The organism is Sanguibacter suaedae, from assembly GCF_016342785.1.
Lineage (GTDB): Bacteria > Actinomycetota > Actinomycetes > Actinomycetales > Cellulomonadaceae > Sanguibacter > Sanguibacter suaedae.
The window spans coordinates 1-45,455 of record NZ_JAEINH010000014.1; the positions used below are offsets into that span (position 1 = coordinate 1).

Annotated in this window: 40 protein-coding genes; 22 read left to right on the forward strand and 18 right to left on the reverse strand. The window is 72.4% G+C overall.

All coding sequences use genetic code 11. The features are described 5' to 3' along the window. Positions 1-11: 11 nt before the first annotated feature. Complete coding sequence (locus JAV76_RS13480) at positions 12-683, reverse strand: DUF4129 domain-containing protein (protein WP_198734595.1); 672 nt, start codon at positions 681-683, stop codon at positions 12-14. After that, on the reverse strand, positions 683-1,948 hold the full coding sequence (locus JAV76_RS13485) for a DUF7847 domain-containing protein (protein ID WP_198734596.1): 1,266 nt from the start codon (positions 1,946-1,948) through the stop codon (positions 683-685). Before JAV76_RS13485 ends, JAV76_RS13480 begins: the two co-directional genes overlap by 1 nt. Positions 1,949-2,067: 119 nt before the next feature. Between JAV76_RS13485 and mtrA the strand changes: the two genes are divergently transcribed. The 7 genes from mtrA to secA all read left to right on the forward strand — a co-directional run bounded on the left by mtrA (position 2,068) and on the right by secA (position 12,286). Further along, positions 2,068-2,751 carry an MtrAB system response regulator MtrA gene (gene mtrA / locus JAV76_RS13490; RefSeq protein WP_198734597.1) on the forward strand — a complete coding sequence of 228 codons (684 nt, stop codon included), beginning with the start codon at positions 2,068-2,070 and terminating at the stop codon, positions 2,749-2,751. Continuing rightward, positions 2,748-4,472, forward strand: coding sequence for an MtrAB system histidine kinase MtrB (gene mtrB, locus JAV76_RS13495; RefSeq protein WP_230402316.1), 1,725 nt, complete (start codon positions 2,748-2,750; stop codon positions 4,470-4,472). The genes mtrA and mtrB overlap by 4 nt, the downstream gene beginning before the upstream one ends. Further along, positions 4,469-6,229 (forward strand): LpqB family beta-propeller domain-containing protein, encoded by a 1,761-nt coding sequence (locus JAV76_RS13500; RefSeq protein ID WP_198734598.1) that lies wholly within the window; start codon positions 4,469-4,471, stop codon positions 6,227-6,229. Before mtrB ends, JAV76_RS13500 begins: the two co-directional genes overlap by 4 nt. Positions 6,230-6,322: 93 nt before the next feature. Then, a complete protein-coding gene (locus tag JAV76_RS13505) occupies positions 6,323-7,111 on the forward strand; it encodes a ComF family protein (RefSeq protein ID WP_307844240.1) in 789 nt (262 codons plus the stop codon). A 122-nt stretch (positions 7,112-7,233) separates the two neighbouring features. Continuing rightward, complete coding sequence (hpf, locus tag JAV76_RS13510; RefSeq protein ID WP_198734599.1) at positions 7,234-7,878, forward strand: ribosome hibernation-promoting factor, HPF/YfiA family; 645 nt, start codon at positions 7,234-7,236, stop codon at positions 7,876-7,878. 131 nt (positions 7,879-8,009) lie between these two features. Continuing rightward, complete coding sequence (locus JAV76_RS13515; RefSeq protein WP_198734600.1) at positions 8,010-9,299, forward strand: winged helix-turn-helix domain-containing protein; 1,290 nt, start codon at positions 8,010-8,012, stop codon at positions 9,297-9,299. 167 nt (positions 9,300-9,466) lie between these two features. Further along, complete coding sequence (gene secA, locus JAV76_RS13520; protein ID WP_198734601.1) at positions 9,467-12,286, forward strand: preprotein translocase subunit SecA; 2,820 nt, start codon at positions 9,467-9,469, stop codon at positions 12,284-12,286. 27 nt (positions 12,287-12,313) lie between these two features. Here the strand turns inward: secA and JAV76_RS13525 are convergent, their stop codons facing one another. Then, entirely contained in the window at positions 12,314-12,820 is a 507-nt protein-coding gene (locus tag JAV76_RS13525; protein WP_198734602.1) for an Rv3235 family protein, read from the reverse strand. 50 nt (positions 12,821-12,870) lie between these two features. Next, on the reverse strand, positions 12,871-13,725 hold the full coding sequence (locus JAV76_RS13530) for a LysM peptidoglycan-binding domain-containing protein (RefSeq protein ID WP_198734603.1): 855 nt from the start codon (positions 13,723-13,725) through the stop codon (positions 12,871-12,873). 144 nt (positions 13,726-13,869) lie between these two features. Here JAV76_RS13530 and JAV76_RS13535 point away from each other — a divergent pair, with 144 nt between their 5' ends. Further along, positions 13,870-14,430 carry a hypothetical protein gene (locus JAV76_RS13535; RefSeq protein WP_198734604.1) on the forward strand — a complete coding sequence of 187 codons (561 nt, stop codon included), beginning with the start codon at positions 13,870-13,872 and terminating at the stop codon, positions 14,428-14,430. A gap of 33 nt (positions 14,431-14,463) precedes the next feature. Here JAV76_RS13535 and JAV76_RS13540 read toward each other — a convergent pair whose 3' ends face one another. Next, the gene (locus JAV76_RS13540) at positions 14,464-14,679 is read right to left on the reverse strand and encodes a helix-turn-helix domain-containing protein (RefSeq protein ID WP_198734605.1); all 216 of its coding nucleotides are present in this window, start codon (positions 14,677-14,679) and stop codon (positions 14,464-14,466) included. A 157-nt stretch (positions 14,680-14,836) separates the two neighbouring features. On the opposite strand from JAV76_RS13540, the gene JAV76_RS13545 reads away from it, so the two are divergent. The 3 genes from JAV76_RS13545 to JAV76_RS13555 are packed head-to-tail and all read left to right on the forward strand — an operon-like array spanning position 14,837 to position 17,491. Further along, on the forward strand, positions 14,837-15,526 hold the full coding sequence (locus tag JAV76_RS13545) for a CpaB family protein (protein ID WP_198734606.1): 690 nt from the start codon (positions 14,837-14,839) through the stop codon (positions 15,524-15,526). Beyond that, complete coding sequence (locus tag JAV76_RS13550) at positions 15,523-17,001, forward strand: CpaE/TadZ family protein (protein ID WP_198734607.1); 1,479 nt, start codon at positions 15,523-15,525, stop codon at positions 16,999-17,001. Before JAV76_RS13545 ends, JAV76_RS13550 begins: the two co-directional genes overlap by 4 nt. A gap of 4 nt (positions 17,002-17,005) precedes the next feature. Continuing rightward, positions 17,006-17,491 carry a DUF6912 family protein gene (locus tag JAV76_RS13555; protein WP_198734608.1) on the forward strand — a complete coding sequence of 162 codons (486 nt, stop codon included), beginning with the start codon at positions 17,006-17,008 and terminating at the stop codon, positions 17,489-17,491. A gap of 24 nt (positions 17,492-17,515) precedes the next feature. Here JAV76_RS13555 and hisN read toward each other — a convergent pair whose 3' ends face one another. The 5 genes from hisN to JAV76_RS13580 all read right to left on the reverse strand — a co-directional run bounded on the left by hisN (position 17,516) and on the right by JAV76_RS13580 (position 21,830). Next, positions 17,516-18,307, reverse strand: a complete 792-nt coding sequence (gene hisN, locus JAV76_RS13560) for a histidinol-phosphatase (protein ID WP_198734609.1) — start codon at positions 18,305-18,307, stop codon at positions 17,516-17,518. 49 nt (positions 18,308-18,356) lie between these two features. Next, complete coding sequence (gene rsgA, locus JAV76_RS13565) at positions 18,357-19,391, reverse strand: ribosome small subunit-dependent GTPase A (protein ID WP_198734610.1); 1,035 nt, start codon at positions 19,389-19,391, stop codon at positions 18,357-18,359. Further along, entirely contained in the window at positions 19,391-20,710 is a 1,320-nt protein-coding gene (gene aroA, locus JAV76_RS13570) for a 3-phosphoshikimate 1-carboxyvinyltransferase (RefSeq protein ID WP_198734611.1), read from the reverse strand. The genes rsgA and aroA overlap by 1 nt, the downstream gene beginning before the upstream one ends. Positions 20,711-20,752: 42 nt before the next feature. Next, the gene (locus tag JAV76_RS13575) at positions 20,753-21,220 is read right to left on the reverse strand and encodes a DoxX family membrane protein (RefSeq protein ID WP_198734612.1); all 468 of its coding nucleotides are present in this window, start codon (positions 21,218-21,220) and stop codon (positions 20,753-20,755) included. 64 nt (positions 21,221-21,284) lie between these two features. Beyond that, positions 21,285-21,830: a ferritin gene (locus JAV76_RS13580; RefSeq protein WP_198734613.1), complete on the reverse strand. Its 546-nt coding sequence runs from the start codon at positions 21,828-21,830 to the stop codon at positions 21,285-21,287. A gap of 123 nt (positions 21,831-21,953) precedes the next feature. Here JAV76_RS13580 and JAV76_RS13585 point away from each other — a divergent pair, with 123 nt between their 5' ends. Continuing rightward, a complete protein-coding gene (locus JAV76_RS13585; RefSeq protein WP_307844242.1) occupies positions 21,954-22,709 on the forward strand; it encodes a sigma-70 family RNA polymerase sigma factor in 756 nt (251 codons plus the stop codon). Further along, complete coding sequence (gene rsrA, locus JAV76_RS13590; RefSeq protein ID WP_198734615.1) at positions 22,706-22,978, forward strand: mycothiol system anti-sigma-R factor; 273 nt, start codon at positions 22,706-22,708, stop codon at positions 22,976-22,978. The genes JAV76_RS13585 and rsrA overlap by 4 nt, the downstream gene beginning before the upstream one ends. A 75-nt stretch (positions 22,979-23,053) precedes the next feature. On the opposite strand, the gene JAV76_RS15360 is transcribed toward rsrA, so the two are convergent. Continuing rightward, on the reverse strand, positions 23,054-23,128 hold the full coding sequence (locus tag JAV76_RS15360) for a 50S ribosomal protein bL37 (RefSeq protein ID WP_156968370.1): 75 nt from the start codon (positions 23,126-23,128) through the stop codon (positions 23,054-23,056). A gap of 157 nt (positions 23,129-23,285) precedes the next feature. Here JAV76_RS15360 and JAV76_RS13595 point away from each other — a divergent pair, with 157 nt between their 5' ends. Together JAV76_RS13595 and JAV76_RS13600 are read left to right on the forward strand one after the other, a co-directional pair. Continuing rightward, positions 23,286-24,374, forward strand: coding sequence for a type IV pilus twitching motility protein PilT (locus tag JAV76_RS13595; RefSeq protein ID WP_198734616.1), 1,089 nt, complete (start codon positions 23,286-23,288; stop codon positions 24,372-24,374). A 98-nt stretch (positions 24,375-24,472) separates the two neighbouring features. Beyond that, positions 24,473-25,324 carry a DUF4097 family beta strand repeat-containing protein gene (locus JAV76_RS13600; protein ID WP_198734617.1) on the forward strand — a complete coding sequence of 284 codons (852 nt, stop codon included), beginning with the start codon at positions 24,473-24,475 and terminating at the stop codon, positions 25,322-25,324. Between the two features lie 21 nt (positions 25,325-25,345). Here JAV76_RS13600 and JAV76_RS13605 read toward each other — a convergent pair whose 3' ends face one another. The 6 genes from JAV76_RS13605 to JAV76_RS13630 form a co-directional block, all read right to left on the reverse strand. Beyond that, entirely contained in the window at positions 25,346-25,960 is a 615-nt protein-coding gene (locus JAV76_RS13605; RefSeq protein WP_198734618.1) for a GDSL-type esterase/lipase family protein, read from the reverse strand. Between the two features lie 129 nt (positions 25,961-26,089). Next, positions 26,090-29,932, reverse strand: a complete 3,843-nt coding sequence (locus JAV76_RS13610; protein ID WP_198734619.1) for a multifunctional oxoglutarate decarboxylase/oxoglutarate dehydrogenase thiamine pyrophosphate-binding subunit/dihydrolipoyllysine-residue succinyltransferase subunit — start codon at positions 29,930-29,932, stop codon at positions 26,090-26,092. Between the two features lie 296 nt (positions 29,933-30,228). Beyond that, entirely contained in the window at positions 30,229-31,029 is an 801-nt protein-coding gene (locus JAV76_RS13615; protein WP_198734620.1) for an ABC transporter permease, read from the reverse strand. Next, on the reverse strand, positions 31,026-32,000 hold the full coding sequence (locus JAV76_RS13620) for an ABC transporter ATP-binding protein (RefSeq protein WP_198734621.1): 975 nt from the start codon (positions 31,998-32,000) through the stop codon (positions 31,026-31,028). Before JAV76_RS13620 ends, JAV76_RS13615 begins: the two co-directional genes overlap by 4 nt. 42 nt (positions 32,001-32,042) lie before the next feature. Next, positions 32,043-33,143, reverse strand: a complete 1,101-nt coding sequence (locus JAV76_RS13625; RefSeq protein WP_198734622.1) for a HAMP domain-containing sensor histidine kinase — start codon at positions 33,141-33,143, stop codon at positions 32,043-32,045. Between the two features lie 11 nt (positions 33,144-33,154). Beyond that, positions 33,155-33,889, reverse strand: coding sequence for a response regulator transcription factor (locus JAV76_RS13630; RefSeq protein WP_198734623.1), 735 nt, complete (start codon positions 33,887-33,889; stop codon positions 33,155-33,157). A gap of 166 nt (positions 33,890-34,055) precedes the next feature. Between JAV76_RS13630 and JAV76_RS13635 the strand changes: the two genes are divergently transcribed. The 3 genes from JAV76_RS13635 to JAV76_RS15295 all read left to right on the forward strand — a co-directional run bounded on the left by JAV76_RS13635 (position 34,056) and on the right by JAV76_RS15295 (position 38,009). Further along, complete coding sequence (locus JAV76_RS13635; protein WP_198734624.1) at positions 34,056-35,420, forward strand: hemolysin family protein; 1,365 nt, start codon at positions 34,056-34,058, stop codon at positions 35,418-35,420. Then, the gene (locus tag JAV76_RS13640; RefSeq protein WP_198734625.1) at positions 35,417-36,457 is read left to right on the forward strand and encodes a hemolysin family protein; all 1,041 of its coding nucleotides are present in this window, start codon (positions 35,417-35,419) and stop codon (positions 36,455-36,457) included. The genes JAV76_RS13635 and JAV76_RS13640 overlap by 4 nt, the downstream gene beginning before the upstream one ends. Positions 36,458-36,845: 388 nt before the next feature. Then, positions 36,846-38,009 carry a M15 family metallopeptidase gene (locus JAV76_RS15295; RefSeq protein ID WP_198734626.1) on the forward strand — a complete coding sequence of 388 codons (1,164 nt, stop codon included), beginning with the start codon at positions 36,846-36,848 and terminating at the stop codon, positions 38,007-38,009. Between the two features lie 79 nt (positions 38,010-38,088). On the opposite strand, the gene adhE is transcribed toward JAV76_RS15295, so the two are convergent. Beyond that, the gene (gene adhE, locus JAV76_RS13650; protein ID WP_198734627.1) at positions 38,089-40,845 is read right to left on the reverse strand and encodes a bifunctional acetaldehyde-CoA/alcohol dehydrogenase; all 2,757 of its coding nucleotides are present in this window, start codon (positions 40,843-40,845) and stop codon (positions 38,089-38,091) included. 245 nt (positions 40,846-41,090) lie between these two features. Here adhE and JAV76_RS13655 point away from each other — a divergent pair, with 245 nt between their 5' ends. The 4 genes from JAV76_RS13655 (at position 41,091) to JAV76_RS15005 (ending at position 45,404) form a co-directional block, all read left to right on the forward strand. Next, positions 41,091-41,585: a methylated-DNA--[protein]-cysteine S-methyltransferase gene (locus JAV76_RS13655; protein ID WP_198734628.1), complete on the forward strand. Its 495-nt coding sequence runs from the start codon at positions 41,091-41,093 to the stop codon at positions 41,583-41,585. Next, positions 41,585-42,118 carry an RNA polymerase sigma factor gene (locus JAV76_RS13660; protein ID WP_198734629.1) on the forward strand — a complete coding sequence of 178 codons (534 nt, stop codon included), beginning with the start codon at positions 41,585-41,587 and terminating at the stop codon, positions 42,116-42,118. The genes JAV76_RS13655 and JAV76_RS13660 overlap by 1 nt, the downstream gene beginning before the upstream one ends. Then, positions 42,105-42,731 carry a methylated-DNA--[protein]-cysteine S-methyltransferase gene (locus JAV76_RS13665; RefSeq protein WP_198734630.1) on the forward strand — a complete coding sequence of 209 codons (627 nt, stop codon included), beginning with the start codon at positions 42,105-42,107 and terminating at the stop codon, positions 42,729-42,731. The genes JAV76_RS13660 and JAV76_RS13665 overlap by 14 nt, the downstream gene beginning before the upstream one ends. A gap of 159 nt (positions 42,732-42,890) precedes the next feature. Continuing rightward, positions 42,891-45,404, forward strand: coding sequence for a fibronectin type III domain-containing protein (locus JAV76_RS15005; RefSeq protein ID WP_307844243.1), 2,514 nt, complete (start codon positions 42,891-42,893; stop codon positions 45,402-45,404). Positions 45,405-45,455: the final 51 nt, after the last annotated feature.

The window sequence follows — 45,455 nt, forward strand, 5'->3', positions numbered from 1 at the left end:
CGTCGCAGCCGTCACGGTGCCCCCACCGAGAGGGGTGTGCCCTGCCGGGCGGGGAGGGTGGGCGTCGTCGCGGCCGCGGCGTCGTCGAGCTCGCACGTCCGGACGTACAGGGCATGGTCGGCGGTGGACGACCGGCCGTAGAGCAGGGCGTCGAACTCCTGGGCGCCGCGGGCCAGGGCGGGGGCGACCGTGGGGAGCCGCGAGGCGAGCTCCGTCGCAGCCTCGTGGGCGGTCCGCCCGGGGCGCGGGTCGAGCAGGACGCGTTCCTCGCTGCGGCGCACCACGGCACGGAACGCGTCGAGCGTCGCCGCGTGGAGGTCCCCGCGGGCCGCTGCCACGGCGGCGGCGGCCCGCAGGTCGTCCGCCGAGCGGGTGTCGTCCTCGGCGAGCACCGGCGCGCGTCGGGCGCTCCCGCTGCGACGCACCGGTCCGGCGACGTAGAGCGCCACGGCCGCGACGGCGAGGACCGCCCCGACGACGACGAGCGCGGCCCACAGGCCGTCGAGACCCGCGACGGACACGCCGTCGAAGAGGCTGCCGAGCCAGCTGACGAACCGTTCGAGGAGGGACGGCCGGTCGTGGTAGACGGCGTCGGTGAGCTCGTCCTGGAGCCACCGGCGGGCCGTCGCCGCGTCCGGGTCCACCGGGACCTCTCCCACGACCGCGGGCTGCGCGAGGACCATCAGGAGGCGTCGGCCGCCGCGGCCAGCTCGACGTCGAGGCCCTCGCGACGCATCCGCACGTCGATGTACAGCAGGGCGACGACGGACGACAGGAACGTCGTGGTGATCGTGTAGGCGACGGCCTGCGCCACGGCGGTCACGACGATGTACCCCCAGCCGTTCGGGTCGCTGAGGACGAGTCCGGCGACCAGGGCCGCCGGGTACACGATCGCGCTCGAGACGATGTTCGTGATGATCACCGACAGGACGTAGATGCCGAGGAGTCGCCAGAAGGAGCGTCGGCTCACCGTCCAGCCGCGCTTCAGCGCGGCGAGCAGGCCCTGGCCCTCGAGGACGTACGCGGCGGGGGCGAGGAGCAGGCGGACCGTCACCCACGCGGCCGCCGCGACGAGGCCGAGGAGCGCGAGGAGCGAGACGATCACGAGGAGGCCCTCGGACCCGCTCGCGCCGGCGGCGGCGATGGCGAGCACGGCGACGACGGTCACGACACCGATGAGCAGCCCGGGGACCAGGGCGATCACCACGAGCCCGACGACCTTCCCCCGGACCTCCGACCAGAGCTCGGTGACGGTGAACGAGCGCCCGAGGACCGCCCGGCCGATGGCGACGATGAGGACGCCCGTGGTGATGATCGACGCCAGCGAGACCATGAGGCTCTGGAGGACGGAGCTCGACAGGCTCCCGCCCATGCCGGTGAGGCCGAGCTCACCGGTGGGGTCGACGTCCCCGACCGCACCGTCGAGCCACAGGTTCACGGTCGGGGCGAGGATGTACCCGAGGGCGACCGCGACCGCCGTCGCTGCGGAGATGACCAGGGCGACGACCCCGAGCATGACCTTCGGGTTGGCGCGGATGGCACCGAACGCCCCGTCGTAGATCTCGCCGAGCCCGAGCGGTCGCAGCGGGATGATCCCCGGGCGGGCCGCGAGCGGCCGGAAGGGCGCGCCCCCGAAACCGGTGAGCGGCCCGTACCCCTGGGGCGGGTGCCCGGGCTGGCCGGGCTTCCCGGGCTCTGCGTACCCGCTCGCCCCACCGGGCGAGTAGCGCCCGTAGTCGGGGCTCGCGTAGCCGGGCGGCTCGGCCGGCGCGCCCCACCCGGTCGAGGCGGTGGGCGCGACCACGGGGGAGGAACCCGATCCGTCGTCCGACGGGCCCGCTCCGGAGGGCGGCGAGAAACGGATGGGGGCGCTCGCGGCGTCGTCCCCGCGGGACGGACCGGGCTCCTGGCCGGGCGTGCGCGCAGGCGTCTCGTCGGGGGTCGTCATCGGTCGGTCAACCTCATTCTCGGCGTCTGTCCTCGGTGCCACGGCTGAAAAGGTCCAGGCCCGCCCATCGTGCCACGTCGAACCCCTCCACCGTGTGCAGGAGGTGGCATCATGACCGCATGAAGTCACGTGTGCTGGTGGTTGACGACGACACCGCTCTGGCCGAGATGATCGGGCTGGTCCTCAGGAGCGAGGGCTTCGACACCGTGTTCTGCGCGGACGGCGACTCGGCGATCGACGTGTTCCGCGGGTCGGCACCCGACCTGGTGCTCCTCGACCTCATGCTGCCGGGCAAGGACGGCACCGAGGTGTGCCGCCAGATCCGCAACGAGTCGGGCGTCCCCGTGATCATGCTCACCGCCAAGAGCGACACCGTCGACGTGGTCCTCGGTCTCGAGTCCGGGGCCGACGACTACATCTCCAAGCCCTTCAAGCCCAAGGAGCTCGTCGCACGGATCCGCGCGCGACTGCGCCGCACCGACGAACCCGCCCCGGAACGGCTCACCATCGGCGACCTCGAGATCGACGTCACCGGCCACCGCGTCGTGCGCGCCGGCGAGCAGATCCCGCTGACGCCGCTCGAGTTCGACCTCCTCGTGGCCCTCGCCCGCAAACCGTGGCAGGTCTTCTCGCGCGAGGTGCTCCTCGAGAAGGTGTGGGGGTACCGGCACGCGGCCGACACACGGCTGGTGAACGTCCACGTCCAGCGGCTGCGGTCCAAGATCGAGCACGACCCGGAGGTCCCCGAGATCGTGCTCACCGTCCGCGGCGTCGGGTACAAGGCAGGCGCCGCCCAGGTATGAGGGACGTCCTGCGGCGCGCCCGCCGCGCCGTCCGCCGCACCGCGGCCCGCGTCCGGCGCCGCGGGCGCCGGGCCACCCTCGCGTGGCGGTCCTCCATGCAGCTGCGTGTCACGTCCTCCGCGCTGACCATCGGCGTCGTCGCCGTGGCGTTGCTCAGCACGTACCTCTCGTCCACCATCCGCGACGGGCTCTTCGAGCAGCGCCTCGAGGAGGTGCTCCTCGAGAGCGCCCGGTCCACCGCCCAGGCCCAGGCGACCTTCACGTCGGCGCCCGCCACGGGCACCACGCAGGTCCAGTCCTTGCTCAACGACACCCTCCCCGTCCTCCAGGCGGGGGGGTCCGCCGGGCGCGAGGTGTTCCTGTGGCGCGCGACGGGGAGCACCGCCCCCGCGTCGGTCCTCGACCCGAGCACCGCTCCGCAGCTCGCGCCGCTCGTCAGCGCCGACCTGCGCGCGTCGACCTCCACCGGTGACGGGCAGCGCTGGCAGTCGGTGGCGGTGCCGGTCGACGGGCAGGAGGTCCCCGGCGTCATCGTCGGGGCCACCGTCGACGTCCCCGTCGCGGGCACCTACGAGCTCTACTTCCTCTACTCCATGGAACCCGAGGAGACCACGCTCGCCTTCGTGCAGCAGGTCCTCGGCATCGCGGGTGCCGTCCTCATCACCATCCTCGCCGTCATCACGTGGACGGTGACGCGGCAGGCCGTCAAGCCCGTCCAGCGCGCCGCCGAGGTCGCCGAGCGCCTCGCCGACGGTCACCTCGGCGAGCGGCTCCCCGTCCGTGGCGAGGACGAGATGGCCACCCTCGCCCGGTCCTTCAACGAGATGGCCGCGAGCCTCCAGGACCAGATCCAGCGGCTCGACGAGCTCTCCACACTCCAGCGCCGCTTCGTGTCCGACGTGTCCCACGAGCTGCGCACACCGCTGACGACCGTCCGCATGGCGAGCGAGATGATCTACGCCCACCGCGACGACCTCGACCCCGTCCTCAAGCGGTCCGCCGAGCTCCTCCAGACCCAGCTCGACCGCTTCGAGGACCTCCTCGCGGACCTCCTCGAGATCAGCCGCTTCGATGCGGGAGCCGCCGTCCTCGACGCCGAGTCCCGCGATCTCAGGGACGTCGTCACCTCGGCCATCGACCAGGCCATGCCCCTCGCGGAGCACAAGGGCGTGTGGCTCAGCGCGACCTACTGCGAGGGCTCCGCGACGGCCGACATCGACCCCCGGCGGGTCGAGCGCATCGTGCGCAACCTCCTCGTCAACGCGATCGAGCACGCGGAGAACGGCCCCGTCGAGGTGCGCGTCGCAGCCAACGCCCAGGCGGTCGCGGTCCACGTGCGCGACCACGGCATCGGCATGGCGAAGGACGACGTCGAGCACGTCTTCGACCGCTTCTGGCGGGCCGACCCGGCACGTGCGCGGACCACGGGCGGGACCGGCCTCGGTCTCGCGATCTCGCTCGAGGACGCCCTGCTCCACGGTGGCTGGCTCGACGCCTGGGGTCGCCCGCGGCAGGGGGCCGCGTTCCGCCTCACCCTCCCGCGCCGCGCCGGGATCGTCCTCGCCGGGTCGCCCGTCGAGCTCGTGGGCGCCGAGCCCCTCGAGCGGGGCGATGACCCCCGCCCCCACGAGGAGCACGGGCCAGCGACGCTCCCGGCGCTCGACGCGCTGTCGACCGTGCCCGTGACGCACCACGCCCCGGACCGAGGAGAGCACCCATGACCACCGCAGCCCGCGCCCGGACCGCGCTCGTCGTCCTGTGCGCCCTCCTCGTCGCGGGGTGCGCACGCATCCCCGTCGACGGCCCCGTCCAGCGCGGCGACGTGTCGGTCACCGAGCTCGGTCCCATCTACCTGCGCGCCTACGGTCCGCCGGTGGACGCCAGCCCCCAGGCCGTCGTCGAGGGCTTCCTCGCCGCCCAGGCCGCAGGGCTCAACGACGACTGGTCCGTGGCACGCGAGTACCTCGGGGGCGAGGCCGCCCGGTCCTGGGACCCCTCCGCACGGACGGTCGTCTACTCGGGGGAGGCCGAGATCGACCAGACCGCCGGACCCACGACCGGAGGGGACACGACCGACGACGCGACGGACGGGCCCACCGACGGCACGGACGGCACCGTCGACACGGACGACGCGATCCTCCAGGGATCCGTGTCCGTCGTCTCCACGCTCGACAGCACGGGCCGCTACACCGAGGCGCCCCCCGGCTCCCAGCAGGACCTCGTCTTCACGCTCGAGCGCGACGCGCAGGACCAGTGGCGCATCGTCCTCGTCGAGGACGGCCTCTACGTGGCGCTGAACATCTTCGTCTCGTCCTACCGCCCCACCAGCCTCTACTTCCCGACCTCCGACGGCGAGCTCCTCGTGCCCGAGGTGCGGTGGTACCCGACGAGCAACACCCCCTCGTACGCGGTGAACGGGCTCCTCACCGGCCCCTCCGAGTGGTTGCGGGACTCCGTCGTCACCGCCGTCCCCGACGGCACCCGGCTCGTCGTCGACGCCGTGACCGTCGTCGACGGCGTCGCCCGCGTCGACCTCACCCAGGACGTCCTCGCCGCCGACCCCCAGGAGAGGGCGATGCTCCAGGCCCAGCTCGAGGCCGTGCTGCTGCGCCTGCGTGGCGTGCGTGCCGTCGAGATCTTCGCGAGCTCGGTGCCGCTCACGGTCGCCGAAGAGGTCGACCCCGAGCGCGACCCCGACCCCTCCACCTCCGTGTGGGTCCTCGCCGACGGCGTGGTGAGCACGCTCCAGGGCCGCGAGGTCGAACCCGTGCCCGGGATCCTCCCCCTCACCGGGGACGTCACGGCGCTCGCGGTCCACCCGGACGGGTCGGGCGGCGTCTACCGGTCCGGCTCGACGGCGGTGCGGACCCTGCCCACCGAGGCGCAGGAGTCGGTCGCGCTGCTCACCGGGACGCGGCTCCTCGCCCCGTCGGTCGACAGGTTCGGATGGGTGTGGACGGGGGAGGGGGCCGAGGGTGAGGGGCTCGTGGCGGTCGGACCGGACGGGTCGGTCGTCGAGGTCGCGGCGGACTGGCTGTCGGGGCGCACCGTGGAGTCGGTCCGTGTCGCCCTCGACGGCGCGCGCGTCGCGGTCGTCTCGAGCCAGGCGGGCGTGAGCCAGGTCGACGTGGCGGGGATCGTCCGCGACGACGCCGCCGCCCCGCAGCGACTCTCGGACGCGACGCCGATCGGCGCGACCGTGCAGGACCCCGACCAGGTCGTGTGGGTCGACGAGTCCACCCTGGGGGTCCTGGCCACGGTGGGCTCCTCCGGCCTGCGCACCTTCCACTCGGTGCCGCTCGCGGGGCGGTCGGAGGCGCTGTCCGGCGTCGACGACGCGGTCGCGATCGCGGCGGGCCGCGGGCTGCGCTCCGTGTACGTCGCGACGGCCGAGGGCGACCTCCTGGGGAGGTCGTCGACGGGGACCACGTGGTCGACGGTGGCCACCGGGGTGCAGCTGCCGACCTTCCCGGGCTGACGGACGTCCACCACAGGCCGGGCGGTTCGCCGTCCGTCCCCACCGCGGCTGCCACCCGGGCCTACGGCCTTCGTCGTGGTCCACGATCAGCGCGTGGTCCTCGACATCCCCCGTGCCCTGCGCGACCTCGCCCGAGCGGTCGTCCCCCTGTCGTGCGCCGGGTGCGGTGCCTTCGACGTCACGCTCTGCGAGCCCTGCGGGTCCCTGCTGCGCGGACCTGTCCGCCGGGTCGAGCACGACGCACCCCGCCTCGACCCCGTCGACGGCTCGCCCCTGTGGCCGGTCTGGGCGACGGCCGCGTACTCGGGGACCGTCCGTGGCGTGGTCGTCGGGTGGAAGGACCGGGGCCGCACCGACCTCGACGGAGTCCTCGCGACTGCCGTCCGGCGCACCGTGGACGCCGCGTCGGTCGACCTCCTGAGGTCCGTCCCGCCCGGAGCTGCCGTCCAGGTGGTGCCCGTGCCGTCGACGCGGGCGTCGCGGCGCAGGCGCGGCCGGGAGCCCGTCCGCACCCTCGCCCGTGAGGTCGCGGAGCATCTTGCCGACCGCTGGGCGTCCAGGGGCGTCGAGGTGCGCGCCGTGGACGCGCTCGAGCACGCCCCGCGGGCCGCCCGGGGCGCTCGCGACCAGGTGGGGCTCGGCGCCAGGGCCCGGGGTAGGAACCTCAGCGGCAGCGTCCGCACCCGGCGGCGCACCCGTCCGGACACGGGAGCGGTCACGGTCCTCGTCGACGACGTGCTCACCACGGGAGCCACCCTGGCCGAGTGCGCCAGGGCGGTCCGCGTCGCAGGTGGGACCTTGGTCGCAGGGATCGTCGTCGCAGCCACCCCCGCGCCGGACACGACCGCCGGATCACCCTCGCGCCTCTGCGCAGACCCCTGACGGAGGGTTAGCCTGGAGCAAGATCTCGACAGCGTGGGGAGGTGGTCCGGACCGGGCACCCGGAAGGGCGCCGCACATCTGATCATCGGGCGGAGAACGCCCTCACTCCTCTGGAGGCTCACATGGAGATCGTCGTCGTCGGTAGGCACACCGAGGTGGCCGACCGCTTTCGCCAGCACGTCGAGGACAAGCTCGCCAAGGTCGAGCAGCTCGCACCCACCGCACAGCGCGTGGACGTCGAGGTCACTCACGAGAACAACCCCAGGCAGTCCGGCGTGCGCGAGCGCGTCGAGCTGACGGTCCGCGACAAGGGCCCCGTGATCCGCGCCGAGGCCGCTGCGGACGACCGGTTCGGGGCGCTGGACCTCGCGATGAACAAGCTCTCCGAGCGCCTCCGCCGCGCGCACGACCGCAAGAAGAACCGCTTCCGTCAGCCCACCCCCGCGGACACCGCCGACGTCCGGCCGTACGTCCCCGAGCCGGAGCCCACGCCCCCCGCTCCGACGTCCCCCAGCGGACCGGGTGAGGCCGTCGAGACCCAGCTGGGCGACTCGCCCGTGGTCATCCGCCAGAAGCTCCACAGCGCCTCGCCGATCTCCATCGACGACGCGCTCTACGAGATGGAGATGGTCGGTCACGACTTCTTCCTCTTCATCGACGCCGAGACGTCCCGCCCGTCCGTCGCCTACCGCCGCCGCGGCTGGAGCTACGGCGTGATCGCCCTCGACGCCTCGTGCGCGCAGGAGAAGGCCTCGGGGACCGACTGACCCACGCTGCCGCCCGGAACCCCTCGGGCGGAGCGAGCGACACCGACGGCGCGGGGCGACGAGCCTCGCGCCGTCGGCGCGTCCACCGTGCCGGCGCCGCGGGCGTGGGTGGGGCCGGGCAGGATCGGACCATGCACAGCTCACCAGGTCCGCGCCCGACGAGGACGATGACGCTCGGCCAGGCCCGACGGACCGCCCTCGCCGCGCAGGGTCTGGCGGCCTCACGACCGGAGCCCCACCCCGCCACGCCCACCACGGGTACGACCGACGTGCCACGGACCGCGAGCACCGCGCGGGTCCACCGGGTCGTCGAGCGACTCGGGCTCCTGCAGATCGACTCGGTGAACGTCCTCGCCCGTGCCCACCTCGTGCCGGTCTTCTCGCGCCTCGGGCCGTACGACACCGCGGTCCTCGACAGGGCGTCGAGCCGTGCGCCTCGGCGCCTGGTCGAGTACTGGGCGCACGAGGCCTCGCTCGTCCCGCCCGGCACGTACCGGCTCCTCGAGTGGCGCCAGCGCCGCTACGCCACCGAGGCGTGGGGGTCCGTCAGGTCGGCGGCCACGGAGCACGGCTCGGTCGTGGACGAGGTGCGCGACGTGGTCCGGGTGCACGGACCCCTGACGGCCGCCGAGGTGGAGCAGCGCCTCACCACGGTGCACCAGCGGGACACCGGCGCCTGGGGCTGGAACTGGACGGTCGCGAAACGAGCCCTCGAGCTCCTCTTCTTCGCCGGCGAGGTGACGTCCGCGGGACGGACCGCCACCTTCGCCCGACGGTACGACCTCACCGAGCGCGTCCTGCCCGCCGCCGTGCTGGCGGCCCCGGCTGTCGAGGAGCGCGACGCCGTGCGTTCGCTGGTCGAGATCGCGGCCCGGGCGCACGGCGTGGGGACGGTCCGGTGCTTCGCCGACTACTTCAGGCTCCGTACGGCACCCGCACGGGCCGCCGTCGAGGAGCTCGTCGAGGACGGGGTCGTGGAGCCCGTGGTCGTCCGCGGCTGGGACCGCCCCACGTTCGTCCACCGCGACGCCCGGACACCGCGGACGGCGCGGGCACGCACCCTCCTGAGCCCCTTCGACCCCCTGGTGTTCGAGCGCCGCCGCCTCGCCGAGCTCTTCGGCACCCACTACCGCATCGAGATCTACGTACCCGCACCCCAGCGGAGGCACGGCTACTACGTCCTGCCGTTCCTCGAGGGCGAGCACGTCACCGCACGGGTGGACCTCAAGGCCGACCGCCAGGCGAAGGTCCTCCGGGTCCTGTCCGCTCACACCGACCCGGGGGTGACACCCGAGACCCCGCGGCACCTCGCGGCGGAGCTGTGGACGCTCGCCCGGTGGCTGGACCTCGACGACGTCCTCGTCGTCGAGGACGGGGACCTCGCGCCCGCCCTCCGCCGAGCCGTCGCCGCCAGGGACTGACCGTGCGGCAGGGCTCCGTCCGACCGGCGTATCGGGTCCGGCCGGGTGAGCGCGCGGGGCGCGGGATGTGACGGTCCGCCGCCCGCCTGCCATACGATGGATCGTTGTACGTCGTCCGCGTCCTCCGACCCGGGCGAGAGAGCGAACACTCGAACCGGGAGTACTGCGTGGTTGCGATCCTCGAGAAGGTCCTGCGCTTCGGCGAGGGTCGGATCCTCAAGAAGCTGTCCGGACTGGCCAAGCAGGTCAACGCGCTCGAGGAGAGCTTCGAGGCCCTCACCGACGAGGAGCTGCGCGAGGAGACCGACCGGTTCCGTGAGCGCATCGCCAACGGCACCACGCTCGACGAGATCCTGCCGGAGGCTTTCGCGGCCGTCCGGGAGGCGTCGCGCCGGACCCTCGGGCAACGGCACTTCGACGTGCAGCTCATGGGCGGCGCCGCCCTGCACCTCGGGAACATCGCGGAGATGCGGACCGGTGAGGGCAAGACCCTCGTCGCCACCCTCCCGGCGTACCTCAACGCGCTCTCCGGCAAGGGCGTGCACGTCGTCACGGTGAACGACTACCTCGCCCAGTACCAGAGCGACCTCATGGGCCGCGTGTTCCGCTTCCTCGGGATGACCACGGGATGCATCGTCTCCGGTCAGACGCCTGCCGAGCGTCGCGAGCAGTACGCGAAGGACATCACGTACGGCACGAACAACGAGTTCGGCTTCGACTACCTGCGCGACAACATGGCGTGGTCGCCCGACGACCTCGTGCAGCGCGGCCACAACTTCGCGGTCGTCGACGAGGTCGACTCGATCCTCATCGACGAGGCCCGGACGCCGCTCATCATCTCCGGCCCGGCCTCCGGCGACACCAACAAGTGGTACGGGGAGTTCGCCCGCGTGGCCCGCCGCCTCGTCGCGGACGAGGACTACGAGGTCGACGAGAAGAAGCGCACCGTCGGCGTCCTCGAGCCCGGCATCGCCAAGGTCGAGGACTACCTCGGGATCGACAACCTCTACGAGTCCTTGAACACCCCGCTCATCGGGTTCCTCAACAACGCCATCAAGGCCAAGGAGCTCTTCAAGCGCGACAAGGACTACGTGGTCCTCAAGGGCGAGGTCCTCATCGTCGACGAGCACACGGGCCGCATCCTCGCGGGACGCCGCTACAACGAGGGCATGCACCAGGCCATCGAGGCGAAGGAGGGCGTCGCCATCAAGGCCGAGAACCAGACGCTCGCCACGATCACCCTCCAGAACTACTTCCGGCTCTACGACAAGCTCGGCGGCATGACCGGTACCGCGGAGACGGAGGCCGCGGAGTTCCAGGGCACGTACAGCCTGGGCGTCGTCCCGATCCCCACCAACCGCGACATGCAGCGCATCGACCAGCCCGACCTCGTCTACAAGAACGAGGAGGGCAAGTTCAACGCGGTCGTCGAGGACATCGTCGAGCGGCACGCCAAGGGCCAGCCGGTCCTCGTGGGCACCACGAGCGTCGAGAAGTCCGAGCTGCTGTCCTCGAAGCTCAAGAAGTTCGGGGTCCCGCACGAGGTCCTCAACGCGAAGCAGCACGCCAGGGAGGCGTCCATCGTCGCGCAGGCCGGGCGCAAGGGCGCCGTGACGGTCGCGACGAACATGGCCGGGCGAGGCACGGACATCATGCTCGGCGGGAACGCCGAGTTCATGGCCGTCGCGGATCTCGCGGCGCGTGGGCTCGACGCCGCGGAGACGCCGGAGGAGTACGAGGCGGCGTGGCCCGCTGCCCTCGAGGCGGCGACGAAGGCCGTGAGCGACGAGCACGACGAGGTCAAGGAGCTCGGCGGGCTGTACGTCCTCGGCACGGAGCGGCACGAGTCGCGGCGCATCGACAACCAGCTCCGAGGACGCTCCGGCCGACAGGGGGACCCGGGGGAGACCCGCTTCTACCTGTCCATGCAGGACGACCTCATGCGCCTCTTCGGGTCCGGTCTCGCCGAGTCGATGATGCAGCGTGCGGGCTTCCCCGAGGACATGCCGCTCGAGTCGAAGATCGTCACCCGGGGCATCGCGAGCGCCCAGGGTCAGGTGGAGAGCCGCAACTTCGAGATCCGCAAGAACGTCCTCAAGTACGACGACGTGCTGTCCCGCCAGCGCACGGTGATCTACGACGAGCGTCGTCGGGTGCTCAGCGGTGAGGACATGCAGGACCAGATCCAGCACTTCCTCTCCGACGTCCTCACGGCCTACGTCGAAGGCGCCACGACCGCTGGATCGGCTCACGACTGGGACCTCGACTCCCTGTGGACCGCGCTGCGTGCTGTCTACCCCGTCTCCATCACGGTCGACGAGGTCGTGGAGCAGGCAGGTGGTCTGGACGACCTCACGCACGACCTGGTCCTCACGGAGATCCTCTCCGACGCCCGTCACGCGTACGACGCGCGGGAGACGGAGCTGGGCGAGGCCAACATGCGTCAGCTGGAGCGGCGCGTCGTGCTCTCGGTCCTCGACCGCAAGTGGCGTGAGCACCTCTACGAGATGGACTACCTCAAGGAGGGCATCGGTCTACGGGCCATGGCCCAGCGTGACCCGCTCATCGAGTACCAGCGCGAGGGCTTCCTGCTCTTCCAGGCGATGACGGAGGCCATCAAGGAGGAGTCGGTCGCGTTCCTGTTCAACCTCGAGGTCAAGGTGCAGCCCGCGGCTCCCGCCGTGGACGCTGCCGGTGCGGCTGCTGCCGCCGGCTCGGCTGCCGGCCTCGCGCTCGGGTCCTCCGGGACGGGCGGCACACCCGCGGCCGCACAGCCCGGCGGCGGGGAGCAGGTTCTCGTCGCGAAGGGCCTCGAGGGTCCGGACCGTCAGGTGCCGCTCAGCTACACCGCGCCGAGCGAGGACGCCGTCGGCGCGGTCACCGTGGACCCGCCCTCGACCACCACCGGTGAGGGTGGCGAGCCCGCGGCCGGAGCCGGCGCGGACAACCGTGAGGCGCGTCGGAGGGCGGCGAAGAAGAAGCGCTGACAGCGCTGTCCTCGAGGTCGGCGGACGTCAGCCGATCTCGAGGACGACCACGCGCCACCGTCCTCGGTGCTCCTCGACGCGCGCCGCGGCTGCGCGGACGCGGTCCACGTCGTCGACCACGACGGTCGCCTCGGCGACACGGGCCGTCAGCCGGACGGCGCGCGCGTGGAGGACCCGGGACCGCGCCTGCGTCCTCGGTGCGACGCCGGATCGTCGGCGTGCCGACTCGCGGATCTGCGCCCGGACGTGCAGGGCGTCGAAGATCTCCGGGGTGACGAAGCGCGCGAGCTGCCCCAGAGGCCTGAGCCCACGGACCGCCTCCATGGCGGCGTGGGCCACCGCGGCGCAGAGCTGCGTCGGATCGCCCAACGGATCCCCGTGGCGCTCGACCGTCTCGTCGGGGAGCTCCCGCGAAGAGGACGTGGTGTGCGTGAACTCCAGAGGTCCGGTCCGCGGCTCGCGAGCCACCGGCTCGCGGACGACGGTCCGGGTCACGGAGGGACGCCTGGTGGGGGGAGTCGTGCGTGCGGTCATGGAGTGCTCCTGTGCGAGGGGGTGAGGTGTGGGGGCGGGCGTGGCAGACGTCATGCGTCGTCGACCTGCTCCGGGGTGACGAGGACTGTCCCGGCCCGGACGAGGTCGGGGTCGTCGCCGACGACGTCGCGGTTCGCGTCGTACCACCGGGGCCATGCCTCGGCGATCTGCGCGTCCGTCGCCCCGTCCGGGAGGTGGGACGCGGCGACCGACCAGAGAGAGTCGCCGGACCGGAGCACCACTGAGGTGTCGGACGTCGCGGTGGCCGGAGCCGGGCTCGGGGCGGGGGTGTCGGCCTCCTCGACGGGGACGGCGACCGGTGAGACCTTCTCCTGCGGCGCGTCCGCGGGTGCGGGGGAGGTCCCTGGGTCGGGACGGTCCGTCCCTGGGTCCGTGAACCCGGTGCTGAGGCCGTCGTCGGTGCTGCCGGGCGAGGACCCGTCGACGGTGGTGACGGTGGATGTCCATCCGAGGTCGGGCACGGTCTCCACCGCTTGCGCCGGGACGGCGGAGAGGGCGAGCCCGGCCCCCACGCCGACGACGGTGAGCCGACGGACGAACGCCGGGGCGACGGCGTGGATCCAGCGCAGCAGGGTCCGGCTCTCCGCGCCTGCTGTGCGGACCCCGCACAGCGCGGCCAGCAGGAGGAGGCTCAGGCCCCACCAGGCGGCGAGTGCGGTACCCACGAGGACGAGCGGGAGCTCGACCGCCTGGGCGAGCGTGTCTGAGCTGACGACGCCGTTCCGGAGCCCGGCGAGCGGGAACGAGCGCCACGCCGAACCGAGGTGCGCTGCGAGCAGCCCGCTCACCGCCAGTGCGCCCGCGCCGAGCAGTCCGCTGCCGAGGCCGTAGGTGGCGCTCGTGCGGCGGTCGGTGTGGTTCGCGCCGACGTTCCTGGTTGGCATCCTCGCTCCGTTCATCGCGTTTGATGTCGTTTGGTGTCGTTCGATGTGTCTTGATCTAACTGGAGAGCGGGTGAAGAAGTAAAGCCAGATCCGACCCTGTGGATGGGGAGTGGTCCCCCTTGCGCCGCGCGAGAGGATGGGGGGATGCGCTGGGAGATGCTGTTCGACGACCTCGCGAGCCAGTTCGCGGCGACGGAGCTCGCCGACCGTGACGCCGCTGTGGCTGACCTCACCCGGGCCGAGCTGGCGACGGTCACGCTCACGGACCGGCTCGTCGCGGCGCGTGGCGGCGCGGTGATCGCGGATCTCGTGGACGGCGCGACACTCCAGGGAGAGCTCCGGGAGACGTACCCCGACTGGGTCCTGCTCGGCGTCGGAGGCAGGGAGGTGGTCCTACCGACCCGATCCGTCGAGGCGTGGCGAGGACTGGGAAGAGGTTCCGCCCCGGCGGGTGACACGGGCGCTCCGGTGGCTCGCCCGCTCGGGATCTCCAGGGCGCTGCGAGGACTTGCCCGGGACAGGGCCGTCGTCGCGGTGCACACCGTCCGCCGGGAGCACGTCGGGCGGATCGACAGGGTGGGTAGGGACCACCTGGAGATCTCGTCGGCCCGTGCCGACGACTGGGGTCGGCCCCGGGGTGCGGCCGGAGCCCCGGACGGGGTGGTCCTGCCGTTCGCGACGGTGCTCTACGTCGTCTCGACGTGAGCGCAGGACGCCTCGGCGGGCGTCCTGCGCGGGTCAGTCCTCGAAGCCGCCCGCCTCGACCTTCGCGCGGGTCTGGGCGTACATGCGTTGGATGTACGACTCGAGCTCCGTGACCTCTACCCGCCACTGGCCGCGGCCACCCACCTGGATCGCCGGCAGCTCGCCGCTGCGGACGAGCGCATAGGCCTGAGCAGCGGAGATGTTCAGGGACTCCGTGACGTCGGCGAGCGTGAGGAACCGGGAGGGCATGGCCCAATACTGGCACGGGAGCGCTCTCCCGGACCTGTTGTCCACAGGTCTGCAGCAGCCGTGGCGGGGATCGGGCAGGATGTCCGTGGTCGCAGGGCGGCGGCGCACGAGCGCCCGCCCGCGACCGTGCCCCTTCCGCTCCTGACAGGAGACCTCGATGTCCGACGTCCGACCGTCGCCCGCCGGCCTGCCGGCCCCCACCGCGCCCCGGCTGCGACGGCCCGGTTGGCGCGACCCGCGGCTCGCGTTCGGCATCCTCCTCGTCGCCGGGTCGGTCGCCCTCGGGTCATGGGCGGTCACGAGCGCGGGCCGGACGGTGTCGGTGTACGCCGTGTCGCGCACCGTGACGCCGGGCGAGACGCTCGACGCCTCGGACCTCGTCGCTGTCGACGTGCGTATCGGGGACGACGCATCGCGCTACCTCTCGCCGTCGGCGGACCTCGCGGACGACCTCGTGGTCCTGCGCACCGTCGGGGACGGTGAGCTCCTGCCGGCGGCAGCGGTGGGGACCGCCGACGCGCTCGGCACCCGGTCCGTCACCGTGCCCGTGGACCAGGCCATCTCCTCCGAGGTGAGGCCGGGTGCGCTGGTCGACCTCTGGATCGTCCCCCCGGGGGCGAGCACGACCGCCCCGGTCGACCCCGCCGCAGGGCTGCCCGTCCCCGTGGAGCTCGCCAGCGACCTCGTCGTCGCAGAGGTGCGCGAGTCCGGCGGGGGAGGGTTGATGGTCAACGGTGCGCCGACCGTCCACGTCCTGGTGCCCGACGAGGACCTCGCCACGGTCCTCGCAGCACTGTCCTCCGACGGCTCCGTCGTCATCCTCCCCGTCCCCGGGGGCGACGCGTGACCGCGCCGACGGGCCTCGGCGCGACCCCGCCCACGACCGTCCTCTGCGCGGTCCGCGGAGCTGCCGAGGCGGACGTCGTGAGCCTCCTCGCGAGTCCCGCGGCAGGGCTCCACGTGACGCGCCGCTGCGCCGACCTCGCCGAGCTCCTCGCGGCCGCCGCGGCGGGCCTCGGCACGGTAGCCGTCGTCTCGGCGGACCTCGCGGGGCTCGACAGACCCGTGGTCGCAGCGCTCCACGGCGAGGGCGTGCGCGTCGTCGCCGTCCTGGCGCAGGGGGACCCCGACGGCGCTGCCCGCACGGGTGCCATCGGCGTCGACGCGGCCGTCCCGGCGGACGCCCTCGACAGCACCCTCGTGGCGACAGTCAGGACGACAGCTGCCCAAGGACCACGTCCTGGCCCGGCCCAGGCCCTGTCCCACGGCTCCGGACGACCGTCCGGGGAGGACCGCTGGGCGGACGCTGGCACCGTGACGACGGCGACCCCGGCCCGGTCCTCCCACGAGCCGCAGCCGCCCGGACGACCTCGCCCCCGGACCGGTGCCGTCGTCGCCGTCTGGGGTCCGGCCGGGGCGCCCGGGCGTACGACCGTCGCCCTGACCCTCGCGGCCGAGCTCGCCTGCCGGGTCCCTGACCGTCGTGGCCGCGCACGGCGCGCGTCGAGCGACCGGACGCCCGCGCGGGACGACGTGACGCTCCTCGTCGACGCGGACACCTACGCGGCGTCCGTCGCCCAGGTGGCCGGTCTCCTGGACGAGTCCTCGGGTCTTGCCGCAGCCTGCCGGGCCGCCGGACGTGGAGCCCTCGACCTCGAGGACCTCGCCCGGCTCGCCCCCGAGATGTCCGAGGGGTTGCGTGTGCTCACCGGGATCACGAGGGCCGCGCGGTGGCCCGAGATCAACGACTCGGCGCTCGACGTCGTCTGGGAGAAGGCCCGGGAGCTCGCCGACCGGACGGTCGTCGACTGCGGGTTCAGCCTGGAGCGCGACGAGCTGCTCTCCTACGACACGAGGGCCCCGCAGCGGAACGCCGCAACGCTCAGTGCCCTGAGAGCCGCCGACGTCGTCGTGGTGGTCGGTGGTGCGGACCCCGTCGGGGTCCAGCGCCTCGTCCGGGCGCTCGACGACCTCCGCGAGTGCGAGCTCGCCCCGTTCACGGAGACCGTCGTCGTGGTGAACCGGCTCCGCGCGGCGTCCGTGGGGCCGCGTCCCGGCAGCGCGGTGCGCGAGGCCCTGCTCCGCTACGCGAACGTCACCGACGTCCGTCTCGTCCCCGACGACCCCGCGGCCTGCGACGCCGCGCGCCTCGCGGGGCGGACCCTCACGGAGCACGCACCGACCTCGGCCGCGAGGCGGGCGCTCGTCGAGCTGGCCGACCACGTCCGGGCGCTGACGGCGAGCTCACCGCAGCAGTCCGCCGTCCCGGGCACCCGGGACGGGACCGGATGGGCACAGGCGCCGTCCACGGTGGCACACTGACCCCATGCGCCTCTACGTGCCCGCGACGCTCGACGAGCTCGACACCCTCACCTCCGGCCGGATCACCCTCGGACCCCGCAGGGCGCATGCCGCGACGCCCGCGCTCGTGGCCGCACTTGCCGAGGAGGACGTCGACGACGTCGAGGAGGTCGAGTTCGTCGCACAGCTCGCCGCCGCCGACGACTCCCTCGTCGCGATCGCCGCGAACCCGTCCGTGCCGTGGCTGCGTCTCGTGCTGAGCGTCGACGTCCCCGACGCGCACGTGACCGTCCCGCCGGTCGACGCCACCGCGGACGACGCGTCCTACAGCGCGGTGGAGATCACCGCGGAGGTCACGGTCGCGGTGGTGTGCGCGCACGTCGACGAGCCCGATGCGGCAGGCGACGTCCAGGCGGCCCTCAGCGGGGACGACGAGGCCATCGAGCGCCTCGCCGACCGTGACCTCCTCTGGTACGACACCACCGAGCTGTCCTCCGTCCCGCGCGGCTGAGCCGCACGGCCCAGGAGGGTCTGCTCAGGGGGTGAGCGCAGCCAGGACCTCGTCGTGCAGCAGGCCGTTCGTCACGAGCGCGTCCCCGCCGTGCGGGCCGTCCACCCCGGCGAGCGACGTGAACCTGCCCCCCGCCTCCGTGACGATGGGCACCAGGGCAGCCATGTCGTACAGAGCGAGCTCCGGCTCGAGCGCCACGTCCACGGCCCCCTCCGCGACGAGCATGTAGGACCAGAAGTCGCCGTACGCACGCGTCCTCCAGGCACGGCGGGTCAGGTCGAGGAACGACGGGAGCATGCCGCGCTCGTCCCACCCGGACAGGCTCGAGTACGACACGGACGCGTCGGCGACCGCGCTGACGCCCGAGACGCGCAGCCGGGTCGCGTGCGACAGTGACCGGCCGGTCCATGCCCCCGTGCCCTTCGCGGCCCACCACCGACGCCCCAGCGCCGGGGCGCTCACCACGCCGACGACGATCTCGTCGCCCTCCGCGAGCGCGATGAGCGTCGCCCACACGGGGACCCCGCGGACGAAGTTCTTCGTCCCGTCGATCGGGTCGATGATCCACCGCCGCGAGCCGTGCCCCGTCGTGCCGAACTCCTCGCCGACGATCGCGTCGCGCCCGCGTGACCTGCTCAGCTGGCCGCGGATGATCTCCTCCGCGCTGCGGTCCGCATCGCTCACGGGGGTGCTGTCCGGCTTCGACTCGACGTGCAGGTCGAGCGCCTTGAACCGGGACATCGTCAGCGAGTCCACCTGGTCTGCCATGACCAGGGCGAGGCGGAGGTCGTCGTCGTGATGGGAGCGCGTCGTCATCGCACCACCGTAGCCCGTACGGCCTCGTGACCTGGGGAGGTGTCGCGGGTCAGGACCGGGCGGCGAGCAGCCGACGGAACGAGTCGACGCGTGCGAGGCGCGCGGCGCGCGTGGGCTCGTCCTCCGAGCCCTCCGTCCAGGCGTCGAGCTCGCAGTCGGGCGACCCCTCGAGGTGGGTGCAGCCCCGGGGGCAGCCGTCGGCGACGTCGGCGAGGTCGTCGAACGCCGTGAGAAGGTTCTCGGTCTGCACGTGGGCCAACCCGAAGGAGCGCACCCCCGGGGTGTCGATCACCCAGCCGCGCGACCCCTCGTGCTCGGGCAGCCGGAGCGCGACGGCGGACGTGGACGTCTGGCGCCCACGACCCGTGACGTCGTTCACCACGCCCGTGGTGCGCCGCGCCCCGGGGACGAGGGCGTTGACGAGCGTCGACTTCCCGACGCCCGAGTGACCGACGAACACCGACGTGCGCCCGGCGAGCGCCGCGCGCACGGTCTCCAGGGGCGTGATCCTGCCGTCCGCGTCCTGCGAGGTGGTGACCACCGACACCCCGATGGGCTCGTAGAGGTCGCGCAGGGCGTCCGGGGAGGCCAGGTCGGCCTTGGTGAGGCACAGGAGGACGTCCATGCCGGCGTCGTAGGCGGCGACGACGCACCGGTCGATCATGCGGGTGCGGGGCTCCGGGTCGGCGAGGGCCGTGACGATGACCAGCTGGTCGGCGTTCGCGACGACGATCCGCTCGTAGGGGTCCGTGTCGTCGGCGGTGCGCCGCAGGACGGTGCTGCGCTCGGTGATCCGCACGATGCGGGCGAGGGAGCCCTCGTCGCCCGAGGTGTCGCCGACGACGTCGACCCGGTCGCCGCACACGGCCCGCTGCCGGGTGAGCTCGCGGGCCTTCATGGCCGAGATGGTGTGCTCGTCGGGCCCGTCCTCGTCGATGAGCAGGGTGTACCGCCCCCGGTCCACGCCCGTGACGAGCCCGGACACGGCGTCGTCGTGGTCCGGTCTCGTCTTGGTGCGCGGTCGGGACCCCCGCTTGCCCGGCCGCGTCCGGAAGTCGGACTCGTCGGGCAGACGTCCCGCCATCAGCTGACCGTGCCCGCGCGCTGGGCGAGCATGCCGTCCCACATCCGGGTGAAACCGGGGAGGGTCTTCGCGGTGGTGCCCACGTTCTCGACCCGGACGCCGTCCACCCGCAGACCGAGGACCGCACCTGCGGTCGCCATGCGGTGGTCGTGGTACGTCCGCACGACGTCCCCGTGGAGGGGCCGGGGCGTGATGACGAGACCGTCGCTGGTCTGCTCGGCCCGGCCGCCGAGGCGGGTGATCTCGGTGGCCAGGGCGGCCAGGCGGTCCGTCTCGTGGCCGCGCAGGTGGGCGATGCCCCGCAGGCGCGACGGTGAGTCGGCGAGCGCGGCGAGCGCGGCGATCGTGGGGGCGAGCTCCCCGCACTCCCGGAGGTCGGCGTCGATGCCGCGGACCTCGCCCGTGCCGGAGACGGCGAGCGTGTCCCCGTCGAGGACCGCGGTGCCGCCCATGGTCGTGAGGATGTCCGGCAGCATGGCGCCGGGCTGGGTGGTGGCGGAGGGCCAGCCGGGGATGCGGACGGTACCGCCGACGACGAGCGCGGCGGTGAGGAAGGGTGCGGCGTTCGACAGGTCGGGCTCGACCCGGACGTCGCGGCCGGCGACCGGTCCGGGGCGGACCTGCCAGATGGCGGGCCGGGAGTCGTCGACCTCGACGCCGGCCTCGCGCAGGACGGCCACCGTCATGTCGATGTGCGGCAGGCTGGGGAGGGTCACACCGGTGTGCCGCAGAGTGAGGCCCTGCTCGAACCGGGCGGCGGCGAGGAGCAGCCCGGACACGAACTGGCTGGATGCCGAGGCGTCGACGTCGATCGAGCCGCCGCGGACGCTCCCGACGCCGGTGACAGTCGCGGGCAGTCGCCCCCGCCCGCCGTCGTCGACGCCGACCCCGAGGGCGCGCAGGCCGTCGAGGACCGGACCCATGGGGCGCACACGCGCACCCTCGTCGCCGTCGAGCGTGACCGTCCCGAGGTTGAGGGCCGCGAGCGCGGGCACGAAGCGCATGACGGTCCCGGCGAGCCCGCAGTCGATCGTGGCGTCACCCTCGAGCGAGGCCGGCACGACGTGCCACTCGCTCGGGTCGGCCCCCTCGGTGACGGTGGCGCCGAGGGCGCGGAGCGCGTCGACCATGAGGTCCGTGTCCCTGCTGCGCAGGGCGCCGCGCAGGACGCCGGGGGCGTCCGCCAGCGCCGCGAGCACGAGGTACCGGTTGGTGAGCGACTTGGACCCCGGGACCTCGACGGTGGCGTCGAGCGGTCCCGTCCGCGGGTCGGGCGTCGGGGCGGACCAGGGCTCGGCGTCGGTGGCGGGATGCGTCATGCTCCCAGGTTAGTGGCAGCCCACCGTGCCGGACCGGCGGTCTCAGCCGTCGGCGCGCGCTGCCGCCCGACGTGCCCGTGCGTCACCGACGCGCCACGCGAGCCCGGGTCGTCCCTCGTGGTCGGCCGCCGCGAGGAGCGTCGCTCCGAGCGCGCCGAGGCGCTGCACGAAGGTCTTCGACCGTGCCGAGCGCGGCACGGCGCTGCTCGAGGTGAAGGGCTCGTCGGCGAGGACCAGGGGGACGGTGAGCGCTGCGAGGAGGAGGGCCGCCGAGCGCGGCGCCCTGCCGAGGGCGAGCCCCAGGCCGGCGGCGACGGTGAGGCCGCCGTGCGCCCGCACGACGGTGGTGAGCTGGGCGTCGCTCAGCGGCGGCTGGCCGAGGGCGGTCGTGGCACGGTCCGCCGTCGCCCGGGCGCGGTGGACGTGCGTCGACGGGTGCCGGACGGCGTCGACTCCGTCGGAGACGAACCAGGTGGCGAGCAGGGGGCGGGCGATCGGGCGGAGCAGCATCGGTGATCTCCTCGGAGTGTCGGGGTCGGAGGTGGTGTGCGCAGGTACGTGTGGTGGCGCAGCGTCAGAGGGCGCCGCCGGCCGCGGAGGGGGCGTCCGCGGACTCGCCGCCGTCCCCGACCTGCTCGCGGGCGACGTAGTTCTCGAGGTCGAAGAGGTTGTCACCGGCGCGGCGTGCGACGGTGAGGAGCGTCGTCGCGGACGCGACCTCCTCGACCTGTTCCTTGAGGAACCACAGGAGGAACTGCTCGCCGAGGGCGTCGCCCTCCTCGCGAGCGGCCCGGAAGATGGCCTCGATCTGGGCGGTCACCTGCTTCTCCTGCTCGAGCGCGAGCTGCAGCGGGTCGAGGATCGAGCCGAAGTCGTTGCGCACCGGGTTCCCGGCGCGGATCGTCACGGGCAGGTCGCGGTCCAGCATGTACTGGACGATCATCATCGCGTGGTTGCGCTCCTCGACCGACTGGCGGTAGAAGTGCGCGGCGAGCTGCGGGAGGTCCTGGCTGTCGAACCACACCGCGATGGCGACGTACTGCTGGTGCGCGTCGAGCTCGTGCCCGACCTGCTCGCGCAGGAGGGCGATGAACTGGGAGTCGGCTGCCGTGGTGGTCATACATGCACCGTAGCGCCGACGGCGCGTCCCGGCCGCTCGGGCGCACCGACCGCGCTCGGGGTCGGTGCCGGCGCCGGGCGGGCGGTCGGGAATGGACGGGGGAGGGACCTCGTTGACGAGCGTGTGACATGCGTACTCGAGGAGAAGACCGCGCCGGCGGCCACGGTCGGCCGTGCGACCACCGACCCCCGTGGAGGCGACCTCGCACGGAGGGCACTAGGCTCGACGGTGATGAGCGACGAGACCAACCGCGCGCCGGTGACCGAGGACGACGCGGACCGGAGCGAGCGGTTCGAGCGTGAGGCGCTGGTGCACCTCGACCAGCTCTACTCGGCGGCCCTGCGCATGACGCGCAACCCCACCGACGCCGAGGACCTCGTCCAGGAGACCTTCGCGAAGGCCTTCGCCGCCTTCCACCAGTACCGCCCGGGGACCAACCTCAAGGCGTGGCTGTACCGGATCCTCACCAACGCGTTCATCAACACCTACCGCAAGAAGCAGCGCGAGCCGCAGAAGTCCGCGGCGGAGGACGTCGAGGACTGGCAGATCGCCCGCGCCGCGTCGCACACCTCGACCGGGTTGCGCTCGGCCGAGGCCGAGGCGCTCGACCGGCTGCCCGACTCCGACGTGAAACGTGCGCTCCAGGAGCTCGCCGCCGAGCGCCGCATGGCCGTGTACCTCGCGGACGTCGAGGGCTTCCCGTACAAGGAGATCGCAGAGATCATGGGGACGCCGATCGGGACCGTCATGTCACGGCTGCACCGGGGTCGCGCCCAGCTGCGCGAGCTCCTCAGCGACTACGCCGTCGAGCGAGGGCTGGTCCCCGCCGCCACAGCGGGGCCCGACCGGGGGACGACGACCGAGGAGGAGGGCCGATGAGCGCGCAGGACGACAGCTGCGACAGCATCGTCGAGCATCTCTACGAGTACCTGGACTCGGAGATGACGCCGGAGGACACCGCCCGCATGCGGGAGCACGTCGCCGAGTGCTCTCCGTGCCTTGCGGAGCTGGGCATCGACGAGATGGTCAAGCGGCTCCTGCGCCGCTCGTGCGCCGAGCGGGCCCCGGAGCACCTGCGGATCGCCATCCACATGCAGATCTCGACGACCAGCACCTCACGGCCCGCGACGGAGCTCGACGGTCGCTGACGATTCCCGAGCGACGACGAAGGTCCCCGCACCCTTGGGTGCGGGGACCTTCGTGGTACTGCAGGCGTTCCAGGATCAGGCGTTGGGACGCTTGCCGTGGTTCGCTGCGCTGCCCTTACGGCTACGACGCTTGCGTCCGCGCTTGCTCATAGTGCTCTCCTCGCATGAAAAAGGACTGGTAGCCGCGCGTGTGGCCGCACGTGCCTCCTGTCTATGGTCCCACATGTCCGACGGTGCCTGTCACCGGAGCGGGTGGACGCCGGGAGGAACCCTCAAGTACGCCGGTGCGCCTGCCGATAGGCGGATCGTGAGCGAAACCCTCCAGTCCGTCATCCCACTCCTGCACGCGCTCGCGAGCACGGGGGCCTCCGACCTGCACTGCAAGGTCGGGTCCGCCCCGCGCGTCCGGGTCGACGGACGCCTGCGCCGGCTCCAGACGCCCGTCCTGGGCCCGGACGACACCATGCTCATGCTCTCCGAGGTCCTCCCCGACAGCTTTCTCGACGACTTCGAGCGGACCCACGAGGCGGACTTCGCGTTCCAGCTCGACGGCGTCGGGCGGTTCCGCGTGAACGCCTACCAGGCGCGCGGCCACGTGGGTCTCGTCTTCCGGCGGGTCACGGAGGGGACCGTCTCGATCGCCGAGCTCGGTCTGCCGGAGATCGTGGGAGAGCTCTCCCTGGAACCCCGGGGACTGGTCCTCGTCACGGGGCCAACGGGGTCGGGCAAGACCACGACGCTCGCGTCGATGGTCGACCTCATCAACACGCTCCGCGAGGTGAACATCATCTCGATCGAGGACCCCATCGAGGTCCTCCACTCCGACAAGAAGGCCATCATCTCCCAGCGCGAGGTCCGGCACGACACCGCCGACTTCAGCGTCGCGCTGCGCGCCGCCATGCGCCAGGACCCCGACGTCATCCTCGTCGGGGAGATGCGGGACGCCGAGACGGTGCGGGCCGCGCTGCAGGCCGCTGAGACCGGTCACCTCGTGATGTCGACCCTGCACACCATCGACGCCCAGGAGACCATCAACCGCGTCGTCGACTTCTTCCCTCCGCACGAGCAGACGCAAGTCCGCGCCGCGTTCTCCCAGGCGCTGCGCGGCATCGTCTCGCAGCGCCTCGTCCGCCGGGCGGACGGCGGCGGACGTCGGGTGGTGTGCGAGGTCCTCGTGAACACCGGGCGCACCGCGGAGGCCATCGCGAACCCCGCCGACAACCCGCCGCTCGTCGACCTCATCAAGGACGGCGAGTACTACAAGATGCAGACCTTCGACCAGCACCTCTTCGACCTCGTCCGTGACGACGTCATCAGCTACGAGGAGGCGTGCGGGGCCGCCACCAACCCGCAGGACCTCACCGTCGAGCTCCGCGCCGCCGGGATCGTCAGCTGAGGCCGGAGACCCCGTCCCGGTCCGACGTCGGGACGGTGGTCGCCCCGGCACCGCCGGACGGTTACGGTGTGCACTGACACCGACGACGGGAGACCTGCATGCGCAACGAGACCTGGATCATCGCCGCCCCCGGATCGGTGACGACGGAGCTCCGGGACACCGGGCACGGTCCCGCCGGAGCGGACGGGCCGATCCCGGCGGACGTCGCGCCGACCTCGGTCACCGTGGCGGTGACCGGTGGTTCCGTCCGCGTCGAGGCCCACGACGGGCAGCACGCCGAGCTCGAGGTGCTCACCGTCTCCAGCCGACCCCTCGCGATGACCCTCGTCGACACCGAGCTGCGGGTGTCCTACGAGTTCGCGGGTCTCGAGGGCGTGGTCGACCGGGTCAAGGGTCTGCGCGACAAGGACTCCGTCGACGTCGTCCTGCGCGTCCCCGCCACCGCCGAGCTGCGGGTGACGGCGGTGTCCGCAGGCATCTCCGTGCGCGGTCTCGCCGCATCCGTCACGGCGAGCACCGTGCAGGGCGACGTCGAGCTCGACGACGTCAGCGGCACCGCCACCGTGTCCACGGTCGCCGGTGCGGTCCGCGCGGCCGACCACGCCGGGGCCGTCGTCGTGCGGACCGGGACGGGGGCGGTGGACGTCGCCGGCGAGCTCACCCGTGCCGAGGTGGCCACGGTCTCCGGCGCGGTGCTCGTGTCGCCCGGCAGCGGGCCGAGCTCCGTGGCCGCCCGGACGGTCACCGCACCGGTGACGGTGCGCGCCCCGCGCGGTGTGGCGGTCGACCTCCGCACCCGCACGGTGAACGGTCGCACGGTGCTCGACGGCTCGGACCTGAGGACGCCGGACTCCGGGTCGACGGCCGTCGACCACGCGGAACCGGGCGCGACGGTCTTCGTCTCGACCTCGACCGTCTCGGGGGACGTCGTCGTGAGCCGGGCCTCCTGAGAGGACCCGGGGCGTCGTCGCTCAGACCTCGTCGTCGGGCAGGCCCAGCCACTGGTACCACCCCGTGTGCAGGACGAGCCAGGCCATGAGTCCGTACCCGGCCTGACCGGGGTACGGGAGGCCGTTGGACGCGAGGTCGCTCAGCCACTGCTCGTGGTGCACGAGCGGGGTGAAGGTGTCGACGTAGGGCACACGTCGCCGGTTCGCGACGTCCGAGAACGCCGTGGAGAGCTCGGCGATGCGGTCGCGCTCCGAGTCGTGCCCGGGCGGTGGGCCGACGACGAAGGCGGGGATCCGCCGGTCGTCGGCGACGTCGAGCATGTTCGCGAGGTTGAGGCGGCTGCGGGCCACCGACAGTCCTGCCGGGATGTCCGCGCGACCGAGGGCGAACACGACCCGGTGGTCGACGGCGGGGTCGTTGCTCGACCGGCGGACGAGCTCGTCCTCCCAGCGTGCGCTGAGGGCCGTCGTGGTCTCGCCGGGAACGGCGAGCGGGAAGACCATGGTCAGCGCGGGGTGGTGCGTCCGGGCGGTGACCCGTCCCAGCCAGCCGAGGCCCTTCGGGTCGCCGACGCCGGCGGCGAGCTCGTCTCCCACCACGCAGATGCGCAGCTGGTCCTGGGCGGGCGTGGTCACGGGTTGCTCCCCATCATGTCGGTCGGGCGGCGCGGTCGCGCGGGACCATTGTCCGGCAGGACGACGACGGCGAGGGACGGCAACACGCCGGAGCGTGCCACCGTCCCTCGCGACGGGTGGATGAAAGCGTCAGCGCTCGAAGGCGCGCTGCACCAGCTCCGTCTGCTCGACGAGGTGCTTCTTCGCCGAACCGGCCGCGGGCGACGCCGACGCGTGCCGCGACACCACCCGGACGGGACGGCCGATCTCCTGCGGGGCGTTGAGCGCGATGAACGGCCACGCCCCCTGGTTCTCCGGCTCGTCCTGCACCCACACGAGCTCTGCGTCACCGAACGGGGCGAGCGCCTCGGTGAGCACGTCGCCCTCGAGCGGGTACAGCTGCTCGAGCCGCACGATCGCGGTGCGCGTGTCCCCGGCCTTCTCGCGCTCGGCGACGAGGTCGTAGTACACCTTGCCGGCGCACATGAGGACCCTGTCGACCGTCCCGCCCGTCGAGGCGCGCGCCGCGGCCTCGTCGTCGCCGATGACCTCGCGGAAGGTCCCCGTGGTGAAGTCCTCGGGGGCCGACGCGGCCGCCTTGAGCCGGAGCATCGACTTCGGGGTCATCACGACGAGCGGGCGACGCGGGCGCTGGTAGGCCTGGCGACGCAGCAGGTGGAAGTGCGACGCCGGGGTGCTGGGGAAGGCGACCGTGAGGTTGTCCTCGGCGCAGAGCTGGAGGAACCTCTCGAGGCGGGCCGACGAGTGGTCCGGTCCCTGGCCCTCGTAGCCGTGGGGGAGGAGCAGCACGACCGAGGAGTTCTGTCCCCACTTCTGCTCGGCGGACGAGATGAACTCGTCGATGATGGTCTGCGCTCCGTTGACGAAGTCGCCGAACTGCGCCTCCCAGAGGACGAGCGCGTCCGGGCGCTCCACGGAGTACCCGTACTCGAAGCCGAGGGCCGCGTACTCGCTCAAGGAGGAGTCGTAGACCCAGAACTTCGCCTGGTCGCCGGAGAGGTAGAGCAGAGGTGTCCACTCGGCGCCGGTGTTGCGGTCGTGCATGACCGCGTGACGCTGGACGAACGTCCCGCGGCGCGAGTCCTGCCCGGCGAGCCGGACGGGTGTGCCCTCCATCAGCAGGGAACCGAAGGCGAGGATCTCTCCGTAGCCCCAGTCGATGCCGCCCTCGGAGGACATCTTGGCGCGCTTGTCGAGGAGCTGCTTGAGCTTCGGGTGGACCGTGAAGCCCTCGGGCGGTGTGACGTGCGCGTGCCCGATGCGGTCGAGCACCTTCTGGTCGGTCGCGGTCTTCCAGCCGACCATGGTGCCGGCGTCCTCGCGCTGCGACTCGGGCCGCTCGAGGCCGGCGACCGGTTCGGAGTCGGCGTCCGGGGTGTACCCCCCCTCGCGGGTCTCGGTGAACACCCGCTCGAGCTGGGCCTGGTAGTCCTGGAGGACCTGCTCCGCCTCCTCCCCGCTGATGTCGCCGCGGGCCACGAGGTTCTCCGTGTAGAGCTTGCGGACGGAGCGCTTGGCCTCGATGAGGTTGTACATGAGCGGCTGCGTCATCGAGGGGTCGTCGCCCTCGTTGTGGCCGCGTCGGCGGTAGCAGACCATGTCGATGATGACGTCACGGTCGAACTGCTCGCGGAACTCGAACGCGAGGCGGGCAACCCGGACGACGGCCTCGGGGTCGTCACCGTTGACGTGGAAGATCGGGACCTGGAGGCCCTTGGCCACGTCGGTGCAGTAGAGCGTCGAGCGCGACGACGACGGTCCGGTGGTGAAGCCGACCTGGTTGTTGATGATGACGTGGATGGTCCCGCCGGTGCGGTACCCGCGGAGCTGGGAGAGGTTGAGGGTCTCGGTGACCACGCCCTGCCCGGCGAACGCGGCGTCCCCGTGGATGAGGATCGGCAGCACGGAGAACCCGTCCCCGCCGAGGTCGATGCGGTCCTGCTTCGCACGGACGATCCCCTCGAGGACGGGGTCGACCGCCTCGAGGTGCGACGGGTTGGCGGCGAGGTAGACCTTGGTGGTCTCGCCCGACTCGGACGTGAACGTGCCCTCGGTCCCGAGGTGGTACTTCACGTCGCCGGAGCCCTGGACGCTCCGCGGGTCCTGGTTGCCCTCGAACTCGGCGAAGATCTGCGCGTAGCTCTTCCCCGCGATGTTCGCGAGGACGTTGAGCCGACCGCGGTGGGCCATCCCGATGCAGACCTCGTCGAGGCCCGACTCGGCCGCGCCCGAGAGGACGGCGTCGAGAAGGGCGATGACGGACTCGCCGCCCTCGAGCGAGAAGCGCTTCTGCCCGACGAACTTCGTCTGGAGGAAGGTCTCGAAGGCCTCGGCAGCGTTGAGGCGACGCAGGATGCGCAGCTGCTCCTCGCGAGGCGTGCGCTCGTACCCGGCCTCGAGGCGGGCCTGGAGCCACTTGCGCTGGGTCCGGTCGGCGAGGTGCATGTACTCGGCGCCGATGGTTCGGCAGTAGGAGTCGCGGAGCAGGCCGAGGACGTCACGGAGGGTCGCCTTGGGCGCGGAGCCGAAGCCGTTCGTGGGGAAGACGCGGTCGAGGTCCCAGAGCGTCAGGCCGTGCGTCTGGACGTCGAGGTCGGGGTGCTTGCGCTGGCGGTACGCGAGCGGGTCCGTGTCGGCCATGAGGTGGCCGCGGGAGCGGTAGGAGTGGATGAGCTCGGCGATGCGCGCGGGCTTCGCGGCCTCGGCGTCGGCGTTGATGGTGTTGTCGCGGACCCAGCGGACCGGCTCGTAGGGGACCCGCAGCGACGCGAAGACGCGGTCGTAGAACCCGTCCTCGCCGAGGAGCTTGACGCCGAGGATCCGCAGGAAGTCCCCGGACTGCGCGCCCTGGATGATCCGGTGGTCGTACGTCGAGGTGATGGTGAGGACCTTGGAGATCGCCATCCGGGCGAGCTGCTCCTCGGAGGCGCCGGCGAACTCCGCCGGGTAGTCCATGGCGCCCACGCCGATGATCGTGCCCTGTCCCTGCATCAGGCGGGGGACGGAGTGCACGGTGCCGATGGTCCCGGGGTTCGTCAGGGAGATCGTCGTGCCCTGGAAGTCCTCGACGGTGAGCTTGTTCCCGCGGGCACGACGGACCACGTCCTCGTAGGCGGACCAGAACTGTGCGAAGTCCATGGCCTCGGCGCCCTTGATGCTGGGGACGAGGAGCTGGCGGGTGCCGTCGGGCTTGGCCAGGTCGATCGCGAGCCCGAGGTTCACGTGGGCGGGCGTGACGACGGCGGGCTTGCCGTCGAGGAGCGTGTACCCGTTGTTCATGGCCGGCATCTCGGCGAGCGCCTCGACGAGCGCGAAGCCGATGATGTGCGTGAAGGAGACCTTCCCGCCCCGTCCGCGCACGAGGTGGTTGTTGATGACGATGCGGTTGTCGACCATGAGCTTGGCCGGGATGGCCCGCACCGAGGTGGCGGTGGGGACCTCGAGGCTCGACTCCATGTTGGTGACGACCCGCGCGGCAGGGCCGCGGAGCTTCGCCACGTCGTCGCTGGACGTCGCGACGGGCGACTTGGCCCGCGTCTGCGGCACCTGGGCGTAGGGCGCCGTGGCCGGCTGCGCCGTGGCGACCGGGGGCGTCGTCGGTCCTTCGGCGTGGACCTGGCTCCCGGCGGACTCCGCGGCGACCTGGACCGCCTGGGCCTGCTGCGTCGCCTGGGACCCGTGCCCGGGAGCGGCCTCTGCCGCGCGCTGCTGCGGCGGGCGGGCGTCGCCCGCGGCGGGCTCCGGTGCGGCCGCAGGGGCGTCGGTCGTCGGAGCCTTGTCCGCGGTGCCGGGCGTCGATCCGGACGAGGCCTCCTCCCCGGGTGTGTAGCTCTCGAAGAACTCCCACCAGGCGGGGTCCACCGCGTTCTTGTCCTTGAGGAACTGCTCGTACAACTCGTCGACAAGCCACTCGTTCGCGCCGAAGACGGCACTCACGGCGCTGATCGACTCTGACTCAGCATTCGAGGACACGCTGGGATCGCCCACTTTCACCACAGATCGCTACCGCTCGGGACGGTATTAGACGTCCTCCAGCCTAGGGCCTGAAGTCCTAGGTCACAGACCGGAAGTGGTCGTAATCACCCAACGAGTTCGGGTGTCGACCGCGCGGCTTCACCAGGAGGTAAACACCGGGCAACGTGGGTCTGGCATTCGTCCAAAGGTCGTGTCCGCTTCCCCTCGGAGGGGTATGCACGCCCGTACCTCCACGCCCTCGTGTTCGCTGATGGCGAACGCGAGGGCGCGGGCTGCTGCTGCTGGACGAGGCCTCAGGGCACGTCGCGGCGCAGCGCGGTCACGGCCCCGACCGTCCCCAGCACGACCACGTACGTGGCCAGCACGAGCAGCCCGCCCCACCAGGGCAGCAGCCCGGACAGCCCCGCGGAGCTGAAGATGCTGCCGCCGGTGATCGCCTCCCCGGCGGCTCCCGGGAGGAGCTTGGCGATCGACTCGCCGACGCCCCCTGCGGCGCCGAGCCCGAGGCGCAGGACGGGTTCGAGGAACTGGGTGTAGACGAGGACCACGACTATGGCGACGACCTGATGGGTCAGGGCTGCGCCGAGGGCGACCCCCAGGAGCGCCCACACGGTGAGCGCGAGCACGGACCGGCCGAGGAGGAGCCACGTCGCGGAGTCGTCGAGCAGCGTGGGTGACCCGGCGGCAGCGAGGACACCGGCACCGGCCGCTGCGGTCGCGGCCGTCCCCACGACCCCGAAGAGGACGCCCACGGGCACCATGGCGAGCAGCTTGGCGACGAGGACCCGGAAGCGGTCCGGGTCGGCGAGGAACGTCGGCGCGATGGTCCGGTGCCGGTACTCGGTGGTCACCGACAGGGCTCCGACGATCACGGGGAACACGTACCCGAACGCCGCGGCGACCCCGTAGACCGACGCCGCGACGGCGGCGGGCCCGCCTGCGAGCCCGCTGTCCTCCGCGCCCGGGGCCGCGGCCACGCTCCAGGCGACACCGGCGCCCAGGAACGCCATGTACAGGGCCATGCAGACGAGGAGCACCCACCACGTGCGCGTGGTGACGATCTTGCGGTACTCGCTGACGAACGACGTCCTCATGCGTCCACTCCCGTCGGGGTCGAGCCCGGTTCCCGGTGGTCGAGGACCGGGTCGCCGGGCGGGGCGATCATCCTGAGGAAGAGGTCCTCGAGGTTCTCGGAGCGGTCGGTGAGGCCGTGGACCTCGAGACCGGCCGCGTGGGCGGCGGAGCCGACCTGCGAGGTGGTGGTGCCACGGACGACGACGGTCCGTCCGTCGTCGGTGGTCTCGACGTCCCATCCCTGCAGCTTCACGAGGGCGGCCAGGGCGTCGGTGTCGGGCGAGGTCAGGTGGATGCGTGGCGCCGAGAGTGCGTCGAGGCCCGCCATGGGCGAGGCGTGCACCAGCTGGCCGCGGGCGATGATGACGACGTCGTCCACGGACTGCTGGATCTCGGAGAGCATGTGGCTCGAGACGAGGACCGTCCGTCCCTCGGACGCGAGGTGCCTCAGGAAGCCGCGGAGCCACCGGATGCCCTCCGGGTCGAGCCCGTTGGCCGGCTCGTCGAGGAGGAGGACGCGCGGGTCCCCGAGGAGGGTGGTCGCCAGGGCGAGGCGCTGGCGCATCCCCAGGGAGTACCCGCCGACGCGCCGGTTCCCGGCAGCGGACAGCCCGACGAGGTCGCCCAGGTCGCGGCACCGTTGGTCGGTCGCGCCGGCGAGCGGCGCGTAGGTGCGCAGGTGGTCGAGGCCGGTCCGTCCGGGGTGGAAGCTCGTGGCCTCGAGGGCGGCGCCGACGGTGCGCAGAGGCTGCCGGAGAGTCGCGTAGGGGACTCCTCCGATCGTCGCGGTGCCCGACGTGGGCGTGGTGAGTCCGAGGATCATCCGCAACGTCGTGGTCTTGCCGGAGCCGTTGGGGCCGAGGAACCCGGTCACACGACCCGGGAGGACGTCGAGGCTGAGGTCGTGGACGGCGCGCACGGTGCCGAAGTGCTTGGTCAGCGACCGGACGGTCACGGTGCCGTCCGAGGGCGGGTGCTCGGTAGGTTCCATGCGGAGACCCTATGTGTTCTACCTCGAGTAGAACAAGTGGTGTCAGCCGAGGTCCGACGACGGCCCGGGGTCGGAGCTCGCGTAGGGCGAGAGCTTCGGGAGCGTGATCCGCATGGTCGCGCCGTGCGAGCTGTCCGCGACCTCCACCGTGCCACCGTGGAGGTCCACCGCCCACCGGACGATCGCCAACCCGATCCCGGTCCCGCCCGACCCCGTGCCGCCGGGCTGCACGCTGCCCGCCCCGCGCGCGAACCGCTCGAAGATCCGCTGGCGGTCCGCCTTCGCGATGCCCGGGCCCTGGTCGCACACGTCGACGACGACTGTCCCCGGGCCGGTGCGTGCCCGCACGGTCACCTCCGCCCCGAAGGGCGAGTGCCTGATGGCGTTCTGCAGCAGGTTGACGAGGATCTGACGGAGCCTCTCGGCGTCCGCGGGGAGGGTCAGGCCCTCGGGTTCCACGTCGACCGCGAACGTCAGCTGCTTGCCGGCCTCGAGGGTCGAGACCGAGTCGACCGTGTCCTCGAGGAAGGTGCGGGCGTCCAGGTCGCGGATGGCGAGGTCGGCGGCGCCCGCCTCGATCCGGGAGAGGTCCAGGAGGTACGTGATGAGGCGGGTGAGCCGCTCGGTCTGCGTGAGGGCCGTCTGCATGGTCGCGGGGGTCGGCTCGACCACGCCGTCGACGAGGTTCTCCAGCTGGGCGTGCAGCGCCGCCACGGGGGTCCGCAGCTCGTGGGAGACGTTCGCGATGAGCTCCCGCCGGACCTGGTCCGAGGACGCGAGGTCCTCGGCCATGATGTTGAAGGCCGTGGCGAGCTGCCCCACCTCGTCGCGGCTCGTCGCACGCACCCGCCGGGAGTAGTCCCCCTCGGACATCGAGCGGGCCGCTGCCGTCATCTCCCGCAGCGGGGACGTCATCCCGCGGGCGAGGAGCATGGTGAAGAGCATCGAGATGACGACCGCGAGCGGGAAGGTGCGGCTCGGGCCCAGGGTGTTGCGCAGTCCCACCCACGTGATGAGCGCGGCGAGGGTCACCGACGCCGCCACGAGGATGGCGAGCTTGATCTTCAGCGACGTGAACCGGTCCAGCGGCCGGACGTCGGGAAGGTGCGGGCGCAGGGGGCGCGGGTTGCGCGAGGCGGTCACGGCGGCGGCCGTCAGTCGTCCGCGGGCGGTTCGAAGGCGTAGCCCACGCCGTGCACCGTCCGGATGAGGTCCGAGCCGAGCTTGCGACGCAGCGCCTTGATGTGGGAGTCCACGGTGCGGGTGCCGCTCGCGTCGGCCCAGTCCCAGACCTCGGCGAGGAGCCGCTCCCTGGTCTGCACCGTCTTGGGGGAGCTGGCGAGCATGACGAGCAGCTCGAACTCCGTCGGGGTGAGGTGGACCTCCTCGTCGGCACGGTGGACCCGGCGCTGGGCCTTGTCGATGACGACGTCGCCCACGGTCATGGGCGGTTCGACGGTGCTCGCGGCCGACGCCTGCGACGCGCGGTCGACACGTCGCAGCAGCGCCTTGAGGCGCGCCACCAGCTCGCGCTGGGAGAACGGCTTGGTCATGTAGTCGTCCGCCCCGACGCCCAGACCGACGAGCATGTCCGTCTCGTCGTCGCGGGCGGTGAGCATGAGGACCGGCACCGGTCGGTCGGCCTGGATGCGACGGCACACCTCGAGGCCGTCGATCCCCGGGAGCATGACGTCGAGGACCACGGCGTCGGGCTGCAGGCGTGCAGCGGCCTCGACACCGCTCAGGCCGTCACGGGCGACCTCGGTGCGCCACCCCTCGGCGGCGAGCCGTTGCGCGATGGCGGTGGCGATCGCGGGCTCGTCCTCGACGATGAGGATGGTCGCTCCCGCTGAGGACGCGCCGCCCGGGATCGTTGCGTTGGCTGCCATGGGGCCAGAATCCCACACGCGGCGGGGCGCTGTCGTCATCCTGTGGGGCGACCTGTGCGGTTCTCCGACGATCGTCCCCGAGGTCGACTACGATCCTTCACACGATGACCGCAGATGATGACCTGTCTCGACATATGTGCTCGCCCGTCCACCCTGGAGGTGGACGGTGCTGACCGAGTGGCTCGCCGTCGGGCTCGGCGTCCTCCTCACCCTCGGGACCGCGATCTTCGTCGCGACCGAGTTCTCACTCGTGACGCTCGACCCCGCGGTGGTCGGGGACGACGACGCGCACCGGCCCCCGGGCAAGGACGACGCCGCAGCGCCCGGGGCGCCCCGCGACTGGCGCACGCGCAGCGTCCGCCGCGGCCTCAAGCACCTCTCCACGGAGCTCTCCTCCTCGCAGGTGGGGATCACCGTCACGACGATCCTCCTCGGCTACACGGCCCAGCCCGCCGTGCAGGACCTCCTCGCGGCGCCGCTCGGCAGGACCGCTCTGGGCACGACCGCGTCCGGCGTCGTCGCGGCGACGCTGTCACTCGTCGCGGTGAACCTCTTCTCGATGCTCTTCGGCGAGCTCGTCCCCAAGAACTATGCGCTGAGCCGCCCGCTCGGCACGGCTCGCAGCGTCGTCCCGGTGCAGCGCGTCTTCACCCGGGCGCTCGGCCCGCTCATCCGGGTGCTCAACGGCTCCGCGAACGCCCTGCTCCGCAGGGTCGGGGTCGAGCCCCAGGAGGAGCTGTCCGGAGCGCGGTCCGCGTCCGAGCTCGCGGCCCTCGTGCGCAGGTCCGCCCAGGTGGGGACGCTCGACAGCTCCACGGCGCGGCTCATCACCAACGCCGTCGAGCTCGACGAGCTCTCCGCGGTCGACGTCATGACGGACCGCATGCGTCTCGCGGTCGTCACCCGTGACGAGACGGCGGCGGCCGTGATCGAGCTCGCACGCCGGACGGGCCACTCCCGCTTCCCCGTCATCGACGAGTCGCGGGACGACATCGTGGGACTGGTGCACCTGCGACGTGCGGTGGCCGTCCCATACGAGCGACGCGAGCAGGTGCCGGCCGCGGCGCTCATGGACGACGCACCGCGCGTCCCCGAGACCGTCCGCCTCGGTCCGCTCCTCGTCGAGCTCCGTGAGCTGGGCATGCAGATGGCCGTCGTCGTGGACGAGTACGGCGGGACGTCCGGCGTGGTCACCCTCGAGGACGTCGTCGAGGAGCTCGTGGGCGACGTCGCCGACGAGCACGACTCACGCCGCGCCGGGGCGCTCCTCGCGTCCGACGGGTCGTGGGTCGTGCCCGGGCTGCTGCGGCCGGACGAGCTCGAGGAGCGCACGACGGTCCGGGTCCCGCAGGGCCCGGAGTACGAGACGCTCGGGGGGCTCGTCATGGCGAGGCTCGGGCGGGTCCCCGTCGTCGGGGACACGGTCCGGATCGACGCGGAGTTCGAGGGGCGGCCGGTGACGGCCGTCGTCGAGGCGATGGAGGGCCGTCGCGTCGAGCGCGTGCGGCTGCGCACCGGAGGAGACGCATGAGCTCGACCCTGGCACTCACCGTGGGCGTCCTGCTGCTCGCGGCGAACGCCTTCTTCGTCGGCGCGGAGTTCGCGGTGATCTCGGCCCGCCGGAGCTCGGTCGAGCCCCTGGCGGCCGCGGGGAACAAGGCCGCCAGGACCGTGCTCTGGGCCATGGAGCACGTCTCGCTCATGCTCGCGTGCGCCCAGCTCGGGGTGACCGTCTGCTCCATCGGGCTCGGTGTCATCGCGGAGCCTGCCCTGGCGCACCTCATCGAGGGCCCCCTCGAGGCTCTCGGGGTCGGCCCGGCGCTGGTCCACCCGATCGCCTTCGTGCTGGCCCTGGCGATCGTGGTGTACCTGCACGTGGTGCTCGGCGAGATGGTCCCCAAGAACCTCTCCGTCGCGGGTCCGGACCGCGCTGTCCTGTGGTTCGGGCCGCCGCTGGTCCTCGTGGGGCGCCTCCTGCGTCCGGTCATCGTCTCCCTCAACTGGGTCGCCAACCACATGGTGCGGCTCTCGGGCGTGGAACCCAAGGACGAGGTCGTGTCCGCCTTCACGGCCGAGGAGGTGCAGTCGATCCTCGAGCACTCGCGCGCTCACGGTGCTCTCGTGGACGAGCAGGGACTCCTCGCGGGTGCGATCGAGTTCTCGGAGAGGACGGCCGCGGACGTCATGGTGCCCGTGCCCGACCTCGTGCCGCTGGTCGCGGGGTGCACCCCGGGCGAGGTCGAGCGGCTCGTCGCGCGCACCGGGTACAGCCGGTTCCCGGTGACCGACGACCTCGGTGACCTCGTCGGGTACCTCCATCTCAAGGACGTGCTCTTCGCGGGGGACGACCAGCGCGACGTCCCGCTCCAGGCGTGGCGCGTCAGGGCTCTGGCCGAGGCTGCTCCCGGTGACGGGGTGGAGTCGGTGCTCAGGGCCATGCAGAGGTCCGGTGCCCACCTGGCGAGAGTGTGGGACGGGTCACAGGTGCTCGGGGTAGTGTTCCTCGAGGACATCCTCGAGGAGCTCGTCGGGGAGGTCCGGGACGCGATGCAGCGCAAGGTGCGGTGACCTGGGGTTTCGACGTGTGTCGCCCGCCCCGGAGCCGCTCCCGTCACGGGTCCGTGCCGACGGCGCGGGCAGGCGGGTCCTAGCGGCGGGGGCCGCGTCTCACCGACCGAGGGTTGGAATGTCACCGATCCTTCGTTACTCTTTTGTGATATCGCTGCGGTCTTGATGGGTTCCCGTCCTTCCGATAGGACAGGTGAGCATCGAGGCCGCTCTCTCTGCCAGGTCCGCACGGGACCGGGGCTCGTCGACGTACGGAGGTGTCGTGGAACGGAACAGCAGTGGTCAGCCGGGTGAAGCGCTGCCCTCGCGGCGCGCCCTCCGTGAGGCTGCCGAGCTCGAGGCGAGGCGCTCGCGCTCCCTCCGTGCTGTCCTTCCCGCCCGTCCGCCCGTGACGCAGAGCCACGACGTCCCGCAGGTCGAGAGCCGCCCGGAGAGCCCGACGCGTGCGGCCGTGGTCCGGTCGGTGCCTGCGGTGGAGCCGGACGTCCCTGTGGCACCCCAGCGTGCTGCCGTCGCCCACCCCGCGTCCGAGCCGGGCGTGACCCCTCCGGCCTTCCGGCGCTCGGCCCCGGCCACCGTGACGAGCCCGCGCCCCGAGAGGCTGCTCCACACCGCGGTCGCCCCGGCCGGCACGCGTGCCGAGACCACGACGGTGCTGCCCGCGGTCGCCGCCCTCGCCGTCGTCCAGGACGACACCCGCCCTGCGGCCCCTCACCGGACCGGGACGGCCGAACGGTCCGTCGACCGGCCCCAGCGACCTCGCGGAGGTTCCAAGGGCTCCGGCGCGGTGCGACGGGGCAAGACCACGGCGCAGCGGACCAAGACGTTGTCCCCGGGGCAGCGGTGGATCCCGCGTGCCGCGGTCCTCACGAGCCTCGCCGTCGCGACCATCGCCGTCCCGCTCAGCGCGGGCGCCGGTGGTGGGGGCGGGGAGAGCACGACGGTCCTCGCGGACGCGGAGGAGACCGCAGGCACGGCCATCGGGCCCAGCACGCTCCAGGTCGTCGGCAGCGCCGCCACGGACGCCGCTCCGCCGGAGAGCCTGGCCCAGGCCATCCCCGAGGAGCAGCGCACCGTCCAGGCAGCGAGCCGCTCCGAGATCCGGACGGCGCTCCCCGGGTGCGACATCAGCGTCGAGCCGTCGGGCACCAACGGCAACCTCGCCAAGAACACCCTCTGCGAGCTGTGGGGGACGGGCAACTACCTCCGCGCCGACGCGGCCGAGGCCATGGCCGCCCTCAACCAGGCCTACGCCGCCGAGTTCGGCGGCAACATGTGCATCACGGACTCCTACCGGACGCTCGCCTCGCAGTACGCGGTGAAGAGCCAGAAGGGCGCGCTCGCGGCCACTCCCGGGAAGTCCGAGCACGGCTGGGGCCTCGCCGTCGACATCTGCCCCGAGTCCTACCAGGCCACGAGCAAGTGGAACTGGCTCAAGACCAACGGCCCGCTCTTCGGCTGGGACAACCCCGCATGGGCGCGCGCCGGAGGCAGCGGCTCGTACGAGCCGTGGCACTGGGAGTTCACGACAGGCGTCGAGAACAAGGGCTGAGCCCCCCAGCAGCGATCGCCACGGACGACGAGAAGGGCCCCGCACCTGTCACGGTGCGGGGCCCTTCTCGTCGCTCAGGTCAGCGCGCGGCCTTCTTCGCGCGGGCCGGCTTGGCGTCGGCCTCGGTGGCCTCCGGGGCGGACTCGGCCTCGGGTGCGGCCTCCGTCACGGCTGCACGCCCCGCCCGGACCTCGGCGAACGAGGTGCCGTAGTACGCGGCCTCCATGAGGGTCTTCATGTCCTCGAGCATCGGCATCCGCGGGTTCGCCGGTGCGCACTGGTCCTCGTAGGCGCCCATGGCCAGCTCGTCGAGGCGACCGATGAAGTCCGCCTCGCTGACACCCTGCGCCTGGAAGGACCGCGGGATCCCCACCTTGTCCCGGAGCTCCTCGATGGCCCGGGCGTAGGACTCCACGCCCTCCGCCGGGGTCGAGGCCGGCAGACCCAGGTGCTTGGCGATCTCCTGGAAGCGCTCGGGTGCGACGTAGTGCTCGTACTTGGGCCAGCTCGTGAGCTTGGACGGGACGGTCCCGTTGTAGCGGACCACGTGGGGCAGGTAGGTCGCGTTGGTGCGGCCGTGGATGAGGTGGAAGGCCGACCCCGTGACGTGCGCCATCGCGTGCACGATGCCGAGGAATGCGTTCCCGAAGGCCATGCCGGCGATGGTCGCCGCGTTGTGCATCTTCTCGCGGGCCTTGACGACAGTGTCCGCCGTGCTGCCCGGTCCACCGACCACCGAGGTCTCGATGTTCTCGAAGATCAGCTTGATGGCGTGGAGGCACAGGCCGTCGGTGAAGTCGTTGGCGTAGACGGAGACGAACGCCTCGGTCGCGTGGGTCAGGGCGTCGAAGCCGGAGTCCGCGGCGAGGAAGCCGGGCATCATGGCGGTGAGCGCCGGGTCGACGATCGCGACGGTCGGGGTGAGCGCGTAGTCCGCGAGCGGGTACTTCTTGCCCGTCGCCGGGTCGGTGATGACCGCGAAGGGCGTCATCTCCGAGCCCGTGCCCGAGGTGGTCGGGATGCAGACGAGACTCGCCTTCTCGCCGAGGTCGGGGAACTTGAAGGCGCGCTTGCGGACGTCGAAGAACTTCTCCTTCATGTCGGCGAACTCGATCTCGGGGTGCTCGTAGAGCAGCCACATGACCTTCGCGGCGTCCATCGGGGAGCCGCCGCCGAGGGCGATGATCGTGTCGGGGTTGAAGTTGCGCATGAGCTCTGCGCCCTTCTGCACCGAGTCGACCGTCGGCTCCGGGAGGATGTCGTCGATGATCTGCAGGGCGATGCGCTCTCCGCGGCGGTTGAGGACGTCGAGGATCTTGTCCACGAAGCCGAGCTTGGTCATGGTCGAGTCGGTGACGACCGTGACCCGGGAGATGCCGCGCATGTCCGCGAGGTAGCGGATGGCGTTCGGCTCGAAGTACGTCTTCGCGGGGACCTTGAACCACTGCAAGTTGTTGTTCCTCCGACCGATGCGCTTGATGTTCACGAGGTTCACGGCCGACACGTTGTTGGAGACCGAGTTGTGGCCGTAGGAGCCGCAGCCGAGCGTGAGCGACGGGATGAACGCGTTGTAGATGTCGCCGATGCCGCCGAGGGAGCTCGGGGCGTTCGTGATGATGCGGACCGCCTTGACGCGGGAGCCGAACTCCTCGATGACCGCGGCGTCCTCGGAGTGGATGGAGCCGGAGTGGCCGAGGCCGTCGAACTCCACCATCTGCTCGGAGAGGCTGATCCCCTCCTCGGCGCCGTCGGCGCGGAGGACGGCGAGGACGGGGCAGAGCTTCTCGCGGGTGAGGGGCTCGTGCGGTCCGACGCCGGAGACCTCGGCGAGGATGATGGACGTCTCCTCGGGGACCGTGAAGCCGGCCTGCGCGGCGATCCATGCCGGCGACTGCCCGACGACCTTGGCGTTGAGCCTCGCCTCGCCGCAGTTCTCCGAACCTGCCTGGACCCCGAAGATGTACTCCTCGAGGAGCGCCTTCTCGGCGGGCGTCGCCCGGTAGGCGTGGAGCGTGGCGAACTCCGCCATCGCCTCGTCGTAGAGCGGGGCGTCGAGGATGACGGCCTGCTCGGACGCGCAGATCATGCCGTTGTCGAAGGCCTTGGAGAGGACGACGTCGTTGACGGCCCGCTTGAGCTTCGCGGTGCGCTCGATGAAGGCGGGCACGTTGCCGGCACCGACGCCGAGGGCGGGCTTCCCGCAGGAGTAGGCGGCACGGACCATGGCGTTCCCGCCGGTGGCGAGGATGAGCGCGACGCCCGGGTGGTTCATGAGGAGGTTGGTGGCCTCGAGGGACGGGGTGGCGACCCACTGGATGCAGTCGGCCGGGGCGCCTGCTGCGACGGCCGCGTCGCGCACGACGCGGGCGGCGGCGACGGAGCACTCCTGGGCGGAGGGGTGGAAGCCGAAGACGATGGGGTTGCGGGTCTTGAGGGCGATGAGGGCCTTGAAGATCGCGGTCGAGGTGGGGTTGGTCACGGGGGTGACGCCGCAGATGACGCCGACGGGCTCGGCGATCTCGGTGATGCCGGTGAGCTCGTCGCGGTTGACGACGCCGACGGTCTTGAGCTTGAGCATCGAGTTGGTGACGTGCTCGCACGCGAAGATGTTCTTCACGGCCTTGTCCTCGAAGACGCCTCGGCCGGTCTCGCGGACGGCGTGGAGCGCGAGGTCCCCGTGCTGGTTGAGCGCTGCGACGGAGGCCTTCTTGACGATGTGGTCGATCTGCTCCTGGGTGAAGCTCGCGTACTCGGCGAGCGCGCCCTGCGCAGCGGTGACGAGCGTGTCGATCTCCGTGGAGACCGACCTGCTGACGGTGCTGTCGGTGAGTGTCATGATGGCCCCTTCGTGGCTACCCGTGCTGTGGTCTGGTGTTGACTCCAACGCTATGGCTCTGTAACGGGCGTCACATGCGCCAAAGGTCCCATGTTTTGTGGCAGCCCAGAAGCGGCGTCGTCCCTGGTCAGGGCGTCGTGACGAAATGTGCCGGGCCTGACCTCACGAAGAAGGGCGCCCGGACGTCTACCTCGTGACAGGCCTCCTCGCGGGGCTGGAAGACTGGACGAGGACGAGGGAGGGCCATGCGCAGGCACACCGCAATCGAGTCACCCGTGGGCGTGCTCACAGCGGTCGCGGACGACGACGGGCTCTGCGGGCTCTTCATGGAGGGCGCGGCGCACCGACCGCCCTCGGCGGACTTCGGGGAGCGTGCCGACGTGGGGTTCGAGCACCTGCGGACCGAGCTCGACGAGTACTTCTCCGGCGAGCGGCAGGATTTCACCGTGACGGTCTCGGCCGTGGGGACGCCGTTCCGACGCAGGGTGTGGGCCCTGCTGCGCGCCATCCCCTACGGGCAGACGCGGACGTACGGAGACCTCGCGCGCGATCTCGGCGACCCCGGAGCGGTGCGGGCGGTGGGTGGCGCGAACGCGCGCAACCCCGTCTGCATCGTCGTGCCCTGCCACCGGGTCGTCGGTGCCGACGGATCGCTCACGGGGTTCGCGGGAGGAGTGGAGCGCAAGCTCCGGCTCCTCGCTCTCGAGGACCCGACCCGTGCGACCGCGACACTCTTCTGATGCTCCCCTTCGACGTCGTCGTCTCCCTCCACGGCCCGGCCGTCCTGCGGATGTGCCGGGCGCTCGTCGGAGCGAGCGACGCGGAGGACGTGTGGTCGGAGACGTTCGTGTCCGCCCTCCGGGCGTACGCGGACCTGCAGCCCGGGTCCAACGTCGAGGCCTGGCTCGTCACCATCGCCCGCCGCCGGGCCGTCGACCACCTCCGCGCCGCGGGGAGACGGGCGCGACCGGTGGCGACCGTCCCCGACGCGGCCGCTCCGGCAGGCGCGGACCTCGCCGACCGTCTCGACCTGGTGTCCGCGGTGGCCTTGCTCCCGCCGAGGCAGCGTGAGTGCGTCGTCTACCACCACCTCGCGGGACTGCCGTACGCGGAGGTCGCCGAGGTCGTCGGCGGGACTGAGGCCGCCGCGCGGCGCGCCGCGAGCGACGGTATGAGGGCGCTGCGCGCCCTCCTCGGCGCCGCGCCGCCCGCCCGGCGTGACCCGTCCAGGTTCAGGACCGCAGTGGAGGAGGCCGACCATGACCGACGCTGAACCGCACCCGCCCGTGACCGTCCCCGGCGTCCACGACGTCCCGGACTCCAGGCTCGTCGTCGAGGGCCGGCTCCGCGAGCGGCTCGCGCGCGACGCGCAGGCGCAGGGCGTCCTCGACGTCGCCTATCGCACGGTCGACACCCCCGTCGGTGAGCTGCTCGTCGCCGCCACCGAGGCGGGGGTCGTCCGCCTCGCGTTCGCGATCGAGGGGTTCGACTCGGTGCTCGACACCCTCGCCCGCCGTGTGAGCCCGCGCGTCCTGCGAGCTCCCGCGCGCCTCGACCGGCTCGTCGTCGAGCTCGAGGAGTACCTCGCCGGACGTCGTCTCGCGTTCGACGTGCCCGTCGACCTGAGGCTCACCAGCGGATTCCGGCGCCAGGTGGTGACCCGCCTCCCCGAGATCCCCTACGGCAGCACTGCGAGCTACGCGGCCGTGGCGCGCTCCGCAGGCAGCCCGAGGGCCGTGCGCGCCGTCGGGACCGCGTGCGCCACGAACCCTCTTCCGCTCGTGATGCCCTGCCACCGCGTCGTGCGGTCCGACGGGGCGGCGGGCCGGTACGTCGGCGGTCCCGAGGCGAAGGTCTGGCTGCTCGGCCTCGAGCGCGGCCGCTGACCGCCCGGGACGCGCGCCGACCGTGTTCGCAGCCAGTTCTCCTCCTTGTCGTCTCCGGTCCACCTTTCACCCCTACGGTGCTCGAGGCGCACCCCGACCGCCACGCACCGTCGGGACCGATCGCCGCCCCACAGCGCGGCGAGAAGCTGGAGTCACCCTGTGAATGACACGATCGCGGCGTCCCGTACGCCGCGTCCGCTCCGAGCCGTCGCGGCAGCGGCCGCGTGCTTCCTCGCCGGAGGTGGCGTGCTCACCGCCGTCGCCCCCGCGGCCGAGGCTGCCGAGCTCCCCGACACCTTCGTCTCCACGGCCACGACGTGGGCCTACTCCGACGACGCGACCGACCCCGCGGCCGGCGCCGCCGACCGCCTCTCCTGGACGCTGGCCGACTACGACGACTCGGCGTGGAAGTCCGCGACCGGGGCGTTCGGCGCGAAGAACGGGGCCGCGACCGGTCTGGGGTCGCGCTTCCCGATCACCACCCTCCTCAACCACTACATCGACGGCCGGTCGGCCCCCGCCGTCCCGACGTACCACTTCCGCACGAGCTTCGACGTCACGGCCGACCAGCTCGCCGACATCGGCAGCCTGCGCGGCGAGATCGTCTACGACGACGCGGTCCAGATCTTCGTGAACGGCGAGAAGGTCGCCGGGTTCGTCGACGACCGCGTCGAGGAGGCCCCCGAGGCCGACCGCAACCTCGTCTACGCGGGTGCGAGCGGCGGCAACCCCGTCACGAGCACCTTCACGGTGAGCCCGGAGGACCTCGTCGCGGGGGAGAACACCCTCGCCGTCGCGCTCCACCAGGACCGTGCGACGAGCTCCGACATCTACCTCGACGTGACCTCCCTGGCCCCCGTGCCGAGCGACCTCCCCGCCGAGCTCTCCGACATCGTCATGACCGTCGGCTCGGACGAGACCTCGCGCGGCATCACCTGGTACTCGAACGTCGACACCGCACAGGTCGTGCAGCTCGCCCCGGCCTCAGCCGTCACCGACGGGAGCTTCCCCGCGGACGCGGTCACCGTCCCCGCGACCGGTGGTCCGACGACCAGCGGCGAGTTCCGCCGGTCGGCCACGCTCACCGACCTCGCCGAGAGCACCGACTACGCGTACCGGGTGGGCAACGACACCGACGGATGGTCCGCGACCTCGACCTTCTCCACGGGCACGACCACGGGGGACTACGACTTCCTCTTCGTCGGCGACCCGCAGATCGGCGCCTCCGGCGACGTCGCCCGCGACCAGGCCGGCTGGACCGACACCCTCGCCGTCGCCGAGGCCGCGTTCCCCGACAGCGAGCTCATCTTCTCCGCAGGCGACCAGGTGGAGTCCGCGGGCAACGAGGCGCACTACGACGCCTTCCTCGCGCCGGACCAGCTCCGCAGGCTCCCGCTCGTCCCGACCAACGGCAACCACGACGTCGGCTCGAAGGCGTACGAGCAGCACTTCACGCTGCCCAACAACGACCCGACCGCGGGTGCCGCGACCAGCGCCAGCGCGTCCGGTGGGAACTACTGGTTCACGCACAAGGACGTCCTCTACCTCAACATCAACTCCAACAACGGTGACGTAGCCTCCCACGAGGCGTTCCTCCGCAGGGTCGTCGCCGAGCAGGGCGGCTCGGCCCGCTGGGTCGTGCTCGCGTTCCACCACTCGATCTACTCCGTCGCCGCGCACGTGAACGACGCGCGGATCAAGGACCTGCGCGCCGCGCTGCCGCCGATCATCTCGGACCTCGGCATCGACCTCGTCCTCCAGGGGCACGACCACAGCTACACCCGCAGCTTCCTGCTCGAGGACGGCGACCGGGCCGACGCCACCGAGGTGCCGGGCCAGTCCGAGGTGGTCCCCGGCGAGGGCGAGGTCCTCTACGTGACCGCCAACTCGGCGAGCGGCTCCAAGTACTACGACGTCCGCGCACCCGACGCCCCGTACGCGTCGGTCATCAACCAGGAGAAGGTCCGCAACTACTCCCACGTCGAGGTGACGGACGAGACGATCACGGTCTCGACGATGCGCAGCGAGCAGGCCGGTGACGGCAAGGCCGTGAACAGCGTGGTCGACCAGGTCACCCTGCGCAAGCCCGCGGTCGAGGTCCCGGCCGAGCCGGACCCGGAGCCCGTGCCGGGTGACCCGACACCCGGGGACCCGACGCCTGGGGAGCCCGCACCCGAGCAGCCCGCCCCGGGCGGCTCCGGCGACCCCGAGCCCACCACCCCGCCGGCTGCGCCCGGCGCAGCACCCAAGCCCGCGACCCCCGGGTCCCTGACGGAGGACACCCGGGGCACCGTCAGCGCCCCCACGACCGCCCGGGCCGGGCAGTCGATCACCGTCACCGTGGGTGCCGCGCATGCGGGACGCCCCGTCGGTGTCTGGCTCCACCCGGACGAGGTCCTCCTCGGGATCCGCACCGTGGGCGCCGACGGCACCGTGCGCGTCACCGTCCCCGCGGGCACCGACACCGGGACGCACCGTCTCGTGGTCCTCGACGCCGACGGCGAGGTCCTCGGCTGGCAGGACGTCGAGATCACCGCCGCAGGTTCCACGGCGGGTGGCGGCCTAGCGGTCACCGGCACCAACGTCCTCGTGGGGCTGCTCCTCGCTGCCGGGCTCGTCGCCGGCGGTACGGCGCTCCTCGTGCTGCGCCGCCGGGCGACCGCGACGGACTGACGAGAACCGCACCACGACCCGTCGGGCCCCGGCGGACGGTCCTGCCGTCCG

Bases quoted from the DNA above. Each gene is read 5' to 3' on its own strand.
- JAV76_RS13480 (WP_198734595.1), bottom strand. From the start codon at position 683: ATGGTCCTCGCGCAGCCCGCGGTCGTGGGAGAGGTCCCGGTGGACCCG.
- JAV76_RS13485 (WP_198734596.1), bottom strand. From the start codon at position 1,948: ATGACGACCCCCGACGAGACGCCTGCGCGCACGCCCGGCCAGGAGCCC.
- mtrA (WP_198734597.1), top strand. From the start codon at position 2,068: ATGAAGTCACGTGTGCTGGTGGTTGACGACGACACCGCTCTGGCCGAG.
- mtrB (WP_230402316.1), top strand. From the start codon at position 2,748: ATGAGGGACGTCCTGCGGCGCGCCCGCCGCGCCGTCCGCCGCACCGCG.
- JAV76_RS13500 (WP_198734598.1), top strand. From the start codon at position 4,469: ATGACCACCGCAGCCCGCGCCCGGACCGCGCTCGTCGTCCTGTGCGCC.
- hpf (WP_198734599.1), top strand. From the start codon at position 7,234: ATGGAGATCGTCGTCGTCGGTAGGCACACCGAGGTGGCCGACCGCTTT.
- JAV76_RS13515 (WP_198734600.1), top strand. From the start codon at position 8,010: ATGCACAGCTCACCAGGTCCGCGCCCGACGAGGACGATGACGCTCGGC.
- JAV76_RS13525 (WP_198734602.1), bottom strand. From the start codon at position 12,820: ATGACCGCACGCACGACTCCCCCCACCAGGCGTCCCTCCGTGACCCGG.
- JAV76_RS13530 (WP_198734603.1), bottom strand. From the start codon at position 13,725: ATGCCAACCAGGAACGTCGGCGCGAACCACACCGACCGCCGCACGAGC.
- JAV76_RS13535 (WP_198734604.1), top strand. From the start codon at position 13,870: ATGCGCTGGGAGATGCTGTTCGACGACCTCGCGAGCCAGTTCGCGGCG.
- JAV76_RS13540 (WP_198734605.1), bottom strand. From the start codon at position 14,679: ATGCCCTCCCGGTTCCTCACGCTCGCCGACGTCACGGAGTCCCTGAAC.
- JAV76_RS13545 (WP_198734606.1), top strand. From the start codon at position 14,837: ATGTCCGACGTCCGACCGTCGCCCGCCGGCCTGCCGGCCCCCACCGCG.
- JAV76_RS13555 (WP_198734608.1), top strand. From the start codon at position 17,006: ATGCGCCTCTACGTGCCCGCGACGCTCGACGAGCTCGACACCCTCACC.
- hisN (WP_198734609.1), bottom strand. From the start codon at position 18,307: ATGACGACGCGCTCCCATCACGACGACGACCTCCGCCTCGCCCTGGTC.
- rsgA (WP_198734610.1), bottom strand. From the start codon at position 19,391: ATGGCGGGACGTCTGCCCGACGAGTCCGACTTCCGGACGCGGCCGGGC.
- aroA (WP_198734611.1), bottom strand. From the start codon at position 20,710: ATGACGCATCCCGCCACCGACGCCGAGCCCTGGTCCGCCCCGACGCCC.
- JAV76_RS13575 (WP_198734612.1), bottom strand. From the start codon at position 21,220: ATGCTGCTCCGCCCGATCGCCCGCCCCCTGCTCGCCACCTGGTTCGTC.
- JAV76_RS13580 (WP_198734613.1), bottom strand. From the start codon at position 21,830: ATGACCACCACGGCAGCCGACTCCCAGTTCATCGCCCTCCTGCGCGAG.
- rsrA (WP_198734615.1), top strand. From the start codon at position 22,706: ATGAGCGCGCAGGACGACAGCTGCGACAGCATCGTCGAGCATCTCTAC.
- JAV76_RS13600 (WP_198734617.1), top strand. From the start codon at position 24,473: ATGCGCAACGAGACCTGGATCATCGCCGCCCCCGGATCGGTGACGACG.
- JAV76_RS13615 (WP_198734620.1), bottom strand. From the start codon at position 31,029: ATGAGGACGTCGTTCGTCAGCGAGTACCGCAAGATCGTCACCACGCGC.
- JAV76_RS13620 (WP_198734621.1), bottom strand. From the start codon at position 32,000: ATGGAACCTACCGAGCACCCGCCCTCGGACGGCACCGTGACCGTCCGG.
- JAV76_RS13630 (WP_198734623.1), bottom strand. From the start codon at position 33,889: ATGGCAGCCAACGCAACGATCCCGGGCGGCGCGTCCTCAGCGGGAGCG.
- JAV76_RS13640 (WP_198734625.1), top strand. From the start codon at position 35,417: ATGAGCTCGACCCTGGCACTCACCGTGGGCGTCCTGCTGCTCGCGGCG.
- adhE (WP_198734627.1), bottom strand. From the start codon at position 40,845: ATGACACTCACCGACAGCACCGTCAGCAGGTCGGTCTCCACGGAGATC.
- JAV76_RS13655 (WP_198734628.1), top strand. From the start codon at position 41,091: ATGCGCAGGCACACCGCAATCGAGTCACCCGTGGGCGTGCTCACAGCG.
- JAV76_RS13660 (WP_198734629.1), top strand. From the start codon at position 41,585: ATGCTCCCCTTCGACGTCGTCGTCTCCCTCCACGGCCCGGCCGTCCTG.
- JAV76_RS13665 (WP_198734630.1), top strand. From the start codon at position 42,105: ATGACCGACGCTGAACCGCACCCGCCCGTGACCGTCCCCGGCGTCCAC.